The sequence below is a fragment of the Okeania sp. SIO2B3 genome (genome assembly GCF_010672525.1).
Lineage (GTDB): Bacteria > Cyanobacteriota > Cyanobacteriia > Cyanobacteriales > Microcoleaceae > Okeania.
In genome coordinates this window covers 1-54,252 of record NZ_JAAHGH010000043.1, presented here as the reverse complement: position 1 = coordinate 54,252, position 54,252 = coordinate 1, and the positions used below count along the sequence as shown (strand labels likewise).

Here is a 54,252-nt window from a genome sequence, read left to right as displayed (position 1 = left end):
TGGGGAGATGGGGGGATGGGGAGATGGGGAGATGGGGAGATTAAATATTAGATATCTGCTAAAATTCAAAATAAAATCAATTCTTATCCATCAATTGTCAATTATTTTTCCCTGTTCCCTGTTCCCTCTTTTCTGAAGATGTCTATTGTAATTATAGAATTATAAATCTATACTATATAACCGGATTATATATGACAGAATTAGGACGACTGTATGGATTAGGCATTGGACCTGGCGACCCAGAGTTGCTGACTTTGAAAGCACACCGCATTTTGACTACTGTTCCGGTAATTGCTTACCCTATTTCTGAAAATGGAAAGGCTTTAGCACGGGCGATCGTCTCGGACTTTATTCGTCCCGACCAGATAGAAATTTCTATGTCTTTACCGTTTGATATTAAGCGATCGCCACAACCTTATTATGATATAGCTGCTGAAAAGATTGCCGAACACCTAAAAATTGGGACAGATGTGGCTGTGTTGTGTGAAGGGGAACCAATGCTTTATGGCTCATTTATGTATATTTTTCAGCGACTTTACAGACAGTTTCCTACTGAAATTGTACCAGGAATTTCTTCCACAATGGCAAGTGCTGCTATGCTCGGTGTGCCAATTACTTATGGCAATGATGTATTGAGTATTATCCCCGCTACTTTGGATGAAATTACTTTGAGCGATCGCCTTGCTGTTGTTGATGCAGCGGTTATTATCAAATTAGGGAGGCATTTTACCAAAGTCCGTAGGGTTATTGATCGCTTAGGGTTATTGCATAGGGCGCTTTATATTGAAAGGGCAACTCAATCAAATCAGCGAATTGTTGACATTACTGAGGTTGAGCAAGGGGATGTTCCTTATTGGTCTTTGATTTTGATTCCCAGTCAAATGGAGTAGGGGAGTGAGGAAGGGTGGGAAGTGTGGGAAGGGTGGGGAGATGGGGGGATGGGGAGATGGGGAGATGGGGAGATCGAAAAAGATTTGGTAATGGCGTTGAGATGGAACATTGGTAGTCCCAATAGTAATGGTATACAGGAAAAAGGAATACCTGGCACGGGAGCAAGATGCTCCCACTGCTGTGCCTCGTAACAAAAATAATGACGATGCACGACCATTACAATGCACCACCACCAGAACATTTAGGGAGGGTGGCATTCGGAGCTTGGCGGAACGCCAATACCATTCGCCCCTACAAATGGTGGTTTCAAAGTCAATTTGCGTAAGTCCTGGTTATATTATGTCCATTGAATTCGCGATCAAACACTTTCTTCTTTTCTTCCTTCTTCCTTCTGCTATAAAATTGAATGGGCAAAAATAGCAGCTTGAGTGCGATCGCGTAAATTTAACCTCCTGAGAATATTAGTGATATGATTTTTGACAGTCTTCTCAGAAATATAGAGAGTTTTTGCTATTTCTCGGTTATTTGCACCAGAAGCAATTAACTTTAAAATTTCTTGTTCTCTTGGTGTTAATTCTTGCCAATTTTGGGAAAGGTTACTAACAGGAATTGCCATTTGAGAAATAGCTTTTTTACCTATACCTGGTCCTAGTTGTGTATAACCTTTAAATACAGCTTGAATTGCTTGACCTAATTCTTCTGAGGGTGTGTCTTTTAGTAAATATCCTGCTGCTCCATATTTCAATGCTTGAGTGACATATCGATCGTCATCAAATGTAGTTAATATTAATATTTTTACTTCTGGGAAACGCTGACAAATTTCTTTAGTTGCTGCTACTCCATCCATTATTGGCATTCGCACATCCATTAAAACTACATCTGGCTGTAGATTTTCTATTTGATTTATTGCCATTTCTCCATTTTCGGCCTCTCCTACTATTTGTAAATAATTTTCTAACTTTAATAAAGCTTTTAATCCACGCCGGATTAAGTTTTCATCATCTACTAATAATACTTTAATCATAATTTATACCAATTTTATCTAAGGGAATAGGGAGTCGGGAGACCGAAGTAGGGAAACCGGAGTTGGGAGCAGGGAGAATAGATAAATTTAGTTAGGGTCTGTTTTTTTATCGACGGACATAACATAACATTTTATCTTTTCTCTTACTGAGTTTAATACCCTAAACTTCACCCGTTGTGCCTACAATTGGTTAGGGTTTGTAGGCGAGGAACGGCAAATTTTTAGTATCCTCATTCACTTTTACCTACTTCTTTCTTCCTTTTTCAACACTATTTATCCACAAATAACATAAAAATTAAAATCTACCTTTAGTTGTAAGCATTCAGCTAGCTTGCGGCCAGCTATTAACTGTTTCACAAATAATAAATATACACTCTAAAGTCAAGGTCAGTTTTTTCCAATACTTTTAATTTTACTTAAATATATCAATACTAATTTCTGATATAAAGGCAATAAATTAATAGCTAATAGCTGACGGCTGTTTGCGCAGCATTCCGCAGGAAATGCTTACATTTAGTTTATACGAATCAAGGGAAAATTAGCAATTATTTTACATCCTGTATTAGGAGAGGTAAGAATCTCGAATTTACCTCCTAATGCTAAGGCACGTTCTTCCATTCCCTGTAAACCAAAACCAGTAGTATTTTGGCTTAAATTAAATCCTTTGCCATTATCTTGAATAATTAAATGTAAATTTTTTGTGGTAAAAATATTAATTTCTACAGTGGTTGCTTCGGCATATTTATAAATATTAGTTAATGCTTCTTGTACTATACGATAAACAGCAATTTTTAATTCATTCTCAGGAGAATAATTGAGATTTATATTGCTTGTGGGTAAAATACCAGTAGATTTATGAAAATCTGCTATTAAAGTAGCGATCGCTGATTCTAAAGATTGATTTTCCCACCAGTTAGACCGTAGAGTTGCTACTGACTGACGTACTTCATTTAATGCTTTTGAGCCTAGTTGTTTAGCATCTGCTAAAAATTCTATTGATTCTTGTGGTTCTGATTTTCTCAGCTTCCAAGCTGCTTCTAAACTAACATTTAAAACTGTTAAATAATGCCCTAGGGAATCGTGAATTTCTCTGGCAATCCGATTTCGTTCTTCTAGAGCAGCAATGTTTTCTATTTTTAGGGCATATTGTCGTAGTTTTTCATTGGCAATTGCTAATTGTTCTCGACTTTTTCGTTCTGACATTATTGCTTTTACTAATAATTGTAAGAAAACTATTACCAATCCAAATAAAATTATTGAACTTAATAGAACTAAGATAAATCTTTCTCTAGCAAATAATGGTAATCTTGTCAGTTTGTGTAATCTTTGAATTTGGAGAAATGTAAATAAAGAAAAAACAAATATATTAATAATTAAATTTTGTTTTCTTTCAAAGATAAAACAATCTCGAATTACCAAAATTATACATAATATTGGAGATAGACGCAAATTACTCAGGAATGACATTAAAATAATTAAACCAATTTCGACAGTAGTATAAATAATTTTCTTTGAGCGGGATTTATTGATAGGTAAAAATAATCCCATCAGGCTAAATATTAGCAGGAGAAAAAGATTAATAGAGAGTGAATTGGAAACTTCTGTTGTGTAAATATGTCGTATTTTTCGCCGACCACCATAGAGAGGAAAATTCAAAGTTTCACTCATGGCAATAATCATCAGCAAAATCCATTCTAAGTAGAGTAAAAAACGGATTGGATGTTTAGTTATTTTTGGAAAAATATTCATAATTTAATTTAGTTATATATCTATTTGTATAGTTATATATAATAGTATTAGTTAGTAGTTTAGGAGCATAATATTACAGTAGCATGATTTTTTTTGTATGAAATGAAATTATAGTCACTCTAAATATTTTGTAAAAAATCAAAAAAATATACATAAATTTTGAAATTCTTGTCCGAGTTATTTTGTTCTATTTTTCCCTGCTTGCCAGATATTTTTATACAACTGTTATGAGGGTTTATATAGCAATAATATTGTTCAAAAATTAATAATTAATAATTAATTACTAACAATTACCTCTCCTTGAAAATAAGAGGATTGACTAATCATGAAAATTTTTCTTCTCTTGGTCGATTGGATATAGCTCCGAGACCTCGCCATCCCATCCTAAGGTCATGCTCCGCAAACGACCGCTTATTATCCCCTTAAAAGGGGAGGCTTTAAACCACAATTTTTCGGTAAGATGCCGAAGATCAGGAATTTTATTAAAACCTTAAAATAACAAGACTTACGCAAAGACACTGTGTATAGAGTCCAGTAACTATTGTCCAATAGTTATGAGTACTATATATAGCGTATCTGCGTAAGTCCTAAATAAGTAAAGTTGGGGACACATTTAATGTAAGCATTTCCTGCGGAATGCTTACCATTTAATTATAGCAGTCGCAGGAAAAGTTAGGAAATATCAAAAGCTTAAAACTCAAACAACGTAATATTTTTCCTTCTTCCTTCTTCCTTCTTCCTTCTTCCTTCTTAGGACTAAAGTCCTAGATGAAATTAGGACTTTCAGCTCTAGTTGTTTATGAGCGATCGCCTGTAGGATAAAGACAGTAAACACCTCATACATGGAGTTGTAAATAAATCTAATGAAACGTCAATCTTTCTCTCTATTATTATTTGGCATCGTTGCCACTATTCTATTTGCTAATCCTTTAAAAGTTAATGCCCATCCTAAAAATTTGAATCTGACTCCTGAACAAAAAACTCAATGGGAAGAAATTCGATCGCAAAGCAAAGCTCAAATACAAAATATTCTGACTCCCGAACAGCAGCAACAGCTCCAAACTTTAACTTCACAAGGTCAACGCCCCCGCAGAGCAATGAAAGAGTTAAATCTCTCTGAAGAGCAAAAAACTCAGATGCGCGAAATTATGCAGTCATCTCGCGAGCAAATGGCGAATATTTTAACTGAAGAACAACGAGAGCAGTTTCGTCAACAGATACAAAGACGAGGACAAAACAATAATTGACATACTCCCGACGCTACTCTACGAGACAGCGCGGGATTCTGAGCGCCAGAGAAACCCTGACCGCAGTTTTAACAGAGGTGATGTCCTCCCTCTGTGTTGATCACAATCCTATCCACCCCCATCCCCTCCCAGGAGGGGAGCTAGAGGGGTGGGTGAGTTATAGTCCCTATCTAGCTCTTGCCCACAATCACTGCAATAATGCCAACGCTCTGATAGGTTTTTAGGGACTTTACCCAAGCATTCCCAACAATGTTGGATGGGGCAACACCCATCAAACTTAGGTCACTACACTATATCAGGACTTATATTATGTCCGGTTGAATACTTATAAATAAACGACTGAGGAGACAGGAGACAGGAGTCAGGAGACAGGAGGGAAGAAAGAAGAAGAAAGAATAAAGAGGAGAAAGTTTTTTTGATCACTGATTATCCGGACATGATATTACGCAAAGACACTATATATAGCGCATGGCAAATAGAGCGATCGCTTAAAATTTTATAGTCAGGACTTACGCAGGGACTCTACAAATAGCTAGTGCGCCATTCGGCAGCTCTGCGGAACGCAAATGCCATTCGCCCCTACAGATGGTGCTTTAAAGGCAAATTTGCGTAAGTCCTGATAATGTCTTTGCGTAAGTCCTGATATATTTAAGTAGATAAAAATATCAGGACTTACGCATTAGCTAGGAAAAACTAGGATTTGAGATGGCTTCCCTGTGGGTCGCTTCGGACGAAAATGCGTCATACTACTTGACATCCTCCCCGGCCTAAAGGCGCGGGGATTCCTACTGAGCCATAGCTCTTCGGCGGGTTGACGCTTTGCTTCGCATAGCTGCCGCTAACACAGGGTGCTGCTTCCTTGGCGGTAGTCTGATGCTTCCCTCCACGTCCGTTTAGAGTTTCCGAGTGCCCCCCGGCAACTAAAAACACTGTAGCATATATCCAATTCACTTGCAAATCAAATAAAAAGTCGCCCTACAAGGGCGAGGCTTTAAACCCAATTTTTCGGTAAGTCCTAATATATTTGATAAATGATAAAATAAAAAAATTTATTTGCTATAAAATATATTAAATGAGTAAAACTTCTATTCGCTCTGCTCTAATAACTAAAGTAATTCCCGACTCCATTGGTGCCGAAATTGGTTTTGAACCAGGAGATGCGATCGCTTCTATCAACGGACAACAACCACGAGACTTGATCGACTATCAATATATTTGTGCTGACGAATATTTAGAAATAGAGGTTATCGATGCTAAAGGCAAAACTCACCACATCGAAATAGAAAAAGATTACGATGAAGACTTGGGTTTAGAATTTTCTACCGCTCTGTTCGACGGTCTGATTCAATGTAATAACCGTTGTCCGTTTTGCTTCATCGACCAACAACCACCAGGTAAACGAGAAACTCTCTATTTAAAAGATGATGACTATCGTCTTAGTTTCCTCTACGGTTCATACCTGACTTTAACTAACCTTCCCCAACGGGAGTGGGAGAGAATAGAGCAAATGCGACTTTCGCCACTCTATGTTTCTGTTCATGCTACTGAACCAGAATTGCGATCGCGCCTGCTGAAAAATTCCAGAGCAGGTAAAATACTCGAACAAATTCAGTGGTTTCAAGAACGACGACTGCAAATACACGCTCAAGTTGTAGTTTGCCCAGGAATTAATGATGGTATTCATCTGGAACGCACATTATTAGATTTAGCAAAATTTCATACTGGGGAAATTCCGGCAGTAGCATCTGTGGCAGTTGTACCAGTAGGTTTAACTCGCTTTCGCCCTAGTTCAGATGAACTAATTCCCGTCACTACTGCAAAAGCAGAGGAAGTTATAGACCAAGTGCAAGAAATTCAAGCTAAACTGAGACAGACATCTGGGACTAATTGCATCTGGTTAGCTGACGAATGGTTTTTGATTGGCCGTCGAGACTTGCCCCCTGCTTCAGAATATGAAGATTATCCTCAAATTGGCAATGGAGTTGGTTCAATTCGGCAGTTTATATCACAATTTGAAGCTGCTGTCAAAGAAATTTTAGATAGCAACATTTGCTTGAGCACCCAGAGAAGATTAACCTGGGTAGTAGGAAATGCAGTAGAGAAAGCATTTGCAGCGATCGCCGAGCGACTCAATCAAATTGAAGGATTAGAAGTAAATATGGTAGCCTTATCAAGCAACTATTGGGGACAAAGTATTAGCGTCACTGGATTATTAACAGGCCAAGATTTGCTAGAGGGTTTACAGGGGCGAGACCTAGGGGAAGGAATTATTTTACCCTCAGTAATGCTCAAACCAGGAGATAATCTATTTTTGGATGATATGACCCTAGAAGAATTAGCAGAGCGACTGAAGAAACCTATTTGGCCAGTGGCAGGAGTAGAAGAACTAATTTTGACTGCTGTGGGCGATCGCTGATTGAATTTTCAACTTTTGACTTTGGCAAAGCAGTTGACCTGTTAGTTTAAAATATCAGTTGGACTTGGAGACGAATAAAAAAATCCATGAGTGTTTTTCGTAATGTATTGGTAGTAGGAGCGATCGGAGTAGTTATTTCAAATGCGGGACAGGGGTCTACGGCCCCACCACCTATGCACTCCCAAGGTAATACTCCTAAAGATTTTATTTTAGACCCAGAAGAGGTCAAAGAAAAATCTATTGAGGTAACAGAAACTCAAGAAGTCAAGTCAGATACTGATTCTTTAGAATATATTACTCAATTAAGACCTCAAGGCAGTTTATTAGAAAAGTTAAATTCAAATTCTTATTCTCCTTCATTAGGTACAACAGTACCATCAATAAGACACTCAGAAGTCAATATCAATCAACAATTACCTCAGTCAAAACCTAATCAAGAGATTATTTCTTCCTTCAAAAAGATTGAAAATATATACAAAAATACAGGTAGTTTATTGACAGAACTAAAGTCCCATAGAAAGGGAGAAAATGTTTCGTCCTCAGAATTACCATTTAAACAAAATATTAATCGCAATTTTGCAGCTAACAAGAATCAAAATTTTAATGTAGACTCGAAAAATTTGGCTGAATTAGAGAAATCAAATTCGAGTTTATTGGATTTATTACAGTCAAATTCTGGCAATTCTGAGGTGGCAAATGAAATTAATTCTGGTAATGAAACCGAATTTGAACAGTCAATTACTCTGGCTGGTAAAGATGCTGAAAAAGTTGATGTAGAATCTAAAAATTTGGCTCAGTTAGAAAAATCAAATTCTAGTTTATTAGATTTATTAGAGTCAAAGTCTGGCAATTCTCCCAGAGCAACAGAAATTAATCCTGGTAATGAAACCGAATTTGAACAGTCAATTACTCTGGCTGGTAAAGGTGCTGAAAAAGTTGATGTAGAATCTAAAAATTTGGCTCAGTTAGAAAAATCAAATTCTAGTTTATTAGATTTATTACAATCAAAGTCTGGCAATTATGAGGTGGAAACGGAAATTAATCCTGGTAATGAAACCGAATTTGAACAGTCAATTACTCTGACTGGTAAAGGTGCTGAAAAAGTTGATGTAGAATCTAAAAATTTGGCTCAGTTAGAAAAATCAAATTCTAGTTTATTAGATTTATTACAGCCCAAATCAAGTAATTCTGAGGTGGCAAATCAAGTCAATCCTGGTCATAGAACAGAGTTTCAACAGTCAATTACTTTGGCTGGTAAAGGTGCTGAAAAAACTGATGTAGAATCGAAAAATTTGGATGAATTAGGAAAATCAAATTCTAGTTTATTAGATTTATTAGAGTCAAAGTCTGGCAATTCTCCCAGAGCAACAGAAATTAATCCTGGTAATGAAACCGAATTTGAACAGTCAATTACTCTGGCTGGTAAAGGTGCTGAAAAAGTTGATGTAGAATCTAAAAATTTGGTTGAATTAGAGAAATCAAATTCTAGTTTATTAGATTTATTAGAGTCAAAGTCTGGCAATTATCCCAGAGCAGCAGAAATTAATCCTGGTAATGAAACCGAATTTGAACAGTCAATTACTCTGGCTGGTAAAGGTGCTGAAAAAGTTGATGTAGATTCAAAAAATTTGGTTGAATTAGAGAAATCAAATTCTAGTTTATTAGATTTATTACAGTCAAAGTCTGGCAATTATGAGGTGGAAACTGAAGTTAATCCTGTCAACGAAACAAATAATCCCAAAACAACATCGGAAAGAAATTCAATCCTAGGAAATTCTTACCGAGTAATGACAAGCATAAATCGAGCACCAATAATGGAAACAGTCAATGATTTAGCACAGACTGAAACCCAAGCATTAGGCTTAACTAATCCCCTAAAATTACCCGGTAGAAATAATCGAAATTCAACCACAACTATTCTTAACCCACCTACTTTTGGCAATACTTCAACACAGAAAAAATCCGCCCAGATAACCACAGGTCTCAATCAAACTCCAAGCAGCAATACTGTTCCTAATTTAGCCAGAATAGAAAATCAAAAACCTTCATCAAGAAATAGTGGCTTGATCATTGTTCAACAAACAACAGAAAGTTTTCCTCCATCAGTACCAGACGGAACCTTACAAACAAATCCTCCCCCTCAAATTCAACCAAAATCTTCCAACCCATTAAACTTTCCAATTACCCCTGATGAAGTACAGATAGAAGAAACCATACCAATTACTTTAGAGCAAGCCATTGACTTAGCCAGACGCAATAATCCAGAAATAGAAATTGCTCAATTAGAAGTAGAAAGAAGCAGAGCAAGTATGCGAGAAGCTCAAGCCGCTTTGTGGCCCAGCCTAACTTTTGACTCAAGCCTACAACGTACAGAAAGTGCACAGGGTGATTTGCAAGCTAAAGCTCAACAACGACTTGCAGAAAGTAGGGGTACAGAATTTATAGACACAGATATTCAAAATTTCCCCACCACAACTTTTATCAATGAATTTCGATTTGACTATGACCTTGGCCTTGGTAAAGCTCGTTCTGCTAGAATTGGAATTGCTAGAGAGCAAATGCACCTCCGAGAACTAGAGTTAGAAAGAGTTTCGGAACAATTGCGCTTTGATGTATCTGACGAATACTACGATCTGCAGGAAGCAGATGGACGAGTCAGAATTGGGGAAGCTGCTGTGGCTAACGCTAGAAAAAGTTTAGAAGATGCAGAAGCATTAGAAAGAGCTGGAGTCGGAACTAGGTTTGATGTACTGCAAGCTCAAGTAACATTGTCAAACGAACAACAAAACCTCACAAACGCATTTCGAGACCAGCGTACTGCCCAACGTCGCTTAGTAGAAAGATTGAATATAAGTCAGTTAATCAATTTAACGGCTGCTGACCCAATTGAACCAGCAGGGTCTTGGCCTTTATCTTTAGATGAAACAATTGTGTCTGCTTTTCAAAACCGAGCTGAGTTAGAACAGCAGTTAGTGCAAAGAGACTTAAGTGACGAGCAGCGAAAACTAGCTCTCTCAGCCATCAGGCCAAGCTTAAATTTCTTTGCCACTTACAATGTGCTGGCGTTAACTACTGACAACTTAAGTCCTTTTGCCGCCAGGGGTTGGGCCGATGGAACTACAGTAGGATTCAGCTTTAGATGGAATTTCTTTGATGGTGGTGCAGCTAGGGCGGCTGCTAGACAGAGTATTTTAGATCAAGATATTGCAGAAAATAGGTTCGAGCAAGTTAGAAATCAGGTTCGTCGTGAAGTTGAACAAGCCTTTTTTGGTTTAGAAGCTAGCTTTGAGAATATTTCTACAGCAGAATTGGGTGTGGAACAAGCTAAAGAGGCTTTACGTTTGGCGCGATTAAGATTTCAAGCAGGTGTGGGAACTCAGTTAGAAGTAATTAATGCTGAGACAGACTTGACCAGAGCAGAGAATAATTTGTTAACTGCAATTATTGACTATAACCGTTCTTTGTCAGAGCTACAGCGAGCTGTTAGTAATCTTCCTGGTGGAGATTTGTCGGATACTCCTTGAAGAAGGAAGAAGGAAGAAGGAAGAAGGAAGAGGGAAGAGGGAAGAAGGAAGAGGGAAGAAGGAAGAGGGAAAAATATTGGGTGGTGGTGCATAGTAATGGTAGAGAGTGTATGGGGACCCACCCGCGGGGCCCGACCGTGGAGGGTAGGGCTGTTTCATTCTCGATAGACACGGGGACACACCAGACACACCAGACACGGGGATGGAGGCTTTTAGGCGCCATTGACCCAATATCCTCTCAGAGCAAAAAGGACGCTTATTGGCTCTCAAAATCGGCAAATTTTGGCAAATTTCACTGTTCCACTATCCCCTCATCTCCTGTTCTCCCGCTCATCCTTAATCTACAATACTTTAAAACAGCCCTGCCTCCCTGGAGGGGAATGTTGGGAGTGTGATCAGAAATTTTAAAAAATATATATCTTTACACGTTAGCGAGCAGGACAACCAAATATTACTTTCTCTGAGTTTTATAGTGGCTTTTTCTTCTGTTTTCTTCCAACAGAACATCTTATATAAGATCAGGCTATACAATTAACGAACTTTCTACTTCCATTCAATGCAGACATAAAATGCCGGAATATCCCCAGATAATTCCCACTCTCATCCTTAATATTCCTACTGACTCTTGACTCCTGAGGACTGACTCCTGACTCCTAGCTAAGTTATTTATGAGTATTCAACCGAATATGATATTAAACTTCTCAACATTAGTTAACATTTTTTTAGAATTACCAATCTCAATATAAGTTAATAATTCATAATGGCCAACATCAAATTTGAACAAGAAAACCAGGAAATAATTGCTGCTGATGGAGCAAATTTAAGAATCAAGGCTCTAGAAAACCGTGTTGACCTCTACACCTTTACAGGCAAAATGATGAATTGCGGAGGCTATGGACAATGTGGCACCTGTGTTGTAGAAGTTGTCGAAGGTCTAGAAAATCTTTCACCCCGCACTCCAGTAGAAGAACAAAAGTTAAAGAAGAAGCCCCCTTCTTATAGATTAGCTTGTCAAACCATGGTTAACGGTCCTGTAACTATCAAAACAAAACCAAAGCGCAAATAGCAAATAATGGTATTCTTAACCTTGTGGTTTTTTCAATTCAAGGTGGGTTAATCATGGCAGTTAATGATTTAGGCTTTGTGGCAACCATTTTGTTCATATTTGTGCCAGCCGTTTTCTTAATCATTTTGTATATTCAAACTGGCAACAACGAAAGCTAAATTAGCAGTTTACACATTCAGAGTAGGAGCATAATTTAAAAAATTGTCCTCCTACTTTGCTGTTTTTGTCTAATTAGGGTTTGCTGAAAAAGTCTTATGGGTAAGGGAAGGAGACAGGAGACAGGAGACAGGAGACAGGAGACAGGAGGAACGGGGAATTATAGAGGAGGTAGGAGGAAGAATAATCAAGGGATTATTCTGCACAACTATACGCCTAAAATGCGCTCTTTTTTGAACCATGACGACCATTAAGCTTGGACTTTTTTTAACTAAAAAATGCGCTCAACCTTTTATATGTCAATGCTTTTAGATTAGATCGGTAAACCCTAATTAGCACTTGCTGAATAAAGCTAAAAGTCAGGATAGCTGAGGTAATGGAGCTTTTTATATTCAGTTTATCTCCTAGTTACTTGCTCTTATCTGGCTCAAAATACCGAAATTTTCTGCTGAAATTCAAGAAAATTTCTTCACATATAAATGGCCGAAACCGTTGCCTCTTCCCCTCATCTCGGCATCTCCCCGTCCCCGTGTCCTACCCCCACCAACCAATTTTTTCGGCAAACCCTAACTAGCACTCTGGCGAGCTAACAATACAGGACAATTGGCATAAACCCGCACATAGTCCGATAGAGAATTTCCTAATAGTCGATCGAGGTCCACAAGATTCTTAGCACTGGATGGACGGCGGTCTGGTGAACCTAATATCAATAGGTCTACATTCAAATCCTGGGAAATTTTACAAATTTCAGGACCAGGTTTTCCACTTGCAGAAACACAGCGATATTTAATACCCATTTTTTTTGCTTCTGCTGCAGCTTCAGCTACAACAGGGTCTTTTTCTGCATCGGCAGTATAATCTTGCATTGATTTTCCACTGGGGTCTTTCTTCACGTGGCTCAAAATTAATTGTCCCCCAGGAATTTGATTCACTAAGGAAATAGCCAACTGTAGAGAACTTTTTCCTCCTTTTGATGAGTCTAAAGCAACCATCACATTTCTAATTTTTTTGACGTAGATATCGTCTTTCACCAGTAACATTGGATGAGAAGTTAACTGGAAAACATATTGACTAACTGAATTTTCTAGAATAGCTTGCAGTTTGCCTAAGCCCCGGGAACCCATAATAATTAGTTCAGATTCTTCTTCATCAGCCACTTGACAAACAATATCCTTAGGGTCTCCTTGTTTGAGTCGGGGATTGACTTTTTTTGGATCTATGTTTAAAGATTGGACAGCCTCTGCCAGAATTTTTCCACCTTCTTCTAATTTAGCAGACATACCTTCTGCACTAGCTTGAGGGGGGACAACGTGCAAGACAGTCACAGATGCTACTTGGAAGTAGGGGATTTCTATCAACATATTGAGCATCTGTTCACATAGTCCCCGACCAGCAACAGCTAGCAAAATTTTGTTTATCATTTTTTAATTGAGTCAATCAGCGAATAATAACCTTTAAAACTAGCATAAATCTCCCGTGCCCATGGTAACTTTGAGAAATGTAGCGTTTTAGCAAATTTTGTAAAGTGGCCTCATCAGAACAATCTCAATCTCAGTTACCCACAAGTGCGATTCAAAATCAATCTACTCAGAAATCAGATGCTTGGTTTGAATATATAGTCCGAGTTCATCCTCACCACACTGACTATGCTGGTGTTGTTTGGCATGGAACTTATATTTCCTGGATGGAGGAGGCAAGAATAGAAAGTTTGCGTTCTATGGGTATTGAGTATGCTGAGTTGGTTAATCTTGGTTGTGATTTACCAGTGGTAGAACTTTCAGTACGTTATCATCAAGCGGTAAAGTTGGGGATGGTAGTTGCAGTGAGGACTCGGATGACAAATACTGAAGGAGTCAAACTAGACTGGGATTACCAAATTCAGTCTTTGGATGGTCAAGAATTATATGTTACAGCTAAAGTAACGTTAGTAACTGTTGACCGAGAAAAAGGCAAAATTATGCGCCGTTTACCTCCAAAAGTAGAAGCAGCTTTAACTAAGCTTTATTAATAGTTGAGATTGATTTTTTATGATTATTATTAGGGAGATAATAGAGGGATTAAATTTGCAATTAGCTCCAAATTTAGCAGCTACTAATAAATTTAAACACTTTTTTACTATTATAGGATTAAATTTTTAATATATAACATTTCTCAGGTTACTGAAGTATAGTTGTTTTTCTTATTTTTATTCCCTATTTCCTGAATTATATCATGTCCGGATAATCAGTGATTAAAAAAGCTTCAAAGGGAGAAGGTTTTTTTCCCTTTTGCCCTCAGCTCCCGCTGCCTTCTACCTTACTTCCACCAAAGTCTAATTATTCAACCGGACATGATATTACTACTCCTTACTCTCTACTCCCTAAAAACTCAGAATTTTGTACCTCGCGCTTCTCTGTCAAAATATACTTAATCATAAATGAAAAATTTTGAAATTTTCCCCAAAATTCAAAGATTTAAAATTCGACTAGATGACTGGTTTTTAGCAAAAGAAATTATCAAAGGTCAAGATAAGTATCAAAAATTTATTGTTCTAACTCGTGCCAGAACCGGTTCAAATTTTTTAATGAGCTTATTGCAATCTCATCCTAAAATCCGTGCATTTGAAGAAGTTTTTACAGAACAAAAAAGGAAAATTCATTGGGGTTACGCAAAGTATCCTCGGTCTTCTAAAGTTCTGAAAATTAGGGAAGAACAGCCAAGAAAATTCATAGATGAAGTTGTCTTTCGTAAATTTCCTCCCTCTGTCTCGGCCGTAGGTTTTAAATTATTTTATTATCAGGCTCAATCTTCAGAACTACAAAAGATATGGCAATATTTAAAGGAAAATAAAGAAATCAAAATTATTCATTTAAAAAGAGATAATTTACTCAAGGTATGCTTATCCTCTCATCTGGCAAAAATTACCAATCAATGGATTTTGAAGGATGAAAAATATCGACATAATTCTGCACCAGTTCGACTAAATTATGATGATTGCCTGAAACTTTTTGAAGAAACTAAAAAATGGGAAGAGGAGTATGATAGCTTTTTTAACGAACATCAAAAAATTGAAGTAATTTATGAAAATTTAGTACAAAAAACTCTGCAAGAAACTAAACGAATACAGCAATTTTTGGGAGTTAAACTACAAAGATTATATTCATTAACGCTCAAGCAAAATAAAGGTACATTACCTGAAATAATTTCTAACTACTATGAGCTAAAAGAAAAATTTGAAGGTTCTCCTTGGAGCAAGTTTTTTACTGAATAACTGAAGTTTTTTGAATAAACAGTTAAGCGATTCAAATAATCCTTCAGGTAAACTTAAATTTCCCACATCTATCGACCTGCATAAACTTTTGGTGGCAATGGTTAAACCGAATAACTATTGGTATTATGAAGTCTCTAAAACAGCGCCTCAATATGCTTTGAGGTATTTATCAAATGCTTGGAAGCGAAGATTCAGTAAAGTGTCGGGAGTACCTAAATTTAAGAAAAAAGGTAAAGACGATAGTTTTACTTTAGATTGTTCAATTACAGTCGGTTTTAATCATATAAAACTGCCCCGAATTGGATGGATTAAAACTTATGAAATACTGCCAGATAATGTAACTCCTAAGTCTGTAACTTAAGCCAAGAAAGCTGATAGATGGTTTGTCTCTTTAAAAGCAGAAAGAGAATGCCAAATTACTGAGAAACCAATAGATGTAGTTGGTGTAGATTTAGGAATTACAACTTTGGCAACATTGTCCACAGGGGAAGTGTTTGACGGTGCTAAATCTTACAAAAAGTTAGAGTCTAAGCTATCACGACTGCAATACCTAAACAGGCATAAAACTAAGTTTTCCAATAACTGGAAAAAAGCACAGCTAAAAATAGCGAGACTACAAACAAAAATAGCTGACATCAGGAAAGATACGTTGCATAAACTAACAACCTATTTGGCTAAAAACCACAACCCACCCCCATCCCCTCCCGGGAGGGGAGCTAGAGGGGTGGGTGAAGACCTAAATGTATCAGGAATGATGGCAAATCACAAGCTAGCTAAGGCTGTTGCCGATATGGGTTTTTATGAATTCAGAAGACAGTTAAAGTATAAGTGTCAACTGTACGGCTCTGAGTTAATCATTGTTGATAGATGGTTTCCTAGCTCTAAAACTTGCTCTAACTGTAGTCATGTGAAGTAGTCTCTATGCTTATCAGAACGTGTTTTTGAATGTGAAAAGTGTGGTTTTAGTTGCGATAGAGACTTAAATGCAGCGTTAAATTTAGCTATGGCGGTCAGTTTGCTCCGCAACGCTAGCGCGTTTCGCGCCAGCGTTGCGAAGCAAACGACCGTGACAGCCTGTGGACTGGATAACGCCGACGTTGCCAGATTGAAGCAGGAATAGAACAGATTATTTAGAGAAAATCATAGATTTATATAGATAATCGTAGGTTTCTAAGAGCGGATTAAAAGACAAGTGCAGGAGAAGCAATTTTGACTAAAAAGATAAATTCAGACCTAATAAATGATATAAAAGCTATTCCCAGATAACTCGGTCCTCCTGAGTGCTCCTCCACGGTCGGGGGAGGGGCGAGGGGTGGGTTGACTCCTAAGAAATAACCTAACTATTTGTAGCAAAAATTTATCAAATTGGTATAACAAATATTTATCAAATTGATATTAGGTGTGCCACTCCACTACTAGAGAATAAATTAAGCATTAATACTTGATAGAGCTACCTACTGACTTCTGAGGACTGACTCCTGACTCCTGACTCCTGTAAAATCATTTATTCAGCAACACCCTTATCCTTTCCCTTTCCAGAATTTAAAAGCTTCACAGCAGAACCATCCTTCAACTTTTGCACCCCTGAAACAATCAACTTATCACCAGGTTGTAAACCAGATACCACCTCAGTCACATCACCCTTAACCAAACCTAACTCAATTATTTGACGTTTTGCTTTCTGCTCTTCACCCGCTCCCTCCAACAAATACACAAACCTTTCTTCTCCTAGAAAACCTACCGCCGTCATTGGTACAACTACAGTTTGGCGTCTATCCCAAATCATATTTACCCGCACAAACTGACCATCTTTTAACTTTCCAGCACTATTCTCCACATCTGCTTTGACTAAAATAGTTTGAGAGTCACTACTAACAGTAGGAGAAATAAAACTAACCTTCCCCATACCCAGAACTTTCCCTTCTGAATTATTAATTTCCACAGGTAAACCCAATTTTAAATCCCCTCGTCGCTCTAAAGGAATTGGTAAATTGATTTCCAATACTTGATTTGCCGTCACAGAAGTAATAGTGTCATCGTCAGTAACAAAATCTCCAATTTTGACAATCATATTTCCCACAATTCCAGCAAAAGGAGCTACAACTACCGTATCCTGTAACTCCACTTCTAAACTCTCTACCTCTGCTTGTGCTGCTGCTACCTCTGCGGTGGCCTGAGCAATTTCTTCGGGACGAGTACCATTTTGTAACTCCTCTAAATTACTACGAGCTTCTGCCACCTCCGCCTCTGCTCTGGCAATTTCTTCGGGACGAGTGCCATTTTGCAACTCTTCTAAATTACTACGAGCTTCTGCTACCTCCGCCTCTGCTCTGGCAATTTCTTCGGGACGAGTGCCATTTTCTAACCTTCTCAATACTTGCCGTTGTTGTTCCACTGCTGCTTCTAATGTCTCAATTGTAGACTCTCTATTTCTTTGCAACTGGGTCACTCGTCTCTTTGCTTCTTCTACTCTTGCTTTAGCTGCCTTTTCTTCTTTGAAAATTTCCTGAAACGTTAATTCAGCGATCGCTCCTTCATCTCTCAAATTTTGATTTCGCTTTACTTGTTCGCTAGCTAATTCTAATTCTGCTTGTTGTACCTCTATTTGGGCCTTAGCTTGAGCAATTTCTTCTAACAGACTACCTGACTTGGCATCGGTTAGTCGTGCTTCTGCCTCTTGTAGTTGTGCTTTGGCCTCGGCAATTTCTTCATTACGAGTACCTGCTCGTAGTTCGTCTAAACTTGCTTGAGATTGATTAAGACGCGCTCTAGCTGCGGCAATTTGTTCTGGCCTTGCTCCGGTTTTGAGTTCTTCTAAACGTGCTTGAGATTGATTGAGACGCGCTCTAGATGCGGCAATTTGTTCTGGCCTTGCTCCGGTTTTGAGTTCTGCTAAACGTGCTTGAGTTCGCCGGAGGTTTGCTTTAGTTCTCCTTAAGTTGGCTTCTACATTATCACTTTTGAGTTTAGCGATCGCCTGCCCTTTGGATATAAAGGTTCCTTCCTGGGCTAAAATTTCTATTACTCTACCATCTATTTCTGGTCTAACTCTGACTGAGCGTTTGGCTTCGAGAGTCCCGACAAATTCTGAGGTTTCTTGGAGGGAGGTAGTTTCTATTGGTATGGCTTTAACTAGGGTACTTCGTCGTCTACCTGGAGCTGCTGTTGATGGTTTGTTGGCTGTTTCGCTACTTTGAGACTGCCACCATTGCCCTCCTAAAAATCCTATTCCGAGAGTGGTAATAATTACTGTTGCCCAAAGTACGCCAGGAAAATTCTTTTTGTCAGGTTGAAACCATTCCGGAACAGTTTTTTTCTGGTCTTTATATAGTTCTATTGTGGTATTTTCCTGGATCTTTTCTGGTGGTTTAGTTTTGTCTTTAATTGCTGAGTTTGATGAGTTGAAATTTGACATTTTTTTTGATATTTATTGTTGATTTTTTTGATGAATTATTTCTCAAGTTAATATCTAGTTAAAATGAGTTTTTTTTACTTGATTAGATTCAAAAGTTTATCTTTTTTTTTGTTTAAGACCCCACCGTCTACAGGGTGTTGACAATTGGTTGGGATTTGAGTCTCAATCCACTTTTTGCTTATTCCTTCTTCCTTCTTCCTTCTTCCTTCTTCCTTATTCCTTATTCCTTCTTCCTTCTTCCTTCTTCCTTCTTCCTTCTTCAACAGTTCTAATTCTTTGACTAATTCTTCTGTTAGCCATTGCGTTTCTGAATTAAGCATTGATTTTGCTCGATTCCAAGCCGAAAATTTATAGGGGTCTCGTGGTATATTTTCAGATTGTTGACTCTCTAAATATTCTTGACGTAGTTGACAAGCTATTAAACGATGCTCAAGAATTTTTACTCGTTCCGTGGGTTCTAAATCACTGAAAAAGAAAAATTTAATCAGAAATCTAGAGCGACCTTTTACCCAACTTTCTTTGAGATTTTCTAGCATTTTTTCACGCCAGCGATCGCGTCCTTTTTCTGTTATTTGATAGATTTTACGACTACATCCTGCCTCCCCTGGTTCTTCTGTAACTACAAAAACATAACCCCGCTCTTCTAATCGTTTCAGCAAAGGATATATAGCACCATAGTTGATACTAATACAGCTACTCATAAATAACTCTAACTGTTGCTTTAAACCATAGCCGTGCAGAGGTTTCTTTTGTAGTAAACCGAGGGCAGATAACTCAAGCATTTATATCAGTTTGATATATTTGTTTATTTTTTAATTATATTTCAATTAATTTTATCTGGCCAAATAAAAATTAAAAAATCTTCAACTTATATTCGGTTGTGCATCAGTAAAGTGTGGGATAAGTAAGTAGGGGTGGCCAATATAATCTAAAAGCACTGATATATGAAGGTTGAGCGCATTTTTGGAGCGAAAAAAGTGCAAATTGTTCAGCTTGAGCGACTAAAAAGTTAGGACGGGTGAGAGACACTGCCCAAAAAGATACAGGTACAATTATTCTTCCTACTTTCGAGCGTCTTCCCACCCTCCCCACACTTCCTGAACGCACTACCTTATATTCTATAGTTCTGGGAGTTGGGTAGGGGAAGCGTCATATTGGCGGTGTATACAAGTCATAAGTCAAAATGGTTGGGTGTAAGTTTGGATAAGTTCAGTAGAACGGAAACTTACTTGTTTGATATCTTTATCCCTTATGGGTTAAATACCCACAGGCATCATGAACAGTGCCAATGGGGTTGGTGAGGCAGAGGATGAAATACTAAAATTTTGGCCACAAATACCCACGGCTGTTTCCAGGACTCAGGCAGCCAAAAGCACATAGCGCGGGCTAATATTCCAAATGGGTTTTATAAAGCTCTTAGTTAACATCTTCCTTCTCTTTTATTGCGTATGTCGCAATATTACAATGTAAGACAAATATGTTTCAGGCGTTGGTTGAGAGACATAGAGCGATCGCTTGATTTAGATATAAAACCCTGATGAGAGCTATTTAAAAATAGAGGTACAGAATTCTGTGAGGCAGTTCTATTTCAACTAAGGCAGATACCTCATACCATTTCTCAAAAACTTTTCTACATTTTCTTGAGCTGAGGAGTAGGGGCAAACGACCATTTGCCCCTACAGAACTTTATGAACAGTGCCAATGGGGTTGGTGAGGCAGAGGATGAAATACTAAAATTTTGGCCACAAATACCCACGGCTGTTTCCAGGACTCAGGCAGCCAAAAGCACATAGCGCGGGCTAATATTCCAAATGGGTTTTATAAAGCTCTTAGTTAACATCTTCCTTCTCTTTTATTGCGTATGTCGCAATATTACAATGCAATACAAATGTGTTTCAGGAGTTGGTTGAGAGACATAGAGCGATCGCTTGATTTAGATATAAAACCCTGATGAGAGCTATTTAAAAATAGAGGTACAGAATTCTGTGAGGCAGTTCTATTTCAACTAAGGCGGATACCTCATACCATTTCTCAAAAACTTTTCTACATTTTCTTGAGCTGAGGAGTAGGGGCAAACAACCATTTGCCCCTACAGAACTTTATGAACAGTGCCAATGGGGTTGGTGAGGCAGAGGATGAAATACTAAAATTTTGGCCACAAATACCCACGGCTGTTTCCAGGACTCAAGCAGCCAAAAGCACAGAGCGTGGGCTAATATTCCATAAGGATTTTATAAAGCTCCTAGTTAACATCTTCCTTCTCTTTTATTGCGTATGTCGCAATAATACAATGTAAGACAAATATGTTTCAGGCGTTGGTTGAGAGACATAGAGCGATCGCTTGATTTAGATATAAAATACTGATGGGAGCTATTTAATAATTACCAAAAATGTCATTTGGCTTGTGTTAATTACTTAATAATTGAAGTGCGACTTAAGTTAAGCATTAATGCATGGTAATTGGTATCAGGTATAAATCAAACTACTACTATTGCAAAGATAATAGACCTCTCCGGAAAAGAGGGTGTAGGGAGTAGGGGGAAATAATTGATGATTTATGCGTATGGAATTGATTTTATTTTTGATTATCGGAGATATCTAATGAAAATTACCAGCTACTTCACCTTTGAAATACGTTATTGATTATAGATATATACCCTTAATATAGATAAAAGGCCACCACTCAAGAATACTAATGAAAAATTTCTGGAAACAAATAAAAACAGATGGGCTAAATAAAATTAACAACCATCACCCATCACCACGCAACCCTAGAGCTAATACCCAAAATACCAAAACTATTATTTTTCAAAAATATAAAAAACTTATATGGAGAATTTTGGCGACTGGGATAATTACTCAAGGTGCGTTACTAGGAACTCCAGCTTTTGCTAATAAAACGAATACTCAAAACACTCTCACCTATACTCAACTATTAGAGAAAATTAATGCTGGAGAAGTTACAGAAATAGATGCTTATCCCTCTCAAGGAATTGCTAAAGTTAGCCTGAAAGGGCAAAAAAGTAATGAATCTATGTATACCGTCAATTTATTTGAGTATAACCCAGAGTTACTGGACCGAGTTCGCGCTCAAAAAATTGACTTTGAACTGAAGCGCTCTCCCGACAATAGCGCTGCTATGGGCATTATATTTAATATCCTCATCGTCTTTGTAGTTATCATTGTATTGTTAAGTATTCTGCGTCGTTCTAGTCAGTCACAGGGGAATGCTTTAAACTTTGGCAAGTCCAGGGCGCGTTTTCAGATGGAGGCCAAAACAGGAGTATTATTTGATGATGTGGCAGGTATCGAAGAAGCAAAAGAAGAACTTCAGGAAGTAGTCAGTTTCCTCAAAAAGCCAGAAAAATTTACAGCTATTGGGGCAAAAATTCCTAAAGGTGTACTTTTGGTAGGACCTCCGGGAACAGGTAAAACTCTATTGGCAAAAGCGATCGCTGGAGAAGCAGGAGTTCCATTTTTCAGTATCTCTGGCTCAGAATTTGTGGAAATGTTCGTGGGTGTGGGAGCTTCTCGTGTAAGAGACTTATTTCGCAAAGCTAAAGAAAATGCTCCTTGCATCATATTTATAGATGAAATAGATGCGGTGGGTAGACAACGAGGTGCTGGTATTGGTGGGGGTAACGATGAACGGGAACAAACCCTAAACCAGTTACTCACAGAGATGGATGGGTTTGAAGGTAATACAGGCATCATTATTATCGCTGCAACTAACCGCCCTGATGTCTTGGATGCTGCATTATTACGTCCTGGTAGGTTTGATAGACAAGTAACTGTAGACTTGCCTGCTTATAATGGACGCTTGGGAATTTTAGAAGTCCATGCTCGGAATAAAAAACTAACTCCAGAGATTTCTTTAGAGGCGATCGCTCGACGGACACCTGGTTTTTCGGGAGCAGATTTAGCGAATATGCTGAATGAAGCAGCTATTCTGACTGCTAGAAGACGTAAGGAAGCAATTACACCTTCAGAAATTGATGATGCTATTGACCGAGTGACCATCGGTTTGAGTTTAACTCCATTATTGGATAGTAAGAAAAAACGGTTAATTGGTTACCATGAAGTCGGACACGCTTTGTTAATGACTTTGCTCAAAAATGCCGACCCTCTGAATAAGGTGAGTATTATTCCTCGTTCTGGAGGAGTGGGTGGTTTTGCTCAACCAATTATGGATGAGGGAATGGTTGACAGTGGATTATATACCCGCTCTTGGTTAATAGATAGAATTACAATTTCTCTAGGTGGACGTGCTGCGGAGGAAGAGATTTTTGGTCCTGCGGAGGTAACAGTAGGAGCTGCTAACGATATTAGGAGTGTGGCTAATTTGACTCGTGAAATGGTAACTCGTTATGGAATGTCCGATTTAGGGCCAATTGCTCTGGAGAATCCTAGTGAGGAAGTCTTTTTGGGTCGAGGTTGGCAGTCACAGTCAGAATATTCTGAGGAAGTAGCTACTAAGATTGACCATCAAGTTCGAGCAATGGCTGTTCATTGTTATGAGGAAGCTCGCCGAATCATTAGAGAAAATCGTGTGGTGATGGACAGGTTGGTAGACCTTTTAATAGAAAAGGAAACTATTGAGGGTGAAGAGTTCCGGAGAATTGTTTCGGAATACACGACATTACCTGAGAAACAGGCTCTTTCTGTTAATTTAGAAAAGAAAAGGTAAACTACCCGGCATCAAATCAGATATTATGATGCGGGCTTTTCGTAGCCCTCCAGTATATCCTATATAGTTAGCTGTCTTGGTACGAAATCAAGACAGCTAACTTCACAGGATAACCAGGGACCTCCAGGCTGGTTTACACTCAACCCCAAAGCAGCTATATTTTTGGCACCATTATAATCAGCATCCCCTTTCCACCCACAATGAAAGCAGTGGTAGTTTTTACCTTTCCTATATGTAGTTTCTTTTGTCGGACTTATATGCAAACATTTGTGGCAAGTAAGGCTAGTATATGCTGGATTAACTAATATTAATTTCACGCCATGTAACGCACATTTATAAGCAAGAAATATTCTGAACTGATCAAAAGCCCAACTATTAGATAATCTTCTTTCTTTCTTACTTCTTGGTTGCTGATTAGTTCTTTGTCTAATATTAGTTAAATCTTCTATGGCAATAGAACTTTTATTAGTCGCTGCTTTTGTGACTAAATAAGTTGTTATTTCGTGATTAATATGTTTTTGATAGCGTCGTTCTTTACCGAAAAATTGTGGGTATGCGCCTCCCCTTTTAAGGGGATAATAAAGAAAAAAATTCATTATTAATCAATCCTCTTCTTTCAAGGAGAGGTAATTATTCATTATTCATTATTCATTATTCATTGTTGAACCGATAACCGTTGCTGTAGTTGCCGACATCTCCACTGACAAGCATTAGCAAACATTTCCATAGTGGCTTCCATTTCTTTTGCCACTTCTGGGCTGACCTTCAATTTACAGGATATAGTTGTTATTTGCTTCATTATTATACGATACTTCAAATGGCAAAAATATCAATTAACAATGAAGCTTCATTTTATTTGAAATTAAAAATTCCTCCCGGCACTGAATCATAAGACATCTCCAGAAAAGAGGCAGTAGGCAGTAGGCAGTAAAGGGAAATAATTGATAATTTCTGTGTGATAATTGATTTTATTTTTTATTATTGGAGATGTCTATAGATTACAATGCGGGACTCCTTTTTGAAATTTAGTTGAAGATCGAAATTTGAAGTTTTCGATGAACTCCTACCCCCTTTTTTTCCTTTTTAAATAGCTATCAGCTATTAGTGCTTCAGCTATCAGTCGAAAAAGGTAGTGCATATAATTAGGTATCTGTTTGCGCAGCTTTGCGCGGAAAGCTGACCGCTGAACTGCTCAATTGCTGTTTGCGCAGCATTCCACCAGGAAAGGCTTTTAATTATCTACCTTGTAAGCCTGATAGACTCCTAGTTTGTTGAGCATACATCTCTCGTAAAATTAAACCAGGGTCTACCCAACGACCCCCATATTTCAAACCCCAATGAAGATGAGGGCCACTGGTTCTACCAGTCATTCCCACTCTCGCTATTCGAGTCCCGGCAGGTAGTACTTGACCTTGAAGTAGCATAATTCCACCACCACGATCTACTAAATAACGACGTCCGCCATGAGTTTCTACGCCTCCTTGAACGTGGCAGTAAACGTGTTCCCAATAACCTGACTTAACTACAATGCCAGTCCCACATCGTCTATCTTCCCAAACTTCTACAACTTTGCCTGCCCACCAATTTCGGATGTAGCTTCCTTGAGGTGCTGCTAGGTCTAACCCATAATGAAATCCCCCTCCTCTAGGGCCAAAAGGGGATGTATATCCTTGAAAGTTTTCGACTGGGAAGGAAGCATTTTGCCAGTTATTGACGTAGGCTATTTGTTGATTATTAATTGTGGGTTCTTGAGCTGTGACTAATTCTTGTTTGAGTCCTGTAGTGGTGAAGCCAGCTCCGATAATTCCTAGTAATAGTAAAATTTTTTTTGATTTATTAAAATACTGCTTTATAGGATTAGATACCAAAGGCAAACCAAGAGGGATTGGATTTGACATGGTTTTTATTCACTCCTCAATTTCTTGTGACCAGGGATGATTTGACGCACCTGAAGATTCTGAGGAATTGTATCATAATTTAACCATATTGCCATCTGTCAAAAATTAGTTTACTGAAAATTTGGGTTTCAAGGCCCGTCCCTTAAGGAAAGCTTTTTGAAACTATAGTGCTATATATATTGATATACTGGATTTAGTGTTTCAATCCTGAAAATGGAAAATTCTAACTCATTTTTGTTGAGTAAATTTATAGGTATAAGCTATTGAGTAACTGAGAATTTTCAGTAGTTTATATCAAAACAGGATTTAGGAAATTAAGGCTAAATATAGAGAAGAAAAACTATAGTGCTATATATATCTAGTGTTTTAATCCTGAAAATGGAAAATCCTGAGTGATTTTTGTTGAGTAAATTTATAGGTCTGAGACATTTAGTACCTGAGAATTTTCAATAGTTTATATCAAAACAGGATTTAGGAGATTAAGGCTAAATATAGAGAAGAAAAACTATAGTGCTATTATACCTAGTGTTTTAATCCTGAAAATGGAAAATCCTGAGTGATTTTTGTTGAGTAAATGTAGAGGTCTGAGACATTTAGTACCTGAGAATTTTCAGTAGTTTATATCAAAACAGGATTTAGGAGATTAAGGCTAAATATAGAGAAGAAAAACTATAGTGCTATTATATCTAGTGTTTCAATCCTGAAAATGGAAAATCCTGAGTGATTTTTGTTGAGTAAATGTAGAGGTCTGAGACATTTAGTATCTGAGAATTTTCAGTAGTTTAAAGTTATACCCAAAAATGCAGTCAAAAAATGTCAAGTTGGTATTTCAATCACAAATTCCGCTCCTTTTTCAGGAGAAGAAATACATTTTATTCTTCCTTTATGTTGTTCAACAATAATTTGATAACTTATTGATAATCCTAAACCTGTGCCTTTACCAACTTCTTTCGTAGTAAAAAAGGGGTCAAAAATTTTAGAACTATTTTCCTCTGTCATACCCAAACCATTATCAGAAATATAAATCCCTATCCAATTATTTTCTAATTTTTTTGTGTTGATGCGAATTGTTGGTTGCTCTTCTGTAAATTTATTTGGAGAAAATTTTGTTTCTAGTGCATCAATGGCATTATTGATAATATTCATTACAGCTTGGTTTAATGCACTAGCATAACAATTAACTAGAGGTAATTCACCATAATCTTGAATAACTTTAATCTGAAACGGTAGATTTTGTAAACGAGCTTGAAGAATGAGTAAAGTACTATCAATATCTTTATGAATATCTACATATTTTATCTCTGCTTCATCTAGGCGAGAAAAAGTTCGTAATGATTTGACAATGTCACTAATTCTATTTGATCCGCTTGCCATGGAAGCTAATAGCTTGGGTAAATCTTCTTCAATATAATCCAATTCCATCTCTTCAATTTTTGCTTCAACTTCATCTGGTAAATTTGAGGAATTTTTTTGAAAAAGATGAACTAAATCTAATAAATCTTTTGTATAGGCGTTAACATAATTTAAGTTACCCGAAATAAAGGTTACAGGATTATTAATCTCGTGAGCAACTCCAGCAACCATTTGCCCCAAAGCAGACATTTTTTCAGCGTGAATGAGTTGAGTTTGAGTCTTTTTCAACTTTTCCAGAGTGTTTTGTAAGTAAATATTTTGCTGTTTTAAGGCTTTTTCAGCTAATTGACGCTCAATTTCAGCTGCAGAGCGAGCTGCAAATATTTTTAAAATAGATTCTTGTTGAGCATAATTGTATTTTAAAGGTTTAGTATCTAAGCCTGCAATATGACCAATATTTTTTCCATGACTATCTATAATAGCAATTCCTAAATAACTTTCAGCTTGCAAAGTTAATAAGTCTTGATCTTCTGGAAAAAGCTGTTGAATTGAATTTGGATAAATTTGCAGACCTTTTTCATAAACAATACCACAGGGAGTTCCAATTAAATTATATTCAAAATTAGACCCAAAACAATCTCCTGTCCAAAAGGCTAATATCTTAGCTTTTGGCTGATCGTCGTCTACAAACTCTGCAATTATTGCATATCTAATTTGCAACACTCGAGCCAGGTATTTAACACAAGCCCGAAAAAATTCTTCGCCGATTTTAGATGCTATTCCTGCAACAATGAGTTTGAGATTATATTCCGAGTCAAAATTATGATTTGTCATAACATCATTATATAATTTTAGGTATTATTTCTATATATTTGTCTTGAATTGTAAATCATTACTAGGCTATTTATTCCAGTTAAATTAGTATTATTCCTGAGATATTTAGTAATCATATTTGACTTGATTGTTGTCTTTTTAAGTATCTTCAATATAAGATAGAATCTAGAGCTAAACTTCACCCGTGTAGCTATTTTAATATCGCCTAATTTAGGTGATTTTTTTGCTTGAGTAACAACAGAAATTTGCAAAGTTATGCTCAAAAATGTCGTCACAAACTTTCAAGTTGGTATTTCGATCGCAAATTCCGCTCCTTTTTCAGGAGAAGCAATACATTTTATTCTACCTTCATGTTGTTCAACAATAATTTGATAACTGATTGATAGTCCTAAACCTATGCTTTGACTGACTGGTTTAGTTGTAAAAAAGGGGTCGAATATTTTAGAGTAATTTTCCTTTGTTATACCCAAGCCATTATCAGAAATATAAATCCCGAACCAGTCATTTTCTAATTTTTTTGTTCTGATAGAAATTTTTGGTTGTTCTTCTCCAAATTTATTCTGAGAAAATTTTATTTCTAGTGCATCAATGGCATTATTAATAATATTCATTATTGCTTGCTTTAATGGGTTAGGATAACAATTAATTAAAGGCAGTTCACCATAATCTTGAATGACTTTAATCTGAAGCAATGGATTTTGTAAACGGGGTTGAAGGATTAGTAATATACTGTTAATAATTACATGAATATCTACAGACATTACTTTTGTTTTATCTAAGCGGGAGAAAACTTGCAATGACTTAACAATTTTACTAATACGGTTTGCCCCTCCTTCCATTGAATCTAATAACTTGGGTAAATCTTCCTCAATATAATCCAATTCAATTTCTTCAATTTTGTCTACAACTTCATCGGGTAAATTTGAATAATTTTTATCCAAAAAATAAACTAAATCTAATAAATCTTTAGTATAGCGATCGACGTGATTTAAATTACCCAAAATAAAGGTAACAGGATTATTAATCTCATGGGCAACTCCGGCAACCATTTGCCCTAAACTAGACATTTTTTCAGCATGAATGAGTTGAGCTTGAGTCTTTTTCAATTTTTCCAGAGTTTCTTGTAAATAGATATTTTGCTGTTTTAATGCTTTTTCACCTAACTGGCGCTCAATTTCGGATGCAGCTCGAGCTGCAAATATCTTTAATATAGATTTTTGTTGTTCATAATTGTTTTTTAAAGGTTTAGTATCTAAACCTGCAATATGACCTATAGTTTTTCCATGACTATCTATAATAGCAATCCCTAAATAACTTTCCGCTTCTAATGTTAATAAATCTCTATCTTTTGGGAAAAGTTGTTGAATTGAATGGGGATAAATTGCTAGACCTGTTTGATAAACAGCATCACAAGGAGTTCCATCTAAATAGTATTGAAAATTGGATATAAATTTGTCTCCTGACCAAAAAGCTAACACCCTAACTTGTATCTGAGGACTGTCTAAACATTCTGCAATAAATCCATATTTTATTTGTAAAACTTGAGAAAGGTATTGAGCACAAGCGTAAAAAAATTCTTCGCCAATTTTAGATGCAACTCCCGCAACAATAAGTTTGAGATGATATTCCCAGTCAAAATTTTCAATATTATCAATTGTCATTAAATTTATTGAGGATATCTAGTTAAGAATTTACCTATAATAACTTATGTAATTTGAGATTTTTGATAGATAATATCTCTGTTGTAAAAAGTCTATTCTTTTTCGGAGACGTCTACTTGATAAATCAGATATAACAACCTTTTTTGATCGGGTATAATTTGCCAAAAATTTTATACTTTTCTGAAATTTGCTATAATCCAAGGATTTAAAATTTTTTTGAATAAAATAATTTAAGATTTTAAAAAATGATTCTAGAAGAAATTTTTCCCTTTAGATTGGCCATAGATGCCACAGCGATCGCAGGTGCATCTCTCTGGTCTTTGGCCTTATATTGGGGTTTTTCCCCTCTCAGTGAGTGGGTGAGATTACAACTTAACCGTTGGTTTAATTTTGCAGAAAGAGCATTGTATACATCCGAGGAGGAATTTGAAAAGACGCGTAAAGCAAGAGAATCTCAAAATGCTTTTTATGCTTCTATTTTTAGTATTGTGCCTTTTTTAATTGTAGGCAGTTTATGTAATTGGGGTGTAGAAATTGGTTTAGATAAAAGTTGGTCAATTAGTATAGGGATAATTGTTTGTGTAACTGGTGCTGTTTATGAGTTAGGAAGAAGAGATAGTACATCTTCTTAAAGAAGGGAATAGTTTAATAATTAATAATTATTAATTATTATTTTCAAGGATAGGAAGGAATTTTTTTTCTTGTTTATCCTTGAAAGGAGAGGCTTTAAAGCTTAATTATTCGGTAATATAAGGAGCAGAATAGGAAACAAGTAAAAAAATATTTACCCCGTCAACTGTACCTCATAATTTTGGAAATTGCTGTAGTTGAATCATCAAGACTATATATATGAAAATAGACCAAAATTTTCCTTTTCCTAGGGATGTAGAAACAGCAATCGCTCTGCAACAAAAACTCCGTCATCAAGTAATAACTGAAGACCAATTTGGAACTATTAAATATGTAGCTGGTATTGATGTTGGTTATAGTGATTCAGATCAGATTACTCAAGCAGCAGTAGCAGTTTTAAGTTTTCCAAAATTAGAATTATTAGAACAGTCTATAGTTAAACGTTCTACTTCTTTTTCTTATGTTCCTGGATTATTATCTTTTCGAGAGATACCTGCTATTTTAGATGCTTTAGAAAAGCTAAATATTACTCCTGAATTATTGCTTTGTGATGGTCAAGGATTAATTCATCCCCGTAGATTTGGTATAGCTTGTCATTTAGGAGTTTTAGTTAATATTCCTAGTATTGGTGTAGCTAAGTCTCACTATATTGGTCAACATAATTCTGTTGGTTTAGAAAGGGGTAATTGGCAACCAATAATAGATGAAGAAGAAGTTATTGGTGCAGTTGTGAGAACTCGTACTGGGGTTAAACCAATTTATGTTTCAACTGGTCATAGAATTAGCTTAAAAACTGCCATAAATTATGTGTTGAAATGTACTACTAAATATCGCTTGCCAGAAACAACTCGTTGGGCAGATAAATTAGCTTCTCAGTAAGAAGGAAGAAGGAAGAAGGAAGAGGGAAGAGGGAAGAGGGAAGAAGTAATATCATGTCTGGTTAAATACTTATAAATAACTACGGAGGAGTCAGGAGAGAAAAAGAAGGAAGAAGGAAGAAGAAAATAACCCAAAAAATTGTACAGTAAATTCTAGATTAATGTTGTATAGTTAACGGGATAAATATTTTTTGCTTGTTCCCTATCTTGCTCCTTATCTTACCGAATAATTAGGGTTTAAAGCCTCTTCTTTAAAGTAGAAACAAGCGGTCGAGGGATGGCGAAGTCCCCTCACCATATCCAATAGACCAAGAGAGAAAAAATTTTCCTTTTAGTGGTACTTAGACATTTTTTGATAGAAAAAATGCGTCAAAGTCAGTCTAGACAAGGGAATTACGTTAAAGCCTGAAAAATGGCTAGAACCCGTGCTTATTCAGGATTTATGCCTTTTTGACGTGAAAGCCTCTGCCCATCTATAATTTGAGTCTATTTTATGTTTATTTTGTGTAAGTCCCATTAGTCAATCCTCTCCTTGAAAAGAAGATATAATTAGGGCTTGCTGATTAAATCTAAAAGTATTTACAGATAAAGTTTTTAGCCTTTTTGATGCCTTTAAAAAGTGTCTGGTTTTCAGTTCTTCACGCTCAAAAAGGAGCGTATTTTAGGCTCATAGTTGGGCAGAAAAATCAAGGGACAAAACTTAGCTCCTACCTCCTCTAAATTCCTTTTTCTCCCCTCCTGGGAGGGGTTAGGGGTGGGTTGTCTCCTGTCTCCTGTCTCCTACCCTCACCCATAAGACTTTTTCAGCAAACCCTAATTATTAATTATTAATTATTAATTATTAATTGTTAAACTATTCCTATAATTGTTCAATCTTTAAATACTTAAAAATCTACTGTGGAAGTAAAATATGCTCTTGTTCATGAATGGTTAACACCTAAAGCAACTGGTGGTTCGGAACTGGTTGTTAGGGAAATTCTCCAGCATATTAATGCAGATTTATACGCTTTAATTGATTTCGAGTCAAGCAATCCTGAAAGTTATCTTTATCAACGTAAAATAGGCAAAACATTTTTACAACATTTGCCTTTAGCTCGTAACGGAGTACAAAAATATTTACCTCTATTACCAATAGCAATTGAACAATTAGACCTACGAGAATATGATGTGATTTTATCTTCTTCTCATGCAGTTGCTAAAGCTGTTATTACTACACCTTATCAATTACATATTTGCTATTGTCATACTCCTATGCGTTATGCTTGGGATTTAACTTTTGACTATCTAAATAGTAGTAAATTAGGCAAAGGTATCCCTGGAATTTTGACCAGATATCTTTTACATAGACTCAGAGAATGGGATGTAATTTCTGCTAACCGAGTAGACTATTTTATTGCTAATTCTCAACATACCGCTAGAAGAATTTGGCGTTGTTATCGACGCGAAGCAGAAGTAATTTATCCACCAGTAAATGTCGAAAAGTTTCCTTTTAAATCTCAGAAACAAGACTTTTATCTAACAGTTTGTAGATTAGTGAGTTACAAAAAAGTATCTTTAATTGTTAAAGCTTTTAATCAGTTAGGACGAGATTTAATAGTTATTGGTACGGGTGAAGAATTAAATAAATTACGTCGTCTTGCTAAATCTAATGTGAAAATTATGGGTTGGCAAACTGAAGAAGTAGTTACTCAATATATGTCAGAAGCTAAAGGTTTTATTTATGCTGCTTGTGAAGATTTTGGGATGGCTTTAGTAGAGGCACAAGCTTGTGGTACGCCAGTTATTGCTTATGGGGTTGGTGGGGCGACAGAAACAGTATTAGATATGAGAAAATATCCGGATTCGGCAACTGGTTTATTGTTTTCTGAACAAACAGAAAAAGCATTAATAGAAGCAGTAGAAAAATTTGAAAATTATCAGGCATATTTTCAGGCAGAAATTATTAAAAAACACGCCTATAAATTTTCTAGAGAAGTGTTTCAAAATAGTTACTTGAATTTTGTGGAAAAGTGTTACGAGGGAAAAGGTAATGGGTAACGAGCAAAAGATTTATTATCATAAAAATCAAATTAGAGACTGTTGGTCATTTCAGTTATCAGTTATCAGTTATCACTTATCAGTACCTCTGCAATAAGGAGGCAAGAAAATACGGAATTCTCTTTTTTTTTTCCTTAAAAGGGGGGGCTTTAGACCACGATTTTTGGGTAAAATAACTATTAAGAAACTTGTTGTTCGACTCCTATTGCACAAATTTGCTTTTGAATTAAAAATAGAAAAAATGGCAGCAAAAGATATTTTCCATGAAGCTGTAAAACGAGCTTTAGAGAAAGACCAATGGATTATTACCAAAGATCCACTAGAATTAGAATGGGAAGAAGTTCTAGTTAAGATTGATTTAGGTGCGGAAAGATTAATTGCTGCTAATAGAGGCAACGAAAAAATTGCTGTGGAAATTAAGAGCTTTGTCAGTATATCTGCTATCAGTAGTTTTCATACTGCTTTAGGTCAGTTTTTGAACTACCGCATTATGCTAGAAGTGAATGACCCAGAAAGGTTGCTTTATCTAGCAGTTCCTGTTGAAGCTTATCAAACTTTCTTTCAGAGTCGTTTAGCTCAGGTGGTAATTAAGCCTTATCAACTTAAACTTATTATTTACAAACCCAAAACGGAGGAAATTATTCAATGGATAAGTTAGAAAGTTATCGTTCCTGCATTGAAATTTTGTGAGAAAAGTATGCTCAATTTCAAACTGAAAATAAAGAGGTAGAAAATCAACTATTTTTTGACCCAATACGAAATCATTATCAATTTATGCGAGTAGGTTGGAAAGATTTAGAACGAATTTATTATACCGTTTTACATTTTGATATTAAAGATGGAAAAATTTGGCTTCAGCAAAATGCAACGGAGAGTGATGTTGGTCAAGAATTAATAGAAATGGGCGTTGATAAAGAGGATATTGTATTAGGGCTACATCCACCTTATAAGCGTCCTTATACAGGCTATGGTGTTGCTTAAATAACCACCTAAAATACACCTAAAATAGAACAAAATTGATAATAATTGACTATGAGAACTGTTTTAGATTTAACACCATTAATTACATTAACAAAAGAAGATTTTTATCAACGATTTAATTTATTAATCTAAGCATTCAGCGGTCAGCTATCAGCTATTCACTATTGCTTTTGATGGCTGAGAAAAACTTTATTAATTCAACTTAATTTCTGACTTTTGACTTCAGCTATCCTTGGGCAAATTCTGTATATTTTCTCAGATTAGGTGGATGATACGCTAAAACAATATCCTGCACAGGTACTCCTTTTTCTATTAATTGGTCGGCGATCGCTTCTTCAGTCCCATCATATTGCACCCAGATTTTTCCATCAATAATATCGACATGAATAGCACAACCATAAATTCTGGTGTTGTTATTTTTCCACCCCAAATTAACAAGTTGATAGTGGTCTCCTTCGCGGTCAAAAACTGTTTGACTTTTGATAGGGTCATTAGGAGAACGCAACTTAGCCCTTGCTGTTAGTAATTCCTGAATTAATTGACGATATAAATCTAATTTATCCATTGAGCGATCGCCTCCTTTTCAACATCATAAATAATTAAGGGAATTTGGTTACGGCTAATTACAGTTTGAATAAATGGATACTTAAAAAAGGGTTTATAAACCTCTAAAGGAACTGCTAAATACAACAGTCTTTCTTCCTCCTGTTCTTCCAAAGCAATACGATAATTAATTAGGACTTACGCAGATACGCTATATATAGTACTTGTAACTATTGGACAATAGTTACTGGACTCTATAAATAGTGTCTTTGCGTAAGTCCTGTTAATAAATTGTCCGACTGCAACATGAAATTCGGAAATTGTTGAAGCTGCCAGAAAAGTTTTGATTTCAACAGCAATTTTTTCATCATCTTTTATTGCAGCAATTAACTTTTCTGCACCTAACTCAATATAAAAATCAACAAATCCTAAATCAATACGATAGGGGTCTTCAACAATTAACAATGAACAATTAATAATTAATAATTATCCCTTCTTAAAAGAAGGGGATTGACGCTTAAGGAATTTTTTTGATTTTATCCCCTTAAAAGGGGAGGCTTCAAACCTGAATTGTCCAATTATTAATTATTAACTATTAATTATTAATTATCAGGTGAGTGATTATCCAACCCTCATTCTCAAGAGCAGTTCTAACTAATTAATGAAAAATATCTTTAGCAGGCATTGTACCGTTTTACGGAAGTTAAAATTCAAAAGTCAAAAGTAAGATTTTATAGGCTCAAAACTTTGACTGATAACTGATAACTGATTTGTTGGGTTGCGCTGGTGCTTAACCCAACCTACAATATAATAAATTTTTAAATTAATTATCACTATGTCGGTGCAAAACCAAGCAAAATTTAATCAACCATCTTTAGAAAAACATCTAAAAAATTACTTTGGTTATGATTCATTTCGCCCTGGGCAAAAACAAATTATTGAAACAGCACTTCAACAAAAAGATATGTTAATTGTTATGCCTACTGGTGGGGGAAAATCTTTATGTTTTCAATTACCAGCATTACTCAAACCAGGCTTAACAATAGTAGTATCTCCTCTCATTTCTTTGATGCAAGACCAAGTAGCAAGTTTACAAGATAATGGTATTGCTGCGACATTTTTAAATAGCAGTCTTGGACTGACAGAAACTCGCAAACGAGAAACAGATATTATGCAGGGCAAAATCAAACTTTTATATGTTGCTCCAGAGAGATTATTGTCAGAGAGATTTTTACCATTTTTAGAGTTAATTAATGCTCAACAAGGTATCTCTACTTTTGCCATAGATGAAGCTCATTGTGTTTCAGAATGGGGTCACGATTTTCGCCCGGAATATCGACAGTTACAAATGTTACGAGAAAGTTATCCAAATGTGCCGATGATGGCTTTAACTGCTACGGCGACAAAACGAGTCCGGGGAGATATTATTGCTCAATTAAATTTACAACAACCTTATATTCATATTGCCAGTTTTTTCCGTTCAAATTTATATTATGAAGTCCGTCAAAAAACTAATGCTAAAAATACTTTTGCTGAAACATTGCAGATAATTAGAAAGCTTGGCGGTTCTGGAATAGTCTATTGTAATAGTCGAAAAAAAGTTGATGAAATTGCTTATAAATTACGACAAAATCATGTATCTGCATTACCTTATCATGCTGGAATGAGTGATGAAGAAAGAACTATTAATCAAACTAAATTTATTCGAGATGATATTGATGTAATTGTGGCAACTGTGGCTTTTGGTATGGGTATTAATAAGCCAGATGTCAGATTTGTAATTCATTACGATCTGCCTAAAAATATCGAGAGTTATTATCAGGAAACTGGGAGAGCAGGTCGAGATGGAGAACCTGCTAAATGTACTCTATTTTTTAGTTATGGGGATAAGAAAAGTATTGAATATTTAATCGCTCAAAAAACTGATGAGCAAGAAAAAAGAATTGCCGAACAACAGTTAAGAAGAATTATTAATTATGCTGATGCTACTGAATGTCGCCACCGAATTTTATTAGGCTATTTTGGTGAAGATTTGCCCCAAAATTGTGGAAACTGTGATAATTGTAAATATCCTAAACCAATAGAGGATTGGACTATTGAAGCAATGAAGTTTTTGTCCTGTGTGGCGAGAACTAAAGAACGGTTTGGTATGAATCATATTATTGATGTTTTAAGAGGTTCTAAAAATCAGAAAGTTTTAGATAAAAAACATGACAAACTTTCTACTTATGCTATTGGTAAAGATAGAAGTGCTGATGAATGGAAACATTTAGCAAAATCTCTCTTACATCAAGGTTTAATGGATGAAACAACTGATGGTTATTCAGTGTTAAAACTTAATCAAAATAGTTGGGATGTAATGGGGCGAAGAAAAAAGGTAGAAATTGCCATAGAAAAGAAACGTAAAATCGAAAAAACTACTACTTCTTTAGCCGCAGATGAACAACGATTATTTGAAGAATTGCGGGCATTACGGAAACGAATTGCTGATGAAGAAAATGTGCCTCCTTATGTAGTTTTTCAAGATACAACATTACAACAAATGGCACAGAAACGACCTCAAACTTTAGATGAATTTATGAATATTTCTGGAGTAGGTAGTCGGAAACAAGATAAGTATGGAAAAAAGTTTATTCAAGCTATTAGAAATTATTGTGCAGAGTCTGGTTTACCTACTAATTCAGAACCTATTCGAGAATTAGCAAAAGTTGTAGATAATGTTCCTTCTTTTACTCAAATAGAAACATTAGAATTGCATAAACAAGGATTAAGTATTGATGCTATTGCCAATCAAAGAGGAATTAGTTCTGGTACTGTTACTGGTCATTTAGCTGAATTAATAGAAAAGGAGCAACCAGTAGATATTGATAAATTAGTAACACCCGAACATCAGGAAAAAATTATTGCTGCAATAGAAGAAATAGGAGATGGAGCATTAAAACCTATTTATGAATATTTACAAGAACATTATAATTATAATGAAATTAAATTAGTTAGAGCATATTGGCGGAGCGATCAGCTAGATTTTTAGGTTGCAGCAGAAGGAAGAAGGAAGAAGGAAGAAGGAAGAAGGAAAAGCTATTGGTAGGGTGTGAAGCGCGGTAGCGTAACTGAGCAAACCCTACATCCAAGGGAGCAAGATGCTCCCACTATTTTTGTTCTTGACCAAAATAATTACACGGAACTTACCCATGCTTCACCTTAAAAACGCCATATGTAGGGGCGAATGGCATTCGCCCTCAGTGGGAGCAAGATACGACCAAGGGAGCAAGATACGACCAAGGGAGCAAGATACGACCAAGGGAGCAAGATACGACCAAGGGAGCAAGATACGACCAAGGGAGCAAGATACGACCAAGGGAGTAAGATACGACCAAGGAAGCAAGATACGACCAAGGGAGCAAGATACGACCAAGGGAGCAAGATGCTCCCACTATTTTTGTTCTTGACCAAAATAATTACACGGAACTTACCCATGTTTCACCTTAAAAACGCCATCTGTAGGGGCGAATGGCATTCGCCCTCAGTGGGAGCAAGATACGACCAAGGGAGCAAGATGCTCTATTTTTGTTCTTGACCAAAATAATTACACGGAACTTACCCATGTTTCACCTTAAAAACGCCATATGTAGGGGCGAATGGCATTCGCCCTCAGTGGGAGCAAGATGCTCCCTATTTTTGTTCTTGACCAAAATAATTACACGGAACTTACCCATGCTTCACCTTAAAAACGCCATCTGTAGGGGCGAATGGCATTTGCGTTCCGCAAAGCTCCGCTTTATATGTTGCGGAGAAAAACGCCCTAAGTGTCCGTGCGTAAACCCTGTTGATGATATACGGCATATTTCGGGCAAATGATTTACAAGTGTAAAATTTTGGTAGTGCAGGCATCTTGCCCGCTAGATGTGTACCTCACGGATGCACGAGCGAACCGCCGTTTGCTTCCCATAACTATCATTAACGCCCCTACTGACTCTCTACCCAACGCCGAAATAATTCCACTGCAAACCGCAAATTTCCCTCAGTTTCAATAATGACATCGTGGCGAGCAAGAGTTTCAAGTGCATCATTTAATATACTTTCTTCTAAACCTGTAATTTCCTGGATAGTGGCACGACTACAACCTTCTGGATAGTCAGCTAAAGCTCTAAGAATTTCTTGCTGTCCCGGTGCATCTTGAGCCGCTTGACCCCAAACTCCTGTGAAATAATAACGCCCATTCTGGAATAGTTCATTTTGATGAATAATGGCTTCCACATCTGCAACAGTAAAAATAGGTTCTCGTGGTTTTCCCTGTTCAAACGTTTGGTCGTTGTAGCGACGGACAAGTAAAAATCCCAGTAGTTGTACTAGGTAGGGTTGTCCGAATGTTAGGTCGTAGATGCGGTCTATTGCTTCTGGTTCGTAGGTTAGCAGGAAGTCTGGGTTTGGGTTAGCAAGGAGTTGCCTGGTTGTTGCTCTATTCAAAAAACCGACGCGGATGGGAATAACGCTGGCAAAAAATGGCTGAAAGTAATCTTCTGTCATTTCTTCAAGAGTGTGCAACCCGGCGAAGGCAAAGGCAATTTTCGGACTCATCTGCACGAACCCCCGTAATACTGCCATGAAGTTAAGGGGGAGTTGTTGTGCATCAATTAGTTCTTCAATGGTTTCAAACTCATCCAGGGCAATAATTAAGCCTTTGTTCTCTAATTTTTGAATTGCCTGTTGTAAGTAGAGCTTAAAAGTTCGTTGGGGAAATCTCAGGAGTTCCTCTGTGTCGGGTGGGGGAAAGTTGAGAGCTACTGAAATTTCATCACCTATTGCTAAAAATACCTCACCCATTCCCTCGGAAATAGCTGCTAAATTTTGGAGGTTGACATAAACAACTTGAATATCTGAACCGGAATAGTTAGCAACATTCCGCAGAATAGATGTTTTTCCCATGCGACGATGACCGTAGAGAACAACAGACTGCTTGTGAGAATTCATAACCCACAGTTCCTCAAGCTCTCTCATAATATCTTCCCGACCTACAAATAAGTCACTCTCTACTGGGTCGCCAATGACATAAGGATTTTTTACGGGTTTAGTAATAGATATATCTCCGACATTGTTGGCAATGGTTTCTAAAGCTTTTTGCCAAGTTTGAGCAATATCGACAATTAAACCTCTTTCTGCTTGGGGAAGTGCATCAGCATTATCTAGGATTTCTTTTAATTTACCTATAGCTCTGGCAAGGGCAAATGCACGAGCTGGCCTTGAGGTAGCTTTTACAATAAGTTGCGTATCTTCAACAACGCGACGCAAACCTTTGAGCGCTTCCCAGGTTGTAGGGCGTAGATGAGGTCCGGGTGGAAAGTTGGGAATTTGTATTTCGGCAATGGCATCAGGAGATGTTGCTGTTTGAAACTGAGTTAGGGTTTGAGCTAAAAGGAACATTTCTTCGCCGTAGAGGAGAGAGCGTACTTTCTCAAATGCTGCTGTTGCTTCTTCGGCTTCTTTCTCGTGGAGATGCCAGAAACCTGCAGCTATTGCACGGGATGGAGTATCTAAGCGAGTCGGTGCTGATGAGACTTTTGGAAGGCGGAAAACAATACTTAATCCTTTAAAAAACTCTAATTTAAACCCTTCTACTAGAGATGTAGAGGCAAATTTTACAAGTTTCCAATCATAAGGATTTTCTGCTACCTGAGAAATTCGATAAATCATCTGTTCTGGGGGAGTTTCTGCTAGCACCTGATTAAAAGCATTAACTATTGGAATAAACTGTAGGCTATATCTTAAGAGTTGATCGATGTTTTCTAGACCTAGTTGCCAATCTTTTCTCAACCAAAATTTTAAGTGAGTTGTTAGTAAGGGTAAAGGAATAGGGGTGATTCTAGGTAGGAGAAAACTACGATTCTGAATTGAGATCGAGTTGAGTGGTACACCAATTAACCAGTTTTCTGGATGCCAACTCGCCACGCAGAGCGCCACACCAGATGCCACACCAAATGCCACACCAGATGCCACACCAGATAACACACCTATCACTACGCAAATTACCATGACTCGCGCTACGCGGACTGCCACACCTCCCACCATGCCTGACGCAACGCCAAACACCACGCCGAGCGCCACACCTCCTGTCACACCTCCTGCCAGGCTAAAGGCCACACCAAGCGCCACGCCTGACGCAACGCCAAACGCCACACCTGACGCAACGCCTCCTGCCAGGCCAAAGGCCACACCAAGCGCCACGCCTTCCCAATCAATCATAAAACCTATCTGCTCAAGCAATCCACAAATCAAATAAGGAACACAAACAGTCAAAATTAATCCCTGAAATAATAATTTCAACAGGTTAGGATGCTGGCGCAGAAATTCTAGCTTGCTTTGCCAGGTTGTTTGTTCCGCTAAACCTTCTCCCCCCCCGTAATTTTCCACATACCACCGCACCGCCTGGGGAAAGAAAAACACCCAATACAACAACCGCAAATAATCCAAAGGATTCCAAATAGAGAGGGGACGCTTCAGTTGTGGCGCTAGATCGAGACGGGGAACAGAGTCGTTGTTTTTTTTCATTATTGTTTATCGAATCTATTTGGATTAGGACTTATGCAGATATGCTATATATAGCGCTCACAACTATTGGACAATAGTTAATGGACTCTATAAATAGTGCCTTTGCGTAAGTCCTGAGAATAAGACTTATATCAAATCTGGATAATTTGTTATTATAGTCATTGCGACTGGAACGGAGTGGAAGGAAGCAATCTCAGAGGTATCGAGAGATTGCCTCGCTGCCGCTCGCAATGACAGAATTACATTTTTTTGGGAGTTTGAGATTGCTTTCCTGACGGAATGCTGCGCTAACGCTGCCGTTTGCTATCGCAAAGCTGCGCTAACGCAATGACAGAACTACTTTTATTCCAAAATTCCCACCAGCACATCAACCAAAACCTCCACATCCCCAGGAACTCTCAAAGAATCAATATTTTGCTGAATTAAACGTTGTTTTTTATCCAAAATACCAAATATCCAAAGCTCCTCCATAGTCACACAACCAAAAATTAAATCTTGCTCCGGTTCCCATTCAGATAATGCAATTAATTCCACAGCTAACTGCGTAAAACTTCGCGTCATATCCTCATATTTTGCCTCAATTACTAACAGTTGAGAATTAGATTGTAGCAAGTAATCAAGATTACCCTTTAACCTTTCATTCACACTCAAAGGATATTCAATTCTGAGCTGACATTGACAGTAACGAGCAACTTCTAAGAGGTTGTCTGAGAAGTCCCTTATGCTACATCACTCGCCCCCTAAATCCCCCAAAATTGGGAGACTTTTACCAGCTAATAGATTCTTGTTCCCCCCATAATTGGCTTGCTCGGGGGGCAAAATTCAGTATTAAACAACTTTTCAAACATCCTCTATTCGCTGACGTAACTCAGGCAAACGTTCCAGTTGCCGACTTGATGTAGGCAAAGATAATCTTGCTCTTTTGAAATTGTAGTCAAATTCAGCTAAAATATCCTCAGTTTCGTAAGACAACTTCATAATGGATAATGGATAATTGATAATTAATAATTGATAATTAGGGCTTGCTGAAAGGAAGAGGATTTACTAAAAGGAAAAAATTTATTTTCTCTTGGTCGAGGGGAGGCTTTTAACCTGAATTATTTAATTATTAATTGTTCGATAATAATGAACCACATTAAAAAAATGATAACTCTGTAGGGACGTTCCATGGAACGTCCCTGCCACATTATTACTATAATTTCATCAATTTTCACCTCCAAATCTTGCTAATAATTCGTCACGAGATAAGTGAGATAACTGTAAAATTGTCCTGTTAAAATCTTCTTTTGGCAACTCCATAATCTGTTCAAGAATTACCTCTAGTTGACTATCTAATTTGCCAAAGCGAAATACAAGCAAGCTTTCGAGCATTTCTTGATACCCTTTTTGTCTTCTTAGTTGTATATCTAGTTGTATACCTCGTTGTATACCTTGTTGTTTTCCTTCTTGTTTTTCCAACTGATTAGCCTCTTCTAAAGGTTGAGTAAAAAGTGGTGATAATCTCATTTTTCTCCTCCAAATCTAGCTAATAATTCGTCACGAGATAAGTTAGATAACTGTAAAATTAGCCTATTCAAATCTTCTTTTTCCAACTCCATAATCTGTTCAATAATTACCTCTAGCTGGTCATCTAATTGACCAAAGCGAAATACAAGTAAGTTTTCAATCATTTGTCGTATTCCTTGTTGTCTTCCCGACTGAATAGCCTCTTCTAAACGTTGGGAAAAAAGTGGTGATAATCTCATAATTAACTCCCTATCTTCTGGACTTTTATCTGGATTTACTTCTATATTACTCAGCAAATCTGCTAATAACAATAAAGTATTTTCACGGTAGGGATTATCCTTGGGTAATGCTTCTAATTCATCAATGGCTTGAGACTGAACTTTTTCCCTACCTAATATTCTCAGCCATATTGTTTCTGGTATTCTTGGTAATTGATGAATCACTACTATTGCTGTGCGGAAATATTCTCCTAAAAAGTAAATTCCCGAACACCAGTTTTCTTCATCTAATATAGCTCTAAATCCATCTAATATTTTCTGAGAAGCTGTAGGAATTAATATCCATAATTTCGGATAATTATCCATAGAAATACGAGTGTTATTTCGGTTAGCTTCCCGTTTAATTTCTCCTTTAACTTCTAGTAATTTGAGAAGACAACTATCAATTTCATCAGGAGTTACAGGATTACGATAAGGTTCAAATAAAGCTGAAGTTGTAGCCAAGCGACCCCATTTCAGTTATCAGTTATCAGTTATCAGTTATCAGTAACTCTAGTTAAAGTCAGAGGCTTGAAATATTGAAGTTTATTTTTTTTCATCCCTTTGAAAGGGGAGGCTTGAAACCTTATTTTTTCGTCATCAAGGAATATAGTCATTTTTGTTATTATAGGAGAGAATAGGGAATAAAGAATAGTTGAAACTATACCTCATAGATTAAAGAACTGCTATAGCTTTTTCCTCTCGAATTGTTCATAACATAGACGCATCACTTTACCAGGATAGCCACCACTTGTTTTAATAATCTCTGAAATCTCATCCTCACTAAACTTAATTTCTTGATATTCTGGCTCCAAAAAATCAGTCTGAAGGCGACTTTCAATAAAAGCACAAATAGTTTCCTCATTCCAGGGTTCCAAAGTTTCTGGAGTGTAAATATTTTTAAATGGAGAAGTTTTATCCCCACTATATGGAAATAAAATATCCAGTGGTTTAGAAGCAGCAACTACCAAACGTAAAGGAGGAACTGTATCACTTGCTAATCCTCGTAACTGACCACGAAGTTGATTGGTAAACCAGTCATAACTCATATTTTCTACCACATCAAGCAATAGTAAAATTCGATATTTCTTGATATTTCTATTTAATTTATAACCGCTACACTTTTCAATACCAATTTCATCACAAAGTGCTGTATAAAAATCATTATCACTATGAATATGCTGCAAATCTATATAAATTGATTTTCTAGGTTGCCTGAGATATTGACTAGCTTTTTGAGCGATCGCCTTCAACAGAGAAGACTTTCCCACTCCACTCTCACCAATAATAGCAACACTACTACCACTATTAAGTACCTCAAAAATTCTTTTAATTTCTAGCTCTCTATTAAAAAATAATTTTGGATTATCTATAATTCCTGTCAATGGAATAAATGGATTAGAAACTTGTTGTTGAGATTCTGTTGAAACATTGGGGTATTTAGGAGAGTCAAGTTCCTGTTGAGATTCTGTTAAAATATCGGGATTTTTTTGTTCAGTATACCAAGTTTTATATTCTCTTTCCAGCCAATTGAAAATTTGTTTAGATTTACCTTTTTTATCGTGGTCTATATCTTTACAAATAATTTTTAATTTACGAAAAACTGCTTTTCTGTAGTACGCAAGTGTTTCTTTCGAGTAATTATTAAGGAATTGATCATAAAATTCTTCTTCCGTCAGATTATTATTTTTATTTTTTATGTCAAATCTCTTTAAAAAAAATTCTCTATCTTCACGCTTTAAATCAGCTTGGTTAGCAATAGTTATTAAAAATTTACCCCACTGTTCATAGTTTTCCATCAGCTCAATTGGTACTTGTTCCTAATTGAGTATAGCTGAAAATGTGCTTTTTAACAAAAGGGTAAATTGTTTACCCCAAATTACCTCAAATTACCCCAAATTACTCTTAATTAAAATTAGGGTAAAGTCAAAAAGTCTACCTGTAAAGTCAAATAACAATTAGATATCCTGAAATTGCAGATTAATTTTAGGAACAAAAAAATTATGCAAAAAGAATGTAACCAAAATAATTGTTTGTGGGTAAAAGATAACAACAACAGCAACCATTATATGTGTCTTAGATGTGGTAGAGAACGTTGGTTAAACAAGAGAAAATGGGGATTATATGGGCTATTGATTGTACTCAAAACAGTTGTTTCTACCCTTTTTCTGGATTGAAATTACACGAATAAACAAAAGTTAAATTTAGAGGTAAGTAGGTAGGTCTAATTAAAATAGGACTTACGCAGTACAAAGTATTTCCGTCCCAAGCGACCTACAGGAAAGCAATCTCAAATCCTAATTTTTCGTACCTTATGCGTAAGTCCTGTAAAGGTTAAAAAAAATGGGCGTTGCTGATTCTAGGTATGATGCAAGCCCCCCTAGCCCCCCAATTTTGGGGGGAATAAAACTCTAAAAGTCCCCCTTAATCCCCCTCCCGTCCCCCTTAGAAAGGGGGAAGCCAGAGGATGCTGCGCTTTTGAACGATGGGAAGCCAGAGGATGCTGCGCTTTTTGTTGAATGGGGGATGCGCGGGGGCGTGGACCAGAACCAAACAATCGCGCATTCATACTTCAATTCAGCAACGCCAAAAAATGTAGGGGCAGGTTGAACCGAAAGCTTTAACTTAAGCGCGATCGAGTTCTAAAAACCTGCCCTCTAGCATTGCTTATAAGTTAGGAACAAATGGGAACTAAGCTCGCAAAACAAAGTCGTCTGCAGTTAAAGCAGGAAGTACATTAGCAAATTGAGCACCGTTACCAAAACCTTCTGCAGCGCCATTTGGATTATAGAACAAATTACCAGCTTCTGTACTGTGAACAATTAAAGCTTCAGAAGTAGCAGCAGCTTCATCCGATTCAACCACAGCAAATTCGCCATCAACACTAAATCCTTCTCCAGCATCACTTGTGATAGCAGCAAAAGTACTCAGGTCAAGGAGTATCAAGTCTTGCCCTTGATTGAAATCAGTAATTGTATCTATACCTAAATCATCCGTCGAAAATGTATCATTAGTGTTGAAGATAAAGCGGTCAATACTCGCACCACCAGTTAAAGTATCGTTACCAGCACCACCATTGATGCGATCGCGACCTTGACCACCACTTAAAATATCATCACCATCACCGCCAAGTAGAATATCGTTTCCAATCCGACCTGCCAAAATATCATCGTCATCACCACCTCTGAGCAGGTCGTTACCTCCACCACCAACTAACCAGTCTCTTCCACCAAGACCATTTAAAGTATCATCACCTCCAAGACCGGAGAGAAAATCCTCTGTCTCGAAACCGTTGATAAGCTCGCTGTCAGAACTACCTACCGTATTTTGTAAAACACTGATGCGCGCTATTTCATTACCTTCACCATCATCTTCTGTTGTGAAATCAGCGTCAGGACGTGCTTGTAAAATATTCCCTTCTTCGTCGCTACCTTCTCGCACACTGCCAATAAAACCAGGGTGTAATAAAACAGTTCCATCTTCATCTACTCCTGTATCTGGAACTGTTTGACCTAGCGCTGCTGTATTGTCAGGTTCTTCGTCATTTTGTTCTGTTCCTGCATCCCAAACTCCCTGTCCATCAACAACAAAATCAGCTCCTAAGAAATCACCATCCTCATCAAAAATCTCAAAAGCAACGGGATTGCCATTACCAATGAAAGCATCATTACTAGGCAGGATCATGGAAGCATAACTAAAGTAGCTACTGCTGTCAGCATCTTCATCCACAGTAAATTGGGCAACACCAATGTCTCCTTGGCGAAAGTTCCTAAAATCGCTCCCCTCAAGAACTGGCCCTTGAACTATTCCTTGAACAGTACCAGCTCCACTATCGTCAAATTCAGTAGATAAAGTAGTGTCAAAGTCAGGTGTTGGTTCAATAATAGCATCTTCAGCTAACCTTTCCAAACCAGGAGTAGCAGCTTCACTTGGATTTGCTGAATTAAAAAGATCAAAGTTTCCATCCTGAAATCCTACCCACATCTCGGAGAAGAATACACTACTTTCATCTGTTCCAGAAGCTACGTTCTGAACTAAAACTGTAATATCAGCCATAAATTTTTTTCCTCAGTAATGACCAGATTTATCCACAAGAGTTTAGCATAACAAATACAATTTGTGAATAGATAGGATATATTTTTGCCTAGTTTTGATACGTATAAACTAATTGAACTTGATTCAAATCAACTAATTAAGGCTAAATTAAAATGGGACAAAATAGAAATAATGTCTAAAAGGCGTTGCTGAAGCGCGTGTCTGATATTAATCTTAATTACAGGACTTACGCAAACTCACCTTTTTCTACTATTGCAGGGAAAGAGATACTTGGGACATTTTTTATTCCCTATTTTCTGTTAACCGTTTCGTTTTACCTTTGACTATTGCCCTAAGCAACTATTTCTTTACTATAAAAAAAATATTTGACGCTGCTGAATACAATTTAAGTCTCATAAATAGCGCCAAATAAAAAGGATATTTTCAAGAGGTACAAAGTTTTACGGGTTGAGGGAATAGGGAATAGAGATTAGTATTCAACTGTACCTCACGCTTCCTCAAAAGTGCTGTAAGTAGATAAATATACATCTCCAATAATCAACAATTAAATCAATTATTTCCCTATATTCCCTACTCCCTAACTAGATACATCAATTATTTCTTCAATAGTATTAGAAATACTTTTCCCACAGATGAGCTGTTCCCTGTTGTCTGTTTCCTGCTATATAAGTCAAGCTACAGATTCAGATTGAACTTTTACTCTTTCCACTTCTAAACAAACTTGCTCTACTGTCGGAGTAAAACCCAGAAATAGTTGCACCTTTTTGGCAAATTCTTCTGGGTTACCACTGACATAGAAGTTAGTACAGTGCGGAGGGCGATCGCTTGATATCCCCAAACGTTGAAGCTCCCGAGCAGCAGTGCTAACAACAGCGATGGCAGGGTCTACTATTTGGACTGAATTACCTAAAATTTGTCTAAAGAAATGAAGTAGATGGGGATAGTGAGTACAACCTAAGATCAGGGTATCTATCTGTTGTACAATTAGGGATTCAAGATATTGTCGCACTACTTCAAAAGTATACACATCATTAATGCGACCTTCTTCAATTAATGGTACTAAAGCAGGTGCTCCTACTTGAAATACCAAAACTGAAGGATCTAATTTAAGAATAGTATTCAGATAAGCATTGCTGTTGACTGTCTGTCGAGTGGCGATGACACCTATTTTTTTGCTACCTCTGTTGACAACTGTATTTGCACCAGGTTCAATCATACCAATAATGGGAAAATTGTATTCAACTGCTACTCGATCTATTGCTGCAGCAGTAGCAGTATTGCAGGCAACGATCGCCATTTTTACGCCTTGATTTTGCATCCATGTTAGCACTTGACGTACAAATCTTACGATATCTGTCTGAGATTTTGTACCATAGGGGAGTCGTGCTGTATCGGCAAAATATATAAAGGTCTCTCTGGAGAGTTGGCGATATGATTCTTTTAAGACACCAATTCCACCCACACCACTATCAAAGATGCCAATTGGATATCTTTGTAGTTGTCTAAATTGAGTTTTCCCTGGGTAAGAGGTAATATATTTACCCTTATTAAATTGATAAAAAATATTTGTCATTGTTACAATAGAATTGACAAAAAATAGCAGGTTTGGAGCCAAACCTTTCTAGATAGGAATAAATTAGGGTTAGCATCTGAATTTGCTGCTGACCCTTTACCTTTAAGCACTATAGTGTCGATCGAAACCGGATTTAGTATGAATCTTAAATCTAATTGTTGAGATTACTCATCTGAGCCAAAATTTAAAAAAAAGAAGTCAAAAGTCAAATCTTAGGTATTACTTATGGAAAACACAATGGCAAAATTTTTTCTTAAGAAGTATTTGATGTAGCTGGTGCAAACAAGAAATCTTATATCAAATCCGGTAGCATCGGTGTAATTAGATGGGGAGATGGGCAGATGGGGAGATATTTGTTCATTAATTGATAATTGATAATTACCTCGGGTTTTAACCGTTACGGAATTGAATATCAGGAATATTTTCTTTTCTTGGTCGATTGGATATGGCGCAGGTTTCGGAGCCATCCCACCCTGCGGGAAGCTACGAAGAGAGAACTCCGTTCCGCTGACGCGAAACGCGACAGCGTTGCGAAGCAAACGACTCCTTTTTTTCCCCTTAAAAGGAGAGGCTTCAAGGCGCGAATTATTTAATTATTAATTATTAATTATTTGGTAATGGTTGAAGATGGAACATTTTTTTTTACCGAATTAAACTGATTTGATATTACTCTATTTTGCGAATTAAGTAACTCTAAATAATTTTATTAATAATCAATACTATTTAGCTAATAATATTCATTTATATTTAGAGATATCTAATACTTTTTTTTATTGAAAATAGCTATAAATTGTCTGAGATTATCATATATAAATAAATTTTTATGGATAATTATGTAGAGATAAATAGCTCAAGATAATTTGATAAAAATAAAGATCAAGATTATTTTTAGGTAAAGGAAAGGTTAAGGATATGATGAAAACTATCAATAAACTTAGAAATTTTAGATGTTAGCCTAGTATAAATACTGAATTTGAAGTAAAATACAAAAATACATAGTTTATAATTTTTGTAAAATATGTTTATATCTGTAGACCAGAATATTCAAGAATCTTGGCAATTAGCTCTTCAAAAAACAGGCAACGGCATATTTGATTGGAACCTCAAGACAAACTAAATATTTTATTCCATAAACTGAAAAGCAATTTTGGGATATTCTGACTCAGAAATTGTCTACTTGGTTTCAAGGTGATAGAGGTCAGCAATGCTAAACAGGGTTAGGAGCAAATTCAGGTTTTTTATCCTCAGTTAATAATTACTGATTTGGTAATGCTTTTAGTGAATTAATGTAAATAATTTGGGCATCAGAAAACCATCAAGATTTACCAGTTATTGCTTCATCTAGAAGTGTATTTGAATTAGTTCGGCATCTTAGCTAAAAGGATTTCAGAACAAATTACTCAAATTTTACAATAGTCATGAATTATTCTTTACTACCTATGTTTCCTTACTTAAATAACCATCTTGATTTAGGCTCCACTGTAAAAGATTTACCACTTCATAGTATCCGAGTTGAAATTGATGAATCAGGAATTAGATTAGCTAAATTTTTTGAAGAAAATCCTCTACTTCCAGGTATTATTTTAACAAGTTCTGGTAGATTCATTGGTATGATTTCTCAACAGCAATTTATCAAAACGTTGAGCCGCCAATATGGAAGAGAAATTTTTTTAAATCGTTCTGTTAAGGTCTTATACGACTTTATTAAGTATGAATTATTAATCTTCCCAGGAGATACACCTATTGTGGATGCTGCTGATAAAGCAGTAAAGAGACCTCAAGAATTTATTTATGAACCAGTTATTGTAGAAAATTCTCCAGAAGATTATCAAGTCTTAGAAACTCAAAAGTTACTGATTGCCCAATCTTATATTCATCAACTTGCTAAAGATTTATTACAGAAACAAACTCAAGCACAACTAATTCAAACTGAGAAACTTGTAATGTTAGGGCAAATGGTGGCAGGTTTAGCCCATGAATTGAGAAATCCAATTAATTGTGTGGCAGGTAATTCTAAGTTTATGTCTGGTTATTATCAAGACTTTCTTAAATTGATTAATACTTATGATAAAAATATTCCTGAACCGATAAAAGAAGTTGAAGATTTAAAAGAAGATATTGATTTTGAATTTGTTAAACAGGATTATTTGGAGATGATGAATAGTATAGAAATTTCGGCTGACCGGATGATGCAACTGGTTAGTAGTCTCCGCAATTTTTCTCACATGGAAGGTACTAAACACAAAGAAACAAATATTAATGAATGTTTGGATGGTACTCTATTAATTTTAAAGAATCGTTGGAAGATTAGTGGAGTTGAAATTATTAAAAATTATGGGGATTTACCGTTGATTTTGTGTCATTCTGGTCAAGTTAGTCAAGTTTTTATGAACTTGATTACGAATGCTCTTGATGCTCTAGAAGAATATCAAGAAAAAGAAACTGATAGTAGAACTGGTAAAATATGGATTCATACTGAAGTTAAAAGTTTATCTAAAAATACAGCTCAAAATGTGGATAAATCTGCTAATGACATAGAATTAAATTCTATTTATGAAGTGAAAGGTAGTGTGATTCCTACTAAAGAAACTCAAGCAATTTATGGTTGGCTCTCAATTCGTATCGTTGATAATGGTCCTGGTATTCCCTACGAAATTCAAAAGCAAATTTTTGATAGATTTTTTACTACAAAAGCTGTAGGTAAAGGTACTGGTTTAGGGCTGGCAATTAGTTATCAAATTGTTGTTGATAACCATCAGGGAAAGTTACATATTAATTCAACTCCAGGAGTAGGAACTGAATTTGAAATATTGTTGCCTATAAAGTAAAATTTATTAGGTTAATTAGTTGTTTTTGATTTAGCAAAAAATTTGAACCTATGTCAATTCAGTTATCAGTTATAGCGTCTGCATTCAATTGCCTTTATATCAGAAATTAGTATTGATATATTTAAGTAGGGTTTGCTGAAAAAGTCTTATGGGTGAGGGTCGGAGACAACCCACCCGCGGGTCTCTCCCAGGAGGGGAAGACAACCCACCCGCGAGGCCCGACCGTGGAGGGGAGGGGGAGACAGGAGAAATGGGAATGAGCGAGGAGCTAGGAGTAACAATTGTCAATTTGGGATTTTTCTGCCCAAATATTGCTTAAAATACGTTCCTTTTTGAGCATTAAGAGCTGAAAACCAGGCACTTTTTAAAGGCTCCAAAAAGGCTAAAACCTTTATCTGTAAATACTTTTCGATTTAATCAGCAAGCCCTAAGTAAAATTAAAAGTATTGGAAAAAACTGACCTTGATTTTAGAGTGTATATTTATTATTTGTGAAACAATTAATAGCTGACCGCAAGCTAGCTGAATGCTTACGTTATAGCATAAGGAAGAAGTAAGAAGAAGGAAAGTTAATTATTAATATTCCGTTGTTTTAGATATTTCATAAGTCAAGAGTAGTCATGGCAATTCCTATAGAAGTCTTTAATATACGATTGTATAAAAATATATTAATTAATGATGATACAGCTTAATTTCGGGAAGAATTTTAGATTTTTTCGTGTAAATTAAAAAGCGTTTCCTGACGGAATGCTCCACAAAATTTTACAGGTATTGCACAGATTTCTATATCATGTTCGGCCTAAATAATTATTAGAATATAATAAAACTTTTAGTTGCACTTCAGTTATTTCTTTTACGGAATAATTAAGGTTTAAAGCCTCTCTTTTAAAAGAGAAACAAGCGGTCGTTTGCTTTTGCTTCGCAAAACTGGCGTAACGCAACGCTGACGCGAAACGCGACAGCGGAACGGAGTTCTATCTTCGCAGCTTCCCGTAGGGTGGGATGGCGAGGTCTCCTCGCTGTCCCACCATCGACCAAGAGAGAAAAAATTTTCATTATTAGTCAATCCTCTTCTTTTCAAGGAGAGGTAATAATTAATAATTAATAATTAATAATTAATTGTTGAAAGTATGGTTAGTACAACTCAATTACTAACTGCTATCTTTAATCCATTTCCTAATTGAAGTAGGGCTAAAAGGGTTATTCTTACGATTTCTATAACCCTCAAACTCTAATTTTTCAGCTATATCCTGATAATTAAGCCCATCACTATAAAGTTCTAAAGCTCTTTGTTTGTGAAGTTTTGTAGGACTATATTTTGAAGAGAGAGGTTGATTTACCTGATTGGACAAATAATCTCCAATCAGGCCAGTAACTTTCCCTCAGAAATCATAGATTTTTTTTGCTCATCTTTAGACTCAAGAGAATCAAGCCATTCCTCAATAATCAGTCTACAAATTTCTGTTGTAGACTTTCCGCTCTGTTTCGCAACTTTCTCTAATTTGGGCATCTTCTTTTTACTAATCCTCAGACCTATAGATTTTTTAGTCAAGGCTTCAGGGTCTTCTTTAAATGTCCCATCAGAGTTTCTCGGTCTTAGTTTCTTCATACCTTTAACCTTTGCTAGCCATTGCTAAATTTTATTTTAACAGGGGATACGGAGTTTAAGAATTATACTTGTTTATCTAGACAAATACTTGACATCCATTGCTAGCCTTGGCTATCATACAAATAATAGGTTAAATAAGGGTAAAAGTATCTTCACTCACCAGTAAATTGAGAAACTGAATCTCTTTTTTTTATCTATTTTTATCTATCTGAGTCAAATAACTCAATTATTAAGGAGAAATAAAAATGAATATTCAAGAAATAGTTATTGAGCAAATCTGCGAGGAGTTTAAAATCGATCCCAATAACCATAATCAGCAACTTTCAGTAGACAACCTCAAAGATATTATTCGATGTACAACAAATAAAATGCTGATGGCACATTTTCAAATTTTACTAGATAACTATCTCGAAAATAGTGATAAAAATTCTGCTCTAAATCAACTCAGTGTTTTCGCGAATATAGAATCTGAAAATGATGTCAATGACATCAAAAAATTAAGTGGTTTTCACGATATAGGCAAACAAATTGCAAATATTGAAGTTAGATTTCTAGAAACCAATCTTGGCTTAAGAACTTAGTTTTAATAATTAAATAATCTCTTTGAGCTTGAAGAAGGAAGAAGGAAGAAGGAAGAAGGAAGAAGGAAGAAGGAAAAAAAAGTGTATTGGAATAATCTTTTACAAGACACTCCGCATCTACCCAATTATAGACATCATGTAGACAGTAAATAACAAAGAGTAACAAATTTTATGATAATTTTTGTTTGACAAACTTTCAATAAATTTATCTAACTGATTTTGATGAAGTTAATTATTCGCAAAAAAAACTACTAAATAATATAGAAAAATAAATAATTAATTAAACTTAATTTCCTAGTGGAAGTAAAAAAAACAAAACAAATCAGAAATTGTGGCTCGAAAAAACTAGAAAATTCAACATCTTTCCTCAAATCAGGAGGTTGAAAAGCTCAAACAATTTTACTACTAAGAATACCTAAAGCTATTAATCCTGAATTTACTCCTCTTTTAGAAGAAAGGCAGAAGGCAGAAGGGAAGAAAAGGTTAAAAGGGATTTTGAGAGTAAGCAATAATGTTATCCATCCCTCATTAAACTTTCTTTTAACCAAAAAAAAAGCCCTCCAAATAGAGGACTTTTTTTAATTCAATCAATCAACTAGAAATTAACCATTGATAGAAGGAGCTTCTACAGCCGCCAAATCTAATGGGAAGTTGTGAGCGTTACGCTCGTGCATTACTTCCATACCTAAGTTCGCGCGGTTGATGATGTCTGCCCATGTATTTACTACACGACCACTAGAATCAATGATAGACTGGTTGAAGTTGAAACCATTCAAGTTGAAGGCCATTGTTGATACACCTAGAGCGGTGAACCAAATACCTACTACTGGCCATGCTCCTAGGAAGAAGTGTAAGGAACGGCTGTTGTTGAATGACGCATATTGGAAGATTAAACGACCGAAGTAGCCGTGAGCTGCTACGATGTTGTAAGTTTCTTCTTCTTGACCGAATTTGTAACCGTAGTTCTGAGATTCTGTTTCAGTTGTTTCACGTACTAAGCTGGAAGTTACCAAAGAACCGTGCATTGCGCTGAACAATGAACCACCGAATACACCTG

Annotated in this window: 46 protein-coding genes and 4 pseudogenes; 24 read left to right on the top strand and 26 right to left on the bottom strand. The window is 36.5% G+C overall.

The features are described 5' to 3' along the window. The first annotated feature begins 191 nt into the window (after nt 1-191). From cobI to F6K15_RS23110, 3 genes are read left to right on the top strand one after another with little or no spacing between them, the layout of a single operon-like run. Nucleotides 192-890 carry a precorrin-2 C(20)-methyltransferase gene (gene cobI, locus F6K15_RS23120; protein WP_293064883.1) on the top strand — a complete coding sequence of 233 codons (699 nt, stop codon included), beginning with the start codon at nt 192-194 and terminating at the stop codon, nt 888-890. Between the two features lie 21 nt (nt 891-911). Then, a complete protein-coding gene (locus F6K15_RS23115) occupies nt 912-1,082 on the top strand; it encodes a hypothetical protein (RefSeq protein ID WP_293064881.1) in 171 nt (56 codons plus the stop codon). Between the two features lie 8 nt (nt 1,083-1,090). Next, nucleotides 1,091-1,216 (top strand): hypothetical protein, encoded by a 126-nt coding sequence (locus tag F6K15_RS23110; RefSeq protein ID WP_293064879.1) that lies wholly within the window; start codon nt 1,091-1,093, stop codon nt 1,214-1,216. A gap of 69 nt (nt 1,217-1,285) precedes the next feature. On the opposite strand, the gene F6K15_RS23105 is transcribed toward F6K15_RS23110, so the two are convergent. The 3 genes from F6K15_RS23105 to F6K15_RS23095 form a co-directional block, all read right to left on the bottom strand. Then, on the bottom strand, nt 1,286-1,915 hold the full coding sequence (locus F6K15_RS23105; RefSeq protein ID WP_293064876.1) for a response regulator transcription factor: 630 nt from the start codon (nt 1,913-1,915) through the stop codon (nt 1,286-1,288). Between the two features lie 513 nt (nt 1,916-2,428). Beyond that, on the bottom strand, nt 2,429-3,664 hold the full coding sequence (locus F6K15_RS23100; protein ID WP_293064873.1) for a sensor histidine kinase: 1,236 nt from the start codon (nt 3,662-3,664) through the stop codon (nt 2,429-2,431). Between the two features lie 697 nt (nt 3,665-4,361). Then, entirely contained in the window at nt 4,362-4,508 is a 147-nt protein-coding gene (locus F6K15_RS23095) for a hypothetical protein (protein WP_293064870.1), read from the bottom strand. 19 nt (nt 4,509-4,527) lie between these two features. Between F6K15_RS23095 and F6K15_RS23090 the strand changes: the two genes are divergently transcribed. Continuing rightward, nucleotides 4,528-4,911 (top strand): Spy/CpxP family protein refolding chaperone, encoded by a 384-nt coding sequence (locus F6K15_RS23090; protein WP_293064868.1) that lies wholly within the window; start codon nt 4,528-4,530, stop codon nt 4,909-4,911. A gap of 108 nt (nt 4,912-5,019) precedes the next feature. Here the strand turns inward: F6K15_RS23090 and F6K15_RS23085 are convergent, their stop codons facing one another. Further along, entirely contained in the window at nt 5,020-5,169 is a 150-nt protein-coding gene (locus tag F6K15_RS23085; protein WP_293064888.1) for a zinc ribbon domain-containing protein, read from the bottom strand. A gap of 814 nt (nt 5,170-5,983) precedes the next feature. On the opposite strand from F6K15_RS23085, the gene F6K15_RS23080 reads away from it, so the two are divergent. From F6K15_RS23080 to psbM, 4 genes are all read left to right on the top strand, one after another. Further along, a complete protein-coding gene (locus F6K15_RS23080) occupies nt 5,984-7,327 on the top strand; it encodes a TIGR03279 family radical SAM protein (protein ID WP_293064865.1) in 1,344 nt (447 codons plus the stop codon). 86 nt (nt 7,328-7,413) lie between these two features. Continuing rightward, entirely contained in the window at nt 7,414-10,851 is a 3,438-nt protein-coding gene (locus F6K15_RS23075) for a TolC family protein (protein WP_293064862.1), read from the top strand. 760 nt (nt 10,852-11,611) lie between these two features. Continuing rightward, nucleotides 11,612-11,917, top strand: coding sequence for a 2Fe-2S iron-sulfur cluster-binding protein (locus tag F6K15_RS23070; RefSeq protein WP_293064860.1), 306 nt, complete (start codon nt 11,612-11,614; stop codon nt 11,915-11,917). 53 nt (nt 11,918-11,970) lie between these two features. After that, nucleotides 11,971-12,075: a photosystem II reaction center protein PsbM gene (psbM, locus tag F6K15_RS23065; protein ID WP_124147322.1), complete on the top strand. Its 105-nt coding sequence runs from the start codon at nt 11,971-11,973 to the stop codon at nt 12,073-12,075. Between the two features lie 564 nt (nt 12,076-12,639). Here the strand turns inward: psbM and F6K15_RS23060 are convergent. Beyond that, nucleotides 12,640-13,494 (bottom strand): universal stress protein, encoded by an 855-nt coding sequence (locus F6K15_RS23060; RefSeq protein WP_293064856.1) that lies wholly within the window; start codon nt 13,492-13,494, stop codon nt 12,640-12,642. 104 nt (nt 13,495-13,598) lie between these two features. Here F6K15_RS23060 and F6K15_RS23055 point away from each other — a divergent pair, with 104 nt between their 5' ends. From F6K15_RS23055 to F6K15_RS23040, 4 genes and pseudogenes are all read left to right on the top strand, one after another. Next, nucleotides 13,599-14,081, top strand: coding sequence for a thioesterase family protein (locus F6K15_RS23055; protein ID WP_293064853.1), 483 nt, complete (start codon nt 13,599-13,601; stop codon nt 14,079-14,081). A 408-nt stretch (nt 14,082-14,489) separates the two neighbouring features. Beyond that, nucleotides 14,490-15,323 (top strand): sulfotransferase, encoded by an 834-nt coding sequence (locus F6K15_RS23050; protein ID WP_293064850.1) that lies wholly within the window; start codon nt 14,490-14,492, stop codon nt 15,321-15,323. 10 nt (nt 15,324-15,333) lie between these two features. Next, nucleotides 15,334-15,684 (top strand): hypothetical protein, encoded by a 351-nt coding sequence (locus F6K15_RS23045; protein ID WP_293064848.1) that lies wholly within the window; start codon nt 15,334-15,336, stop codon nt 15,682-15,684. 15 nt (nt 15,685-15,699) lie between these two features. Beyond that, nucleotides 15,700-16,443: pseudogene (locus F6K15_RS23040) on the top strand (RNA-guided endonuclease InsQ/TnpB family protein); the annotation flags it as partial. Between the two features lie 384 nt (nt 16,444-16,827). Here F6K15_RS23040 and F6K15_RS23035 read toward each other — a convergent pair. The 3 genes from F6K15_RS23035 to F6K15_RS23025 all read right to left on the bottom strand — a co-directional run bounded on the left by F6K15_RS23035 (nt 16,828) and on the right by F6K15_RS23025 (nt 19,845). Continuing rightward, entirely contained in the window at nt 16,828-18,738 is a 1,911-nt protein-coding gene (locus F6K15_RS23035) for an efflux RND transporter periplasmic adaptor subunit (protein ID WP_293064845.1), read from the bottom strand. A 74-nt stretch (nt 18,739-18,812) separates the two neighbouring features. Next, nucleotides 18,813-19,520, bottom strand: a complete 708-nt coding sequence (locus tag F6K15_RS23030; protein ID WP_363268528.1) for a PadR family transcriptional regulator — start codon at nt 19,518-19,520, stop codon at nt 18,813-18,815. Between the two features lie 103 nt (nt 19,521-19,623). Beyond that, the gene (locus F6K15_RS23025; protein WP_293064842.1) at nt 19,624-19,845 is read right to left on the bottom strand and encodes a hypothetical protein; all 222 of its coding nucleotides are present in this window, start codon (nt 19,843-19,845) and stop codon (nt 19,624-19,626) included. Between the two features lie 1,588 nt (nt 19,846-21,433). Between F6K15_RS23025 and ftsH the strand changes: the two genes are divergently transcribed. After that, nucleotides 21,434-23,425, top strand: a complete 1,992-nt coding sequence (gene ftsH, locus F6K15_RS23020; protein ID WP_293064839.1) for an ATP-dependent zinc metalloprotease FtsH — start codon at nt 21,434-21,436, stop codon at nt 23,423-23,425. A 59-nt stretch (nt 23,426-23,484) separates the two neighbouring features. Here the strand turns inward: ftsH and F6K15_RS23015 are convergent, their stop codons facing one another. The 5 genes from F6K15_RS23015 to F6K15_RS22995 all read right to left on the bottom strand — a co-directional run bounded on the left by F6K15_RS23015 (nt 23,485) and on the right by F6K15_RS22995 (nt 29,171). Beyond that, nucleotides 23,485-24,021 (bottom strand): transposase, encoded by a 537-nt coding sequence (locus tag F6K15_RS23015; protein WP_293064837.1) that lies wholly within the window; start codon nt 24,019-24,021, stop codon nt 23,485-23,487. A gap of 59 nt (nt 24,022-24,080) precedes the next feature. Next, on the bottom strand, nt 24,081-24,224 hold the full coding sequence (locus F6K15_RS23010; RefSeq protein ID WP_293064834.1) for a hypothetical protein: 144 nt from the start codon (nt 24,222-24,224) through the stop codon (nt 24,081-24,083). Between the two features lie 436 nt (nt 24,225-24,660). Next, nucleotides 24,661-25,323: a M23 family metallopeptidase gene (locus F6K15_RS23005; protein ID WP_293064832.1), complete on the bottom strand. Its 663-nt coding sequence runs from the start codon at nt 25,321-25,323 to the stop codon at nt 24,661-24,663. An 816-nt stretch (nt 25,324-26,139) separates the two neighbouring features. Beyond that, complete coding sequence (locus F6K15_RS23000) at nt 26,140-27,510, bottom strand: sensor histidine kinase (protein WP_293064829.1); 1,371 nt, start codon at nt 27,508-27,510, stop codon at nt 26,140-26,142. A 281-nt stretch (nt 27,511-27,791) separates the two neighbouring features. Then, on the bottom strand, nt 27,792-29,171 hold the full coding sequence (locus tag F6K15_RS22995; protein ID WP_293064826.1) for a sensor histidine kinase: 1,380 nt from the start codon (nt 29,169-29,171) through the stop codon (nt 27,792-27,794). Nucleotides 29,172-29,419: 248 nt separating this feature from the next. Between F6K15_RS22995 and F6K15_RS22990 the strand changes: the two genes are divergently transcribed. From F6K15_RS22990 to F6K15_RS22970, 5 genes and pseudogenes are all read left to right on the top strand, one after another. Then, nucleotides 29,420-29,803 (top strand): hypothetical protein, encoded by a 384-nt coding sequence (locus tag F6K15_RS22990; protein ID WP_293064885.1) that lies wholly within the window; start codon nt 29,420-29,422, stop codon nt 29,801-29,803. Nucleotides 29,804-30,020: 217 nt separating this feature from the next. Next, the gene (nfi, locus tag F6K15_RS22985; protein WP_293064823.1) at nt 30,021-30,680 is read left to right on the top strand and encodes a deoxyribonuclease V; all 660 of its coding nucleotides are present in this window, start codon (nt 30,021-30,023) and stop codon (nt 30,678-30,680) included. 896 nt (nt 30,681-31,576) lie between these two features. Continuing rightward, a complete protein-coding gene (locus F6K15_RS22980; protein WP_293064820.1) occupies nt 31,577-32,716 on the top strand; it encodes a glycosyltransferase in 1,140 nt (379 codons plus the stop codon). A 241-nt stretch (nt 32,717-32,957) separates the two neighbouring features. Then, a complete protein-coding gene (locus F6K15_RS22975; RefSeq protein WP_293064817.1) occupies nt 32,958-33,374 on the top strand; it encodes a XisH family protein in 417 nt (138 codons plus the stop codon). A 47-nt stretch (nt 33,375-33,421) separates the two neighbouring features. Beyond that, nucleotides 33,422-33,697 (top strand): annotated as a pseudogene (locus F6K15_RS22970) (XisI protein); the annotation flags it as partial. 226 nt (nt 33,698-33,923) lie between these two features. Here F6K15_RS22970 and F6K15_RS22965 read toward each other — a convergent pair. Both F6K15_RS22965 and F6K15_RS22960 read right to left on the bottom strand, forming a co-directional pair. Further along, complete coding sequence (locus tag F6K15_RS22965) at nt 33,924-34,262, bottom strand: XisI protein (protein WP_293064815.1); 339 nt, start codon at nt 34,260-34,262, stop codon at nt 33,924-33,926. Beyond that, nucleotides 34,250-34,705, bottom strand: a pseudogene (locus F6K15_RS22960) (element excision factor XisH family protein). Before F6K15_RS22960 ends, F6K15_RS22965 begins: the two are co-directional and overlap by 13 nt. Before the next feature lie 370 nt (nt 34,706-35,075). On the opposite strand from F6K15_RS22960, the gene recQ reads away from it, so the two are divergent. Beyond that, nucleotides 35,076-37,271 (top strand): DNA helicase RecQ, encoded by a 2,196-nt coding sequence (gene recQ / locus F6K15_RS22955; RefSeq protein WP_293064813.1) that lies wholly within the window; start codon nt 35,076-35,078, stop codon nt 37,269-37,271. Nucleotides 37,272-37,466: 195 nt separating this feature from the next. Further along, nucleotides 37,467-37,817 (top strand): hypothetical protein, encoded by a 351-nt coding sequence (locus tag F6K15_RS22950; protein ID WP_293064810.1) that lies wholly within the window; start codon nt 37,467-37,469, stop codon nt 37,815-37,817. 389 nt (nt 37,818-38,206) lie between these two features. Here F6K15_RS22950 and F6K15_RS22945 read toward each other — a convergent pair whose 3' ends face one another. The 6 genes from F6K15_RS22945 to F6K15_RS22920 all read right to left on the bottom strand — a co-directional run bounded on the left by F6K15_RS22945 (nt 38,207) and on the right by F6K15_RS22920 (nt 44,348). Continuing rightward, entirely contained in the window at nt 38,207-40,786 is a 2,580-nt protein-coding gene (locus F6K15_RS22945) for an ATP-binding protein (protein WP_293064807.1), read from the bottom strand. A 342-nt stretch (nt 40,787-41,128) separates the two neighbouring features. Beyond that, complete coding sequence (locus tag F6K15_RS22940; RefSeq protein WP_293064805.1) at nt 41,129-41,431, bottom strand: hypothetical protein; 303 nt, start codon at nt 41,429-41,431, stop codon at nt 41,129-41,131. Between the two features lie 195 nt (nt 41,432-41,626). Next, nucleotides 41,627-41,764 (bottom strand): hypothetical protein, encoded by a 138-nt coding sequence (locus tag F6K15_RS22935; protein ID WP_293064803.1) that lies wholly within the window; start codon nt 41,762-41,764, stop codon nt 41,627-41,629. A 225-nt stretch (nt 41,765-41,989) separates the two neighbouring features. Continuing rightward, nucleotides 41,990-42,292 (bottom strand): hypothetical protein, encoded by a 303-nt coding sequence (locus F6K15_RS22930; RefSeq protein WP_293064801.1) that lies wholly within the window; start codon nt 42,290-42,292, stop codon nt 41,990-41,992. Then, nucleotides 42,289-43,014, bottom strand: a complete 726-nt coding sequence (locus tag F6K15_RS22925) for a hypothetical protein (protein WP_293064798.1) — start codon at nt 43,012-43,014, stop codon at nt 42,289-42,291. Before F6K15_RS22925 ends, F6K15_RS22930 begins: the two co-directional genes overlap by 4 nt. Nucleotides 43,015-43,235: 221 nt before the next feature. Then, complete coding sequence (locus tag F6K15_RS22920) at nt 43,236-44,348, bottom strand: AAA family ATPase (protein WP_293064795.1); 1,113 nt, start codon at nt 44,346-44,348, stop codon at nt 43,236-43,238. 204 nt (nt 44,349-44,552) lie between these two features. Between F6K15_RS22920 and F6K15_RS22915 the strand changes: the two genes are divergently transcribed. Further along, complete coding sequence (locus F6K15_RS22915) at nt 44,553-44,726, top strand: hypothetical protein (protein ID WP_293064792.1); 174 nt, start codon at nt 44,553-44,555, stop codon at nt 44,724-44,726. A gap of 514 nt (nt 44,727-45,240) precedes the next feature. Here F6K15_RS22915 and F6K15_RS22910 read toward each other — a convergent pair. Further along, nucleotides 45,241-46,605, bottom strand: a complete 1,365-nt coding sequence (locus F6K15_RS22910) for a spondin domain-containing protein (protein WP_293064789.1) — start codon at nt 46,603-46,605, stop codon at nt 45,241-45,243. A 670-nt stretch (nt 46,606-47,275) separates the two neighbouring features. Next, nucleotides 47,276-48,178, bottom strand: a complete 903-nt coding sequence (gene murI, locus F6K15_RS22905) for a glutamate racemase (RefSeq protein WP_293064786.1) — start codon at nt 48,176-48,178, stop codon at nt 47,276-47,278. A 1,418-nt stretch (nt 48,179-49,596) separates the two neighbouring features. Between murI and F6K15_RS22900 the strand changes: the two genes are divergently transcribed. Both F6K15_RS22900 and F6K15_RS22895 read left to right on the top strand, forming a co-directional pair. Then, complete coding sequence (locus F6K15_RS22900) at nt 49,597-51,006, top strand: ATP-binding protein (RefSeq protein WP_293064783.1); 1,410 nt, start codon at nt 49,597-49,599, stop codon at nt 51,004-51,006. A 148-nt stretch (nt 51,007-51,154) separates the two neighbouring features. After that, on the top strand, nt 51,155-51,325 hold the full coding sequence (locus F6K15_RS22895) for a hypothetical protein (protein ID WP_293064780.1): 171 nt from the start codon (nt 51,155-51,157) through the stop codon (nt 51,323-51,325). An 831-nt stretch (nt 51,326-52,156) separates the two neighbouring features. Here F6K15_RS22895 and F6K15_RS22890 read toward each other — a convergent pair. Both F6K15_RS22890 and F6K15_RS22885 read right to left on the bottom strand, forming a co-directional pair. After that, nucleotides 52,157-52,357 carry a recombinase family protein gene (locus F6K15_RS22890; protein WP_293064778.1) on the bottom strand — a complete coding sequence of 67 codons (201 nt, stop codon included), beginning with the start codon at nt 52,355-52,357 and terminating at the stop codon, nt 52,157-52,159. Nucleotides 52,358-52,368: 11 nt separating this feature from the next. Continuing rightward, nucleotides 52,369-52,614, bottom strand: a complete 246-nt coding sequence (locus F6K15_RS22885) for a hypothetical protein (protein WP_293064776.1) — start codon at nt 52,612-52,614, stop codon at nt 52,369-52,371. Nucleotides 52,615-52,859: 245 nt separating this feature from the next. Here F6K15_RS22885 and F6K15_RS22880 point away from each other — a divergent pair, with 245 nt between their 5' ends. Further along, on the top strand, nt 52,860-53,195 hold the full coding sequence (locus tag F6K15_RS22880) for a hypothetical protein (protein ID WP_293064773.1): 336 nt from the start codon (nt 52,860-52,862) through the stop codon (nt 53,193-53,195). Nucleotides 53,196-53,797: 602 nt separating this feature from the next. On the opposite strand, the pseudogene F6K15_RS22875 reads toward F6K15_RS22880, so the two are convergent. Next, nucleotides 53,798-54,252, bottom strand: a pseudogene (locus tag F6K15_RS22875) (photosystem II q(b) protein); the annotation flags it as partial.

Bases quoted from the DNA above. Each gene is read 5' to 3' on its own strand.
- F6K15_RS22975 (WP_293064817.1), top strand. From the start codon at position 32,958: ATGGCAGCAAAAGATATTTTCCATGAAGCTGTAAAACGAGCTTTAGAG.
- F6K15_RS22900 (WP_293064783.1), top strand. From the start codon at position 49,597: ATGAATTATTCTTTACTACCTATGTTTCCTTACTTAAATAACCATCTT.
- F6K15_RS22935 (WP_293064803.1), bottom strand. From the start codon at position 41,764: ATGAAGTTGTCTTACGAAACTGAGGATATTTTAGCTGAATTTGACTAC.
- F6K15_RS22965 (WP_293064815.1), bottom strand. From the start codon at position 34,262: ATGGATAAATTAGATTTATATCGTCAATTAATTCAGGAATTACTAACA.
- F6K15_RS22950 (WP_293064810.1), top strand. From the start codon at position 37,467: ATGGCATTCGCCCTCAGTGGGAGCAAGATACGACCAAGGGAGCAAGAT.
- recQ (WP_293064813.1), top strand. From the start codon at position 35,076: ATGTCGGTGCAAAACCAAGCAAAATTTAATCAACCATCTTTAGAAAAA.
- F6K15_RS23080 (WP_293064865.1), top strand. From the start codon at position 5,984: ATGAGTAAAACTTCTATTCGCTCTGCTCTAATAACTAAAGTAATTCCC.
- F6K15_RS23000 (WP_293064829.1), bottom strand. From the start codon at position 27,510: ATGACAAATCATAATTTTGACTCGGAATATAATCTCAAACTCATTGTT.
- F6K15_RS23035 (WP_293064845.1), bottom strand. From the start codon at position 18,738: ATGTCAAATTTCAACTCATCAAACTCAGCAATTAAAGACAAAACTAAA.
- F6K15_RS22945 (WP_293064807.1), bottom strand. From the start codon at position 40,786: ATGAAAAAAAACAACGACTCTGTTCCCCGTCTCGATCTAGCGCCACAA.
- F6K15_RS23030 (WP_363268528.1), bottom strand. From the start codon at position 19,520: ATGCTTGAGTTATCTGCCCTCGGTTTACTACAAAAGAAACCTCTGCAC.
- ftsH (WP_293064839.1), top strand. From the start codon at position 21,434: ATGAAAAATTTCTGGAAACAAATAAAAACAGATGGGCTAAATAAAATT.
- cobI (WP_293064883.1), top strand. From the start codon at position 192: ATGACAGAATTAGGACGACTGTATGGATTAGGCATTGGACCTGGCGAC.
- F6K15_RS22895 (WP_293064780.1), top strand. From the start codon at position 51,155: ATGGGTGAGGGTCGGAGACAACCCACCCGCGGGTCTCTCCCAGGAGGG.
- nfi (WP_293064823.1), top strand. From the start codon at position 30,021: ATGAAAATAGACCAAAATTTTCCTTTTCCTAGGGATGTAGAAACAGCA.
- F6K15_RS23100 (WP_293064873.1), bottom strand. From the start codon at position 3,664: ATGAATATTTTTCCAAAAATAACTAAACATCCAATCCGTTTTTTACTC.
- F6K15_RS22915 (WP_293064792.1), top strand. From the start codon at position 44,553: ATGCAAAAAGAATGTAACCAAAATAATTGTTTGTGGGTAAAAGATAAC.
- F6K15_RS22920 (WP_293064795.1), bottom strand. From the start codon at position 44,348: ATGGAAAACTATGAACAGTGGGGTAAATTTTTAATAACTATTGCTAAC.
- F6K15_RS23095 (WP_293064870.1), bottom strand. From the start codon at position 4,508: ATGTATGAGGTGTTTACTGTCTTTATCCTACAGGCGATCGCTCATAAA.
- F6K15_RS23070 (WP_293064860.1), top strand. From the start codon at position 11,612: ATGGCCAACATCAAATTTGAACAAGAAAACCAGGAAATAATTGCTGCT.
- F6K15_RS22995 (WP_293064826.1), bottom strand. From the start codon at position 29,171: ATGACAATTGATAATATTGAAAATTTTGACTGGGAATATCATCTCAAA.
- F6K15_RS22880 (WP_293064773.1), top strand. From the start codon at position 52,860: ATGAATATTCAAGAAATAGTTATTGAGCAAATCTGCGAGGAGTTTAAA.
- psbM (WP_124147322.1), top strand. From the start codon at position 11,971: ATGGCAGTTAATGATTTAGGCTTTGTGGCAACCATTTTGTTCATATTT.
- F6K15_RS23050 (WP_293064850.1), top strand. From the start codon at position 14,490: ATGAAAAATTTTGAAATTTTCCCCAAAATTCAAAGATTTAAAATTCGA.
- F6K15_RS23015 (WP_293064837.1), bottom strand. From the start codon at position 24,021: ATGAATTTTTTTCTTTATTATCCCCTTAAAAGGGGAGGCGCATACCCA.
- F6K15_RS23090 (WP_293064868.1), top strand. From the start codon at position 4,528: ATGAAACGTCAATCTTTCTCTCTATTATTATTTGGCATCGTTGCCACT.
- F6K15_RS22885 (WP_293064776.1), bottom strand. From the start codon at position 52,614: ATGAAGAAACTAAGACCGAGAAACTCTGATGGGACATTTAAAGAAGAC.
- F6K15_RS22930 (WP_293064801.1), bottom strand. From the start codon at position 42,292: ATGAGATTATCACCACTTTTTACTCAACCTTTAGAAGAGGCTAATCAG.
- F6K15_RS23105 (WP_293064876.1), bottom strand. From the start codon at position 1,915: ATGATTAAAGTATTATTAGTAGATGATGAAAACTTAATCCGGCGTGGA.
- F6K15_RS23060 (WP_293064856.1), bottom strand. From the start codon at position 13,494: ATGATAAACAAAATTTTGCTAGCTGTTGCTGGTCGGGGACTATGTGAA.
- F6K15_RS23005 (WP_293064832.1), bottom strand. From the start codon at position 25,323: ATGTCAAATCCAATCCCTCTTGGTTTGCCTTTGGTATCTAATCCTATA.
- F6K15_RS23075 (WP_293064862.1), top strand. From the start codon at position 7,414: ATGAGTGTTTTTCGTAATGTATTGGTAGTAGGAGCGATCGGAGTAGTT.
- F6K15_RS23010 (WP_293064834.1), bottom strand. From the start codon at position 24,224: ATGAAGCAAATAACAACTATATCCTGTAAATTGAAGGTCAGCCCAGAA.
- F6K15_RS23110 (WP_293064879.1), top strand. From the start codon at position 1,091: ATGACGATGCACGACCATTACAATGCACCACCACCAGAACATTTAGGG.
- murI (WP_293064786.1), bottom strand. From the start codon at position 48,178: ATGACAAATATTTTTTATCAATTTAATAAGGGTAAATATATTACCTCT.
- F6K15_RS22910 (WP_293064789.1), bottom strand. From the start codon at position 46,605: ATGGCTGATATTACAGTTTTAGTTCAGAACGTAGCTTCTGGAACAGAT.